Consider the following 54,004-nt stretch of genomic DNA (forward strand, 5'->3'; position numbering starts at 1 on the left):
TGGCCGACGACCGAACGGAGCGAAGCGAAGTGAAGAGGAGTGCTTTTGGCCGAGCTTTTGCTAGCGCTAACGGAGTTAGCGCGCAGCAAAAGGTCGAGTGGGTTGGGGCGGATTTGAACCGCCGGCCTCCTCCATGTCAAGGAGGTGTCATAGCCTGACTAGACCACCAACCCGCACGGCGTCGCGTGCTTCCGAACGCATCTCTCCGTTACCCCCGGTCACAGTTGAAGGTTTCGAACCGGAGCCGGCGAGGGGACGACTCTCACCCGCCGTGAGCGCGACAGGCTTATACCGGTGTACAGACTTGTACATCATAGGCCGATATCGTACACCGGTGTCCACCATGCAGGACTACATCGAACGCGTCACCGACGGGGAGGACCTCACGCTGGAGGCGGCACGCGCCGCCGCGACCGCCGTCTTCGACGGCGCGAGCGACGCGCAGATCGGCGCGCTGCTCGCCGGGTTGCGCGCGAAGGGCGAGACGGAGACGGAGATCGCGGGCTTCGCGCAGGGGATGCGCGACGCCGCGATCACGATCGATCCCGACCGGTCCCCGCTCGTCGACACCTGCGGGACGGGCGGCGACGACTACAACACGATCAACGTCTCCACGACGTCCGCGATCGTCGTCGCCGCGGCGGACGTTCCCGTGGCTAAGCACGGCAACTACTCCGTCTCCTCGTCCTCGGGGAGCTCGGACGTCCTGGAGGAGGTCGGCGTCGACCTCGACGCCGCGCCCGACGCCGTGGAGAACCACATCGAGACCTACGGGATCGGGTACATGCACGCGCCCGCGTTCCACCCCGCGATGAAGGCCGTCATCGGGCCCCGACGCGAGCTCGGGATGCGGACGATATTCAACGTGCTGGGGCCGCTGACGAACCCGGCGGGCGCGGACGCGCAGGTCCTCGGCGTCTACGACCCCGACCTCGTCCCCGTGATCGCGAACGCGCTCACGGAGATGCCGGTCGAGGACGCCCTCGTCGTCCACGGGAGCGGCCTCGACGAGATCACGATCCACGACGAGACCGTCGTCGCGGAAGTCCACGGCGACGACGTCGAGGAGTACACGCTCACGCCCGTGGACCTCGGGCTGGCGCGCTCGCCGATCGACGCCATCGCGGGCGGCACGCCCGAGGAGAACGCCGCCGATCTGCGCGGGATCGTCGAGGGCGACGTGACGGGCGCGAAGCGCGACGTCATCCTGGCGAACGCGGGGGCGGCCGTCTACGTCGCCGGCGAGGCGGACACCCTCGAAGGCGGCGTGGACGCCGCGCGCGACGCCATCGACACCGGTGCGGCCGCCGAGACGCTGGACGCGCTCCGCGGCGCGAGCGTGGAGCAGTGACGATGCCCGGACGGACCCGCACGAAGGTCTGCGGACTGACGAACGCAGACGACGTCGCGGCGGCCGTCGACGCGGGCGCGGACGCCCTCGGGTTCATCGTGGACGTGCCGGTGGACACGCCCCGCGAGATCAGTCCCGAGCGCGCCGCGACCCTCGTCGGGGCGGTGCCGCCGTTCGTCTCGACGGTACTCGTCACGATGGCGCCCATCGAGTCGATCCCGGCGCTCCACGAACGGGTGGGGACCGACGCGGTGCAGGTCCACGGGGACGTCGACGTCGGGGCGATCGATCGGCTCGCCGGCGACTGCGACGCCGCGCTGGTCAAGACGGTCGACGCGGCGAAGCCCGAGTCAGCACGCGCGTACGCCGACGCCGCGGACGCGCTGCTGGTAGACTCGACGGACGAATCGGGTGCGGGCGGTACCGGCCGAACGCACGACTGGACGGCGACGCACGACCTCGCGGCGTCCCTCGACGTCCCCGTGATCCTCGCGGGCGGGCTCACGCCCGCGAACGTCGCGGAGGCGGTCGGGGCGGTCGACCCCTACGCGGTCGACGTCGCGTCAGGCGTCGAGTCCGAGGGCGGCGTGAAGGACCACGACGCGGTGCGGGCGTTCGTGTCGAACGCGGCAGGCGCGTCCGCCGACGGTGCTGAGGTGTCGGCCTGATGGCGTTCGACGTGTCTCGCGAGGCGTTCGCAGAGCGCGCGGCCGGCGACGGTCCGGGCGTCGTCTACGCCGAGGCCGAGATCGACGCCGCGGTCACGCCGCTGGGCGCGTACGCGGCGCTCGCGGACGGGGACTACGGGTTCCTCCTCGAATCCGCGGAGAAGACCGCGGCCTCCGACCCGGGCGGGGCGTTCCGGCCGCGCGACGCGGTGGGCGATCGACACGCGCGCTACTCGTTCGTCGGCTACGCCCCGGACGCGGTCGTGAGCGCGACGCCGGACGGCACGACGGTCGAGCGCCTCGCGGACACGCGCGCGGCGGCGAGCGTGACGCCGGGCGACGGCGACGTCCTCGATCAGCTCCGCGGGGCGTTCCCGGACGCCGAGCGCCGGGGCTTCCCCGAGAGCGAACGCCAACTGCTCGACGGCGGCCTCGTGGGGTTCGTCGCCTACGACGCCGTCTACGACCTCTGGCTCGACGAGGTCGGCGTCGAGCGCCCGGCGACGCGCGTGCCGGACGCGGAGTTCGTCCTCACGACGCGCGTCCTGCGCTTCGATCGGGCGACCGGAACGCTCTCGCTCGTCTGCACGCCCGTCGTCGACCCGGCCGAGGACGACGTCGGGGCGATCTACGACGGCCTGGTCGCGGAGGTCGAACGCGTCGAGGACGCGCTCGCGGGAGCCGGCGAGCCCGAGACCGGCGGCTTCGACCCCGTGGCCGAGAGCGCGGGGCCACGGGACGAGTACGAGGCGGCGGTCGAGCGCGCGAAGGAGGCGGTGCTCGACGGCGAGATCTACCAGGGCGTGATCTCGCGGACGCGCGAGCGCGAGGGTGACCTCGACCCGCTCGGGCTCTACGCGGCGCTCCGCGAGATCAACCCCTCGCCGTACATGTACGTCCTGCAGCACGGCGAGCGGACGGTCGTCGGCGCGAGCCCGGAGACGCTCACGAGCGTCCACGGCGACGAGGTGCTGAACAACCCCATCGCGGGCACCTGTCCGCGCGGGACGAGCCCCGTGGAGGACCGGCGGCTGGCGGGCGAGATGCTCGCGGACGAGAAGGAGCGCGCGGAGCACACGATGCTCGTCGACCTCGCGCGCAACGACGTCCGGCGCGTGAGCGAGGCCGGGAGCGTGCGCGTCCCCGAGTTCATGCGCGTCCTCAAGTACAGCCACGTCCAGCACATCGAGTCGACGGTGACCGGCCGCCTGCGCGACGACCTCGACGCCTTCGACGCGATCCGCGCGGCGTTCCCCGCGGGGACGCTCTCCGGCGCGCCGAAGGTCCGTGCGATGGAGCTCATCGACGAGCTCGAACGCGCGCCGCGGGGCATCTACGGCGGCGGCGTGGGATACGTCTCGTGGACGGGCGACGCGGACGTCGCCATCTGCATCCGCACGGCGACGGTCGAGCACGGCGCGGGAACGGCGGGCGCGGACGTCGTGCGCGTCCGCGCGGGCGCCGGCGTCGTCGCGGACTCCGATCCGACGAGCGAGTACGAGGAGACGGAGAAGAAGATGGGCGGGGTGCTCGACGCGCTGGACGCGATCGCGCGGATCCCCGAGGAGGCGTCCCGATGAAGGTCGTCTTCGTCGACAACTTCGATTCGTTCACGTACAACCTCGTCGAGTACGTCAGCGAGCACCGTGGCGTCGAGACGGCGGTGCTGAAGAACACGGCGACGGCGGCCGAGGTCGCGGCCGAGGAGCCGGACGCGCTCGTGATCTCGCCGGGTCCGGGCCACCCGAAGAACGCGCGGGACGTCGGCGTCACCGCGGACGTCCTCACCGGCCTCAGCCACGAGGTGCCGACCCTCGGCGTCTGTCTGGGGATGGAGGCCGCGGCGTACGAGTACGGCGGGTCGGTCGGGCACGCGCCCGCGCCCGTCCACGGGAAGGCCTACCCCGTCGACCACGACGGCGCGGGCGTCTACCGCGACCTCGAACAGGGGTTCCAGGCGGGGCGCTATCACTCGCTGATCTGTACCGAGATCCCCGACTGCTTCGCCGTCACGGCGACGACGGAGCACGCGGGCGAGACGCTCCCGATGGGGATCCGCCACGAGACGCACCCGATCGAGTGCGTCCAGTTCCACCCGGAGAGCGTGCTCACGGGCGTCGGCCACGACGTCGTCTCGAACTTCCTCGCGGGCGTGTGAGGCTCAGAGAAACGTCGAGACGAGCCAGAGCGCGCCGACGACGATCACGGCGATGACGATGAGCTTCGAGGCGACGTTCAGGACGAACTTACCGACGAAGACGGCGAGGAGCGCGACGACGAGCGCGACGACGAGCGAACCCAGGTCGCCACCGGGGAGACCGAGGACGAACGGAAGCGTCGATGCGAGTGGTGCCATACGCGGTCCGTCGGCGGGTGAGACGAAAAGTCTGGGGGCGTCTCCGAACCGTGATCCCCGCCGGGCGGGCGTTGAGCGGGTGTCGGTGCGCGGGCCGTCGCGGCGGCCGCGCGGACCGACGCGCGAAACTGAAAAGCCGTAGACTGCGGTCGGATAGCCGCGTCTGGTCGGCCACTTTCACACCGCTTTACGAGGGGTTATGGCCCTCCCGCGAATACGGACGTAGCACGCGCGAGACCGGTGCGGGTGTGAGGGAGTCGCGTCCGACTCGACGTGACGCAACACCTATGCCGGATCCGCCAGTAACGATGGGTCGTCTCGAACGACCTCTTACCACCCCATACCTATGAGCCCGAAACCCACCTGTACGTCCCGAACAGCACGGAGGCGCGACGCATGAGCTCGAACGACATCGGCGCGGACGAGATCACCCTGCCGATAAAGCGCGTCGACGGCGACACGCTCGCCGAGCGGATGACCGAGAACGCGTACAACAACATCCTGCCGGCGCGCTATCTCCGCCAGAACGCCGACGGCGACCTCATCGAGGACCAAGAGGACCTCTTCCCGCGGGTCGCGCGGAACATCGCGCTCGCCGAGGCCGTCTTCGAGGCCGAAAAGCAGGGCGTCGACGTGACCGTCACGCCCGATCAGGTGAAACCGGATCACCCGCGACGCGACGAGCTCGTCGCGGAGGTCTTCGGCGATGACGTCGCCGTCGACGACGACGTCGAGATCGACCTCACCGAGGAGAACGTCAACAAGTTCGCCTACGAGACGGTCGTCCCCGAGCTCCCCGACGACGTCCGCGCGCACGTCGAGGACACGGCGGAGCGCTTCGAGGAGCTGATGAGCCGGCTCGCTTTCATGCCGAACTCGCCCACGCTGATGAACGCGGGCGACGAGCTCCAGCAGCTCTCGGCGTGTTTCGTCGACTCGCCCGCCGACGATCTGACCGACATCCACCAGACCGCCAAGGAGGCCGCGGAGGTCTTCCAGTCTGGCGGCGGGATGGGGTACGCCTTCTGGCAGCTGCGTCCCTTCGGCGACCCCGTCGGCTCCACCGGCGGGATCGCCTCCGGTCCGATGACGTTCATGGAGACGTTCGACCAGATGTGCGAGACCATCGCGCAGGGCGGCGCGCGCCGCGGCGCGCAGATGGGCGTCATGCGCATCAGCCACCCGGACGTCATCGAGTTCATCCACTCGAAGAACAAAGACGTCTCGCTGGCCCACTGCCTGAAGCTCAACGACCCCGACGACTACACGTACACGACGTTCAGCGAGGCCCTGGAGGAGGCCCGCGACCTCATCGACGAGGACGGAAAGGTGCCAAAGCATCTCCGGAACGCCGTCGAGGGGCACCTCTCGAACTTCAACATCTCCGTCGGCGTCTCCGACGACTTCATGGACGCCCTCGAGAACGGCGAGGAGTTCACCTTCACGAACCCGCGGACGGGCGAGCCGCACATCGCCACCGCGGAGACGAAGGAGATGTACGCGCGCTACGACCTCGGCGAGTACGTCGACGTCGGCGAGGAGTTCTCCATCCCCGCGGAGCTCATCTGGGAGCGCATCGTCGAGGGCGCCCACGAGAACGGCGAGCCGGGCGTCGTCTACCTCGATCGCGCGAACACCGAGCACTCCTTCGACGTCGAGGAACACCCCGAACACGAGATGCTCGCCACGAACCCCTGCGGCGAGCAGCCCCTCGAGGAGTACGAGGCCTGTAACCTCGGGCACATCAACCTCTCGACGATCGTCGCCGACGACGCGCCGGACTGGCGCGTCTGGAGCGAGGAACACGAGTACGACAGCCTCGACGAGGGCATCTCGCGCTTCCTCGACGAGGCCCTCGACGTCGAGGAGTTCGACTACCGCATCGAGACCGGCACGCGCTTTTTGGAGAACGTCGTCACGATGTCGGACTTCCCCGTCCCGGAGATCGAGGAGAAGGTCTCCGAGATGCGCAAGATCGGCCTCGGCATCATGGGTCTCGCACAGCTCTACGTCCAACTCGGGATGCGCTACGGCGACGAGCCCGCGAACGAGGTGGCGAGTCAGGTGATGCAACACATCAACCACGGCTCGAAGACCGCCTCCCACGAGCTCGCCGAGGAGCGCGGCTCCTTCGACGAGTGGGACAACTCGAAGTACGCGAACCCGACGGAGTACGCCGAGTGGTTCGAGCACCACACGGGCGAGGATCCCGAGGCGTACGCGGACGGGTACGCGATCCGCAACCACAACACGACGACGATCGCGCCGACGGGCACGACCTCGATGGTCGGCAACACCACCGGCGGCTGTGAACCGATCTACAACGTCGCCTACTACAAGAACGTCAGCGACGACGTGCAGGGCGACGAGATGCTCGTCGAGTTCGACGACTACTTCCTCCGGACGCTGGAGGCCAACGACGTCGACGTGGACGCGGTGAAAGAAGAGGCCCAGGCGCAGATGGCGAACAACGAGTTCGACGGCGTCTCCGGGCTCTCCACCGTCCCGGACGCCATCGGCGAACTCTTCGTCGTCACCGCCGACCTCACGGGTATCCAGCACGCCGCGGTCCAGTGCGCGTGTCAGGACGGCGTCGACTCCGCCATCTCGAAGACGTGTAACTTCCCGAACTCCGCGTCCGTCGAGGACATGCGCGAGGTGTACGAGTACATCTACGAGCACGGCGGAAAGGGCGTCACCGTCTACCGCGACGGGACGCGCTCGAAGCAGGTCCTCACGACGCGCGCCGACAACACCGAGTTCAGCGACATGGAGGAGGACGAGGCCGCCGAGGCGATGCTGGACAGCATCCGCGAGACGTTCGGCGACCTCGAGGGCTTCCTCGACAACGAGGAGGTCCGCGCGGCGGTCGGCGACGACGTCGACGAGCTCGTCGAGATCGACGTCGCCCCGGAGGGCGCCCAGAAGCGCCCGCGCCCGGACGTCCTCTACGGCGTCACCCAGCGCATCGACACGGGCTACGGGAAGCTCTACGTGAACATCAACGAGGACGAGAACGGCCGGCCGTTCGAGCTCTTCGCCAACATCGGCAACTCGGGCGGCTTCACGGCCTCCTTCACGGAATCGCTCGCGAAGACGGTCTCGACGGCGCTGCGCGCCGGCGTGGACCCCGACGAGATCGCGAGCGAGCTCCAGGGCATCCGCAGCCCGAAGGTCGCGTGGGACAAGGGCGAGCAGATCAACTCCATCCCGGACGCGATCGGCACGGCGATGCGCCGCTACCTCGACGGCGAGATCGACAAGCAGGTCCCCAAACAGCAGAACCTGACCGAGCTCGCTGAGGATGACGCCGCGAGCGTCGAGACGGACGGCGCGGGCGCGGCGAGCGCCGACGTCGACGTCGGCGACGCCGTCTCCCCGAACGCAGACGTCGGCGAGCCCGCCGAGTCCGGCACGGCCGACGACGACGCGACCGCGGACCTCCTCGCGGCCGGCGAGAGCCCCGAGTGTCCCGACTGCGGCGCGATGGACCTCTACTACTCCGAGGGCTGCAAGACCTGCCAGTCGTGTGGCTGGTCGGAGTGCTCGTAAGCTGACGCGACGCTGAGTCGGTCCGCACGTTCACGGTTCTCCTCTCCTCCGTCCGTCTCCGCTCGCGTCCTCGCTCGCACCGGGTTCCGTCGGCACACGCGTAACGCTCTTGCCTCCGAGCCGCGAGTGTCGCGTATGAGCGACGCCGGGGGCGAGGCGAGCGACGCGGCGGAGGCCAGCGGACGGCCGTGCCCGATGTGCGACCGGGCGCTGTACAAGCGCCACTGCAAGTACGTCTGCCCGAGCCACGGCGTCGTCTACGACTGCGGGGACACCTTCTGGACGCGCTGACCCGCGTCGGCGTCCCGACACGGGTCAGCGCTCGCGCCACCACGCGTACGCGGGCCCGACGACGGCGAGCACGCCGACGGCCGCGATCCCGGCGACGAGGCGGGGGTCGACCTCGACGGCCGAGACGACGAAGCGATCGAGGCCGGCGCCGGTGACGACGGCGGCGACGGTCCACGGGAGTTCGCCGAGGAGCGTCCCGAGCGCGAACGCGCGGACGGGAACGCCGCCGGCACCCGCCGCACCGGAGACGGCCTCCGCGGGCGTGGGGACGAGACGGGCGGCCGCGACGCCCCGCACGCCGCCGGCGCGCTCGAAGTACGCCGTGCTTCCCGCGGTGAGCCGTCCGAGGAGGCCGCCGCCGTCGGTCGGGACCCGACGCCCCGCGTAGTACGGGAGGAGGCTCGTGGCGACGGCGCCACAGAGCGCGATCGGGAGGCCGAGGACGAGGCCGTATCGATAGCCACAGAGCGCGGAGAGGACCGTTATCGGCCACGCGAAGAGGGGGCGAAGCGCGTAGAGAGCGACGAGAAGGAGGGGAAACCACGGGCTCGTGAGGAGCGCGTGCACGCGGTCGAGCGCCGCCGCCGGCGACACGAGGAGGGCGGCGGTGGCGACGAGCGCGACGGCGACGACGGCGACGGCGCGCGCGCGCTGACTCGGAGGCACGATCCGCGGCTACGCGAGCGGCGGGAATAGGTCTTCTTCTCCCGTCCGCAGGCGCTATGTGGTCGGCGACCGCAGGGTGGCGTAGTGACGCGAGAGGACTCGGGGCACGCGACCGAACAGCCCGCGAGCGACGAGGACGGCGACGCACGGGAGCCGGACAGCGCTGAGACCTCGCTGAGCGACCCGCGGTTTCGCGCGGACGACGCGACGGGAGACGAGAGCGGTGAGACGCGCGGGCACGCGGCGAGCGACGGCGGAGACGAGGGCGAGAGGGAGCGGAGGCTCGACGACGAGCGCGATAGCTCCGACGAGCGCGACAGCGGACGCGACGAGAGCGCCGCCGGGGACGGTCGACGCTCGGCCGGGGACGCAGACCCGATCGAGCCGCCCGCGGACCCGGATCCGATCGAGCTCGGCGTCGCGCTGATCGAGCGACTGGAGGACGACGAGCTGTCGATGGCGGCGCTGATGGACCGCGTCGAAACGGTGTCGACGCACCCGCGGATCGTTCGGGAGATCATCGAGGCCGCGGAGGAGCGCGGGCTCATCGATCGCGAAGGCGCGACCGTCCGCCCCCAGGGCGGCGGCTACGTCCGCTTCGGTGCGGACGTCGTGACGAAAGAGGGGGAGTTCTCCTGTCGGCGCTGTGGGACCGGACTCTCCGAGGGGTATTTCATCCGACTCGACGCGGGCGAAATCGGGCCGTTCGGCTCGTCGTGCATCCGGAAGGTCACCGGTCGGGAATAGCGTCGAGGGCGTCCTCAAGTCGTTCGCGTTGCTCGTCGAGCGCGTCGAGCTGGGCGTCGATCGCCCGGCGCTGGCGTTCGAGGGTGTCTCGCTGTGCTTCCGCGCGGTCGCGCTGGTCCGCGATGGCGTCCCGGGCGGCTTCGAGTTCGGCGACGAGCGCGTCGCTGTCGAACGGCGCGGTGCGCTCGGGCGTCTCGTCTCCGTCGGACGTCACGGACGCGCCGGCCGCGGCGATCGAATCGCCCGCCTCCGCCTCCGACGCGGTCGCGTCGTCACGGGGCGTCGCGCCTGTCGCATCGACTCTCGGGTTCGCGTCGTCCGCCGGACCCGTGTCGTCCGCCGGGTCTGGGTCGCCCGCCGAATTCGCGTCGTCCGTCGCGGTCGTCTCGATGCGGTCGGCGTCGACGGCGGCCGCGCTCGCGTCGCGCTCGGGGGCGTGGCGGTCCCCGCCCGCGGCCGCGTCGCGTCGCTCTCCGCGTCGCTCGCCGATGGCGTCGATGCCGGCGTCCGCGAAGGCGACGGCGGCGTCCGCGTCGTCGGCGTCGTCGGACTCGCCGGCCGCACCGGACGCTTCGTCCGCGCTCTCTTCGCGCATCGCCTCGTGGAACGCGGCGCGTGAGGGGACGCCGTGGAACTCGTAGAGCGCCTCCTCGACCGTCTCGCGGACGTCGCGGAACTGCTCGTTCGGCACTTTGATGCGCTGTGTGCGTCCCGTCGTTTCGAGGACGAGTTGGCTCGCGACGCTCCCCTCCTCCGTGTCGAACCCCGTGACGTCCGCGTAATCGATCTCGTCGTAGTCCTCGTCCCAGACGGCCGCGCCGACGTGGCGGACGAGGCGGCGGTCGGTAACGGCGAGCGTGAGCTCGTTGAAGTGGTAGGTTCGGGAGACCGATTCGCCGGGGTCGGTGACCCCTGCGGCGTTCAGCACGCCCGCGAGAACGGGATGGAGGACGTCGTCGACGCGGCCCGCGGGGACGACGACGGAGCGCTCGCCGTCGAGGCCGTAGTCGAGGGTGAGCGTGGTCTTCCGTCGGCCGTCGTCGACGGCGACGCGTTCGGCGTCGTGGCCGAGCTCCTCGACGGACTCGCTGCTGAGCAGGCCGTCGGCGTGATAGACGAGCGTCCGGGTCGGGGTGACGAACAGCGCGTCGTCACCGCGGAGGGGTACGCGGGCGGCGACCGACTCCTCATCGAGCGCCGACGCGACGGCGGCGGGTACGTCCATACGCCGTCGTACGCGCGCCCGAGCATAAAATCGACGCCGTATTGTGGGCCGTGTGACCGCGGTGCGCTGTCGAAAGAGAACTTTAATACGCGACCTCCGATTATGGACGGGTGAGCCCGGGTGGCTTAGTCTGGTCATAGCGCCGCACTCATAGGGTTCCGAGATTCGGTGCGGCAGCCATTCGGTGGCTGTGCGTGTCCCCCGAGGCCCGCCGAGCCTCGAACCTGGGACATGCGGAGGCCGAGGGTTCGAACCCCTCCCCGGGCACTCTACTCACGGTTCAACGACGCACGGAGCACCCGCGCAACCCAGCGGCTCCAGGACGAAACGGAGCGGTCCGTGGCGGCCGCACTCCCCCGCGTTGTACGTCGTCGCGTCCCCACTTCGCATCCTGAGAGCGGTCTGAGCCGCGTTTTCGAGCGGCTAACAACTGCGCACGGACCGGGAGGCCGTCGTATGGACATCCGGGGACGCGTGATCGTCGGCGTCGTGCTCGCGCTCGCGCTCGTGGTCGTCGCGGTTGGCGGGGCGGCGCTGTTCGGCGGGACCGGTCGACTGTCGGAGGTACGGACGCGAGTGCCACGCCACCCGAGCCGACGGTGACGACCGCGGTCACGTCGACGACTACGCCGCCAGCACCGACCGAGACGACGCCACCCGAGGCGGCGACGACGACCACAGCCACGGCGACGGTGGGGGACACGGGCGCCGGTTCGGTGGCCGGAGCCGACGCGAACGAGACGGTGACGGTGTCGATCGGGGAGTGGGCGGACGCGGAGACGCAGAGCACCACGTTCGGTACGGGTGAACGGGGTACCGGACGCGCGATAGTCGTCACCGACGAGCGCGGGTCAGGACAGGGCGGTCACGTGGACGTCACCGACGAGCGCGTCGTGGTCCGACTCCCACGCGTCGGCCTTGACGGCCGCGATGTCTTCGACGACGCGCCCGACGCGATCGCCGCCCGCGCCGAACTCGGTGTAGAGGCGCATGAAGTCCGCGGCGACGCCGTGCGCCTCGGAGAGCGAGGGGACGGCCGCGAGTTCGAACGTCTCGATCGCCGTCTCGACGTCGCCGTACCGGACGTCGACCCGATAGCCGCGCTCGTCGTCGGCGACGTCCGCCGGGACGCGCGACGGCGAGAGGACGACCCGGAGCGGGTGGTCGAGGTGTTCGTACTCGACGACGGTACGCGGATCGTACTTTCGCCCGACGTCCTCTACCCAGTCCGGATCGTCGCGCGTCCAGTTCGGCGGGACGGTCAGACCGTCACTCATGACCGGTGGTTCTCGCGGCCCCGTGAAACCAGTACCGGCCCCCGCGGCCCCGGTGACTCGGCGGATCGGTGTCACTCCCTCAGATCGCTCGATAAACTTTTTCGAGGGCGTAGCACCCGTCGTGAAACGACGCCGGGAGATGAGTTTACGCCCCCTGACAGCGTGAAACGACCGGAAGCATCGCGCCCCTATATGCAGTCGGGGCCCCACGCTCGAAGTGAGGTCAGCCCGACCATGTCGAACCACCCACTTCACGACACCCCGCTGCGGCGACTCGGTGAACACGCGGAGGGGGTCGCCCTCCTCCGCAGACCGATCGAGGCGCTCGGCTTCTGGAGCGCCATCGCCCTCCCCTTCCTCTACGTCCCGCTCGTCGTCAGCGGCCTGCAGACGACCGGGACGCGATACGCGTTCGCGCTACTGATCGCCCTCCACGTCGTCTCGCTCGTCGTCGGCCGCGAGTACCACGCCGACTAGCTCCCGTCTCTCGTTCTCCGGACCGACTCGTATGGTGCTCAGTCCGCGCGCCGACCGCGGCCATCGAGTCGCGTGACTTCCGCGTAGAGCGCGCGGCGCTTGAGCAGACAGAACCCCGCGAAGACGATCAGGAAGCCGAGGGCGGTCGTGAGGTCGAGGGACTCGCCGAGGAGCCACCAGCCGACGAGCGCCGCGACGATCGGTGCGGCGTACGAGACGAGGTTCACCTCCACCGAGCCGAGGCGCTCGTGGAGATCGAAGTAGAGGAGGAAGCCGAACGCGCTCGCCACGACCGAGAGGTACGCGAGCGCGCCGAGCGCGTCGACGGTGAGCGGGATCGTCTGCGGTTCGCCGAGCGCGAGACTCGCGGCGTTGAGCGAGAGCGCGCCGAGGAGCATCGACCACGCCTCCATCGTCGCGGGCGGCAGTCCGGTGTCGAGGCGCTCGGTGAGAACGCTCCCGAGCGCGAAGGCCGCGGTCGCGCAGAGGACGAGCAGCGTGCCGACAGCGTTCGAGTCGAGGATCGCGGAGAGGTCGCCCGCGGTCACGACCGTCGGAGGGACGACGATGATCGTGACGCCGACGAACCCACAGCAGAGCCCGAGAGCGCCGAGCGCGGAGAGCCGATCGTCGGGGAGGACGACGCGGCCGAACGCGGTCGTGAGGACGGGGCTGAGACTGACGACGACGGCGGCCGCGGCGGCGGTCACGCCGGGGCGCGCCTCGCCGACGAAGAGGAACGCGTGATAGGCGGCGATGAGGAGCGCGGCGCCGACGGCGACGGTGAGCCACTCGCGGCGCGTCCGCGGGCGCCACCGGTCGGCGCGCGCGGCGACGTACCCGAACATCAGGACGGCTGCGAGGTCGTAGCGGAGCGCCGCGAAGAAGACCGGTGCGACGTGTTCGAGGCCGGCCTTGATGGCGACGAAGGCCGACCCCCACGCGACGGCGAGGGCGCAGAACAGGAGGGCGTCACGGTATCGGGACACGGCGGCGGGAGGCGTCGCGGACCACTCAACGTTTCGATGCGACCGCGGCCGCGGCCGTCGGGACGGAGAGCGTTACTCGGAGTCGGCCGCGTCGGCCGTCCGTTCGCGGTAGATGGCACCGAGGACGTCCTGTCTGGCGACGATACCGACGAGCACGCCGTCCTCGACGACCGGGATGCGGTTGACGTCCTCGTCCTCGTCGACCAGGACGGCGAGCACGTCGTCGATGGGCGCGTCCGGGCCGATGGTCCGCACGTCACGCGACATCACCTCGCGGATCGGCCGCCCGGCGTTCTTCACGAGGTCGAGTTCGACGTCGAGTTCGTCCCACGAGAGATCGAGGGCGTAGGTCAGGCTCTCCAAGAAGGGGGGGAGACCGAAGGGCACGTAGAGGGTGCGCCCGCTCGGCTGGAAGATGTCGACGAGGTCGTGTTCGGTGACGACGCCGACGAGGTCGGTGCCATCGACCACGGGGAACCCCGTGAAGTCGCGCCGGGAGAGCTTCGTCAGCACCTCGCTGATCTCGTCGTCGGGAGCAACGGTTTCGACGTCCGTCGTCATCAGGTCGCGGGCGGTGAGCGCCATACCGGACACGTCGGCGGCCGGGGATCGTAGTAGTTGCGGGGCGGCGCACCGTTTAAGTCCTCGCGGGGGGTAGCCATCCGCATGGCCACCGTGGGCCGGCAACGGTTACGCGAGCTGTTCGACGACGCACCGACCCCACACATCGCCCACCACCCGCGGACCCACCACCGGGAGTATTACGTGGCGACGGACGGGTCGTTCGCCCGCGACGGCGGGGGGCTCGGCGTCATCATCGAGACGGCCAGCGGGGAGCGCGTCGCGCGCCTCGCCGTCCCCGATCCGGCCCCGGACAACAACGTCGCGGAGTATCGCGCGCTCCACCTCGGACTGGACGTGCTCGCGCACCGCGCGCCCGCGGACGCGAACGTCGGCGTGCTCGTCGACCACAGCGCCCTCGCCGGCGACGTGAACCTCGCGGTGCTGGCGGGCCGCGGGTCGGAGTACCGACCCGTCCGCGACGCCGCGGTGCCGGCGGAAGCGGCGAACCACTGGCGCGGGATCCGTGCGCGCGTCGCGGGCTTCGGCGAACTGCGCGCGGCCGACCTGCGGAGCGGCGAGAACCCCGCGCACGTCCTCGCCAACGCGCCCGAGGAGTACGCGCACGTCAACGACGAAGCGCCCCGCTGTCTCCTGCCCGGCGTCGAATCCGAGGAGCCACAGATCCCGCCGCCGAGTCGGGCGAACCGCCACGCGGGGGATTAGGCGGGCCCGGGCGAACCGGGGTCCGCCGAACGCGCGCCGATCAATGAGAACGAACCGCGACCGTTAGTCGTCCTCTTCCTGCGCGTCCACGACCGCCACTCCGGCGAGGTTGACGATGTCCTTGACCTCGTCGCCGCGCTGGATGACGTGGACGGGTTCGTCCATGCCGGTGAGCATCGGGCCGATGGCCTCCGCGCCGCCGAGTCGCTGGAGGAGCTTGTAGCCGATGTTACCGGCTTCGAGGTTCGGGAAGACGAGGCAGTTCGCGGGCCCGTCCAGCTCGGCGAAATCGTACGTGTCCGCGAGGATGTCCTCGACGACGGCGGTGTCTGCCTGCATCTCGCCGTCCACCTGGAAGTCCACGCTCGGATCGTCGCGCAGCGCCGCGGCGGCCTCTGCGACCTTCTCGGTCCCCTCGGTCTCGACGCTGCCGAAGTCCGAGTAGGAGAGCATCGCCACGCGCGGTTCGACGTTGAAGCGGCGGGCGAGCGCGGCGACGTGCTCCGCGATCTCAGCGAGGACGTCCGCGTCGGGCGCGGTGTTGACCGTGGTGTCGGCGCAGAAGAGCACGCGGTTCTTGAACGTCAGCATGTAGACGCCGGCGACGTGCTCGGCGTCGGGGGCGGTACCGATGACCTGCAGGGGCGGTCGGAGCGCCGAGGGATAGTGGTGGGTGAGGCCGGTGAGGAGGGCGTCCGCGTCCCCCTGTTCCACCATCACGCTCCCGAGGTAGTTCGGATCGCGCTCGACGAGCTCGGTCGCCTCGCTCCGCGTGAGACCGTCGCGCTTGCGGAGGTCGTGGAGGCGATCGGCGTACGCCTCGTAATCGGCCGCCTCGGGGTCGACAACCTCGGGGTCGAAGTCGAGGCCGAGGTCCGCGATCGTCGCGTCGATCGTCTCCCGGTCGCCGATGAGGACGGGGTCGGCGACCCCCTCCTCGACCATCTGGGAGGCCGCTCGGATCATCTTCTCGTCGTCGCCCTCGCCGAGGGCGACGCGCTTCGGGTCGCTCTTGGCCTTGTTGAGGACGACGCGCATCATCTCGCGGGACTTCCCGAGACGGGCTTCGAGGCGCTCGCGGTACGCCGAGAGATCGAGGTCCGTTCGGGCGACGCCGGACTCCATGGCGGCGTCGGCGACGGCGGGCGCGACCTCGAAGAGCACGCGCGGATCGACCGGCTTCGGGATGATGTACTCGGGGCCGAACTGGAGGGGCTGGTCGCCGTAGGCCTTCACGACCTGATCCGGCACGTCCTCCCGCGCGAGCTCCGCCAGCGCCTCCGCGCAGGCCACCTTCATCGCCTCGTTGATCTCCGTGGCCCGCACGTCGAGCGCGCCCCGGAAGATGAACGGGAACCCCAAGACGTTGTTCACCTGGTTCGGGTGGTCCGAGCGTCCGGTCCCCATGATGACGGTGTCGTCACGGGCGTTCTTCGCCTCCTCGTAGCCGATCTCCGGGTCCGGGTTCGCCATGGCGAAGATGATCGGGTCGTCGGCCATCGAGCGCACCATCTCCGGGGAGACGATATCGGGCGCGGAGAGGCCGATGAACACGTCCGCGTCGGCCATCGCGTCCGCGAGGTCGCCGTCGGGGACGTCGCGGGCGAACTCGGCCTTGTGCTCGTTGACGTCGCCGTCGTCGGCGCGCGACTGGGTGATGATCCCCGTGGAGTCGCACATCGTGATGTTCTCGCGCTTCGCGCCGAGCGAGACGTAGAACTTCGCGCACGCGATCGCGGAGGCCCCCGCGCCCGAGATCGCGATGTCGACGTCCTCGACGTCCTTATCGACGACGTCGAGGGCGTTGAGGAGTCCGGCACCGGAGATGATGGCGGTGCCGTGCTGGTCGTCGTGGAAGACGGGGATGTCCATCTGGTCGCGGAGGCGTCGCTCGATCTCGAAGCATTCGGGGGCTTTGATGTCTTCGAGGTTGATGCCGCCGAAGGTGGGCTCCATGGCGGCGACGGAGGCGACGAAGGCGTCGACGTCGGTCTGATCGAGTTCGACGTCGAAGACGTCGATGTCCGCGAAGCGCTTGAAGAGGACGCCCTTCCCCTCCATGACGGGCTTGGAGGCCTGTGCGCCGATGTCGCCCAAGCCGAGCACCGCCGACCCGTTCGACACCACGCCCACCAGGTTCCCCTTCGCCGTGTACCGGTAGGCGTCGGTCTCGTCGGCGTCGATCTTCCGACAGGGCGCGGCGACCCCCGGCGAGTACGCCAGCGAGAGGTCGCGCTGCGTGTTCGTCGGCTTCGTCGTCGAGATCGCCACCTTCCCCGCCGGTTCGCGCTCGTGATACTCCAACGCGTCTTCGTCCAATCCCATGTCCACTACGCCGACGCGGCGGGCCAAAAACCTATGGACTGCGTCGATACAGGCATTCGTCGTTCGTCGAATACCCGCCGCTGGTGCGTGTCGGGCGTCGAACGACTCGCCGCCGGAGTTGCCGCAATTTATGTAGACCCCGACCGATCGCGTGGACATGGACAGACGGAGTTACCTCGAAGCGCTCGGCGCGAGCGGCGCGGCGCTCACCCTCGCCGGCTGTACGTCGACCGGCGGGAGCGACAGCGGAGGCACGACGACCGAGAGTACGACGACCGGGAGCACGACGTCCGGCACGCAGCAGACGCAGATCGTCGCCGGCACCGCCCCCGGCTTCCAGCCGTTCGAGATGATGCAGGACGGCGAGCTCGTCGGCTTCGACGTCGACCTCCTCGAGGCCGTCGTCGAGCGGGCGGACGGATACACCCTCCAGCGCTGGGAGCAGTACGAGTTCGGCTCGCTCATCCAGGCGCTGACCACGGACAAGATCGACACCATCGCCGCCGGGATGACGATCACGGAGAAGCGCAAGGAGTCCATCGGGTTCACGAACCCCTACTGGGACGCGAACCAAGCGCTCCTCGTCCGCGAGGGGTCGAGCTTCCAGCCGCAGTCGCTCGAAGACCTCGCCGGTCACACGGTCGGCGCACAGTCCGGGACGACCGGCGAGAGCCTCATTCAGGACCTCATCGACGAGGGAACGCTGAAGCAGTCGAACTACAACGCCTACCCGAAGTACCCGCTCGCGGTCTCCGACCTCGAGAACGGCAACATCGACGTCGTCGTCATCGACACGCCCGTCGCCGAGACGTTCGTCGACAACCGCGACGTCGTCGTCTCCGCGACCGTCGACACCGGTGAGCAGTACGGCTTCGGCGTCCGCCAGAACGACGGGGACCTCGAATCCGCGCTCAACAGCGGCCTGCAGGCCGTCCGAGACGACGGCACATACGCCGACCTGACCGAGAAGTGGTTCGCCTCCGGCGGCACCACGACGACGAGCGAGTAACCCCATGACCGCCGCCGCGCTGTCGCTCGCCACGGCCGACTGGACGTACGTCTGGCAGAACCTCGGCACGCTCCTCCGGGGCGTCTGGCCCGCCGTCCGACTCACCGGGACCGCGCTCCTCGCGGGATTCCTCGTCGGCGTCCCGCTCGGCGCGCTCGAAGTGTACGGCGGGCGGCGGAGCGCGTGGCTCGCCCGGAAGGCCGGCGTCGCCGTTCGCGGGACGCCGATCCTCGTCATCATGTTCATCACGTACTTCGGGCTCGGGCTCTCGCCGGCGTTCGTCGCCGCGACGGCCGCGCTCGGCGTCCGGAGCGCCGCCTACCAAGCGCAGGTGTTCCGGGGGGCGCTCCAGTCCATCGACCGCGGCCAGATGGAGGCCGCGCGCGCCGTCGGCCTCTCGAAGCTCGGCGCCATCCGGCATGTGATGATCCCGCAGGGGCTCCGACGCTTCGTCCCCGGCTTCCAGAACGAGTACACGATCGTCCTCAAGGACACCAGCATCGCGTTCGCGATCAGCTACACGGAGATCTTCTACCAGATGTACAACCTCATCCCGCAGCAGACGACCGCGACGCCCGAGTTGTTCGTGACGGCGGCCGCCGTCTACCTCGCGTTGACGCTGGTCGGGAACCGAGTCCTCGACTACGTGGACGACGCCTTCGGCGTCCCGGACGGGGGTGCCTCACAGTGAGCCGGAACGACCACCTCCTCACCGTCGAGGACCTCCAGAAGAGCTACGGCGACGAGCTCGTCCTCGACGGCATCGACTTCACGATGGACGCACAGGACGTGCAGGTGCTCATCGGCCCGAGCGGCTCCGGGAAGTCCACGCTCCTCCGGTGCGTGAACCGCCTCACCGAGTTCGAGGGGGGGACGATCAGCCTCGACGGCGAGGACGTCATGGCGATGGACGTCAACGAGTTGCGCCGGCAGGTCGGGATGGTCTTCCAGGACTTCAACCTCTTCGCGCACCTCAGCGCGCGGGAGAACGTCGCGCTCGGCCCGCGTCGCGTCCTCGGGAAGTCGAAGGCGGAGGCGAACGATCGCGCGCTCGACGAGCTCGAACGCGTCGGTCTCGCGGACCAAGCCGACTCCTACCCGGCGGAGCTCTCCGGCGGGCAGAAACAGCGCGTCGGCATCGCTCGCGCGCTCGCGATGGACCCGAAGCTCATGCTCTTCGACGAGCCGACGTCCGCGCTCGACCCCGAGCTCATCGGCGAGGTCCTCGGCGTGATGCGCGAGCTCGCCGACGAGGGGATGACGATGCTCTGCGTCACCCACGAGATGGGGTTCGCCCGGCAGGTCGCGACGGACATCATGTTCCTCGAAGACGGCCGTCTCGTCGAGCACGGCGACCCCGAGCGGCTGTTCACGGACCCGCGACACGAACGCACCGAGCAGTTCCTCCGCCGGCTCACCGAACTGCACGGCGGCGGGTCGGAGTCGTAGATGTCCGCGGAGCGCGAACGCCGCCACGCCGACTTAGAGCGCGGCCTCACGTACGCCATCGGCGGCGCGATCTGGCTCTGGCTCTGCTTCCGGTGGCTGAACTCGTGGCTCGGCGGCGTCGTCGTCGGACCGACGGAGCCGCTCGTCCCACAGTCGTTCGCCACGGCGACCGAGTCGCTCGGCGCGACGCTCGGCGCCGTCGGGGACGGCGTCCCGCTCGTCGCGACCGGCTTCGACCTCGTCGGCTGGGCGGTCGGGATGGTGGGATTCGCGAGCCAGTACGGCCCACAGCTCGCCGTCGCGGCGTGGCTCACCGTCGTCCTGACGGTCATCAGCACCCTCGTCGGGCTCGTCGTCGCGGTGCCGCTCGCGGCGGCGCGCGTCTACGGCCGCGTCACCAAGTATGTCGCGTTCGTCTACATCGAGCTCATTCGCGGCACACCGCTCGTCGCGCAGCTCTTCTTGCTCTACTACGGCGCGCCGTTCCTCTCGAAGTTCATCCGAGAGGTGCCGGGCGTCGGGCAGGGCATCGTCCCCGCGCAGGCGGTCTGGATCGCCATCATCGGCTTCGTCATCAACTCCTCGGCCTATCAGGCGGAGTACATCCGGGGCTCGGTGGAGAGCGTCGACCCCGGCCAGCTGACGGCGGCGCGCGCCGTCGGCCTCGACAAACTCGGCGGTATCCGTTACGTCGTCCTCCCGCAGGCGCTTCGGTACGCGATCCCGTCGTGGACGAACGAGCTCGTCTATCTCATCAAGTACAGCTCGCTCGCGATGTTCATCACCGTCCCGGAGATATTCACACAGGCGGACTCGATCGGCTCGGAGACGTTCGCGTACACGAACGCCTACGTCCTCGCGGCCGGTTTCTACCTCGTGCTCGTCGTCACCGCATCCTACGGGATGTCGAAGGTGGAGGCCGAAGTCGCGATCCCGGGCGTCGGCAGCAGCGACGCCGGGCGCTAGCGGTACGTCCCGAAGCCGACGCGTTCGGTGACGTTCATCGACGTCCACCCGTCCTGCGAGCCGGTCAGATCGACGCTCCCGTACTGGTGGTACTCGTTGCCCGTCCAGCCGCCGGCGAACCACCAGTTCGAGCCGGTGAGCGAGACGAACACCTCGACGCTGGCGTTCGCCGGCGCGTCGTAGTCGGCGTAGACGGCGCTCTCGACGCGCCGGCAGGTGGCGTCGCCCGCGCCGGGGTCGTCACAGGACACCTCGACGGCGTTCCGCCGCGGGACGAGCACCGGTTCGTCGCCGACGGGCGAGCGCGTGTCGATGGGGTGGTTCGTGCGGAGCGTCACGGTCACCGTGTAGGGGTCGGTGACGCTGTGGTTTCCGGGGGCGGGCGCGGGGTCGGCGGTCGTCGTCGGGCCGTCGCTCGCCGGACCGTCGCTCGTCGGGAGCGGCGTCGGGTCGGGAGCGGTGCGCGTCTTCGCGGGGATGCGGGCGGCGTCGACGGCGAGCATCGGGCCCGCTGGGGTGTCAACGAGCGCGTAAGAGAGGGTCGCGTCGCGCGTGACGCTGGCGTTCGGGACGCTCCGGGGGTCGACGACCGCCGCGCCGACCCGCGTCCCGTTCGCCTCGGCGGGCACGGGGAGGTAGAGGGTCGCGTTCGTGAGCGTCGCGTTCGGCGTGACGCTCGCGCGGTACTCGTACTCGTGCGTGTACGACTCCTCGACGGGTTGCGTGAAGTTCCAGAAGAGGACGGCCGCGCCGCCGACGGCGAGCGCGAACACGACGAGGACGACGGCGAAGACGGTCCGGCGAGCGGGCATACGCGCACCGACACCGATCAGTCGGATGAAGGTTTCTAGCACCCAGTGGCGACGTCGACGCCCGCCGTTCACTACCGTGCGAGCGGCGACGGGCGCGTCCACATCCCCGAGCGCGCCCGCGTCGCCTTCGTCCCCACCGAGAGGACGGAAGTCCGAAACCATTTGTAGCGCCTCGTCCTCCCATTCCCCATGAGCGACGCAGACGCCGGGAGCGAGGGCGAGTACGTCCGGACCGCGGAGGAAGTCGAGAACGCACGACAGGACGTCGTCGCCGTGAACAACGCCGACGAGCCACAGGGGCTCGTCAACCGCCTCGACGCGCACATGGGCGACGGCGTGCGCCACCGGGCGTTCACCTGCCTCCTCTTCGACGAGGACGGGCGCGTCCTCCTCGCCCAGCGCGCCGCGCGCAAGCGCCTCTGGGACACCCACTGGGACGGCACCGTCGCCTCCCACCCCGTGGAGGGCCAATCGCAGGTCGAGGCGACGAAGGAGCGCCTCGAGGACGAGCTCGGCGTGACGCCCGACCAGTACGACGATCTCGAAGTGACCGACCGCTTCGAGTACAAGCGCCACTACCACGACGAGGGCGTCGAGTGGGAGGTCTGCGCGGTCCTGCAGGCGACGCTCCACGACACGACGCTCGACCCCGACGAGGAGGAGGTCGGCGGGGTCCTCTGGGCGGACTACGAGGACCTCTGGGCGAACCCGCGTCACTACCGACAACTGCGCTTTTGTCCGTGGTTCGACATCGCGCTCCGCCGTGACCACACCGGCGAGGCGGACCCGGTCGCCGGGGGTCCGCGGGAGTGACGCGGTCCTCCCGTCCTCGGGTCGGTAGCGAAGCGAGCCGAGAGGCGTGGCTCGTAGCAACGCGGAGCCGTGGGCTTCGCTTCGCGGACGGGACGCGCCGAGTCGTGCGTGCGTAGCGCGGCGTCGAGGAACGAGGTCGGGAGACCCGGTGGTTACGAGCGCGTCGCCTGCACGGACCAGAGCGCGACGACGGCGAGGATCAACGCGGGCACCATCGCCACGGCCATGTACGCGTTCCGGAAGCCGAGGAAGGACGGCGGCCAGAGGTAGACGGCGGCGGGGGCGACGAGGCCGGCGAAGGCGAGCGTGGCGACGAGGATCCACGACTGGCGGTCGTCGAGTCCCTCCTCGTCGTCGGCGACGGTGACGGGGTCGTGGAGGTACGTCCCGCTCTCGTCGTCGCGCTCGCGTGCCATACGCTGCAGTATTCGAGTGCGAGCCCAAATCCCTGCCGGTCCGCGACGGACAACGGCTTTGTCGCTGGCGGGGCGACGAGGGACATGGTCGACTTCCAGTCGCGGGACACGCGGCGCGCGGACGACGGAGCGACGGACGCGGACGACGGAGACGAGCACGGCGACCGTGGAGACGAGCACGACGCACGCGGGGATCACGACGACCACGGACACGACGCACACGCCCACGAGCATGACGACCACCACGCCCACGACGTCGAGACGGCGGCGGTGGGCGTCGTGACGGTGTCGTCGTCGCGGGATGCGGACGACGACCCGAGTGGCGACGCGATCGCGGCGCTCGTCGAGGATGCGGGCCACGAGGTGGCGGCGCGCGACGTCGTCGACGACGACTTCGACGACGTGCAGGGGACGGTGGATCGCCTCGCCCGCGACGGCGACGTCGACGCGATCGTGACGACCGGCGGGACGGGCGTGACGCCGGACGACGTCACCGTCGAGGCGGTGCGGCCGCTCTGCGACAAGCGCCTCCCGGGGTTCGGCGAGCTCTTCCGCCGGCTCTCCTACGAGGAGATCGGGACGCGCGTCGTCGGGACGCGCGCGGAGGCGGGCGTCGCGAGCGGCGTGCCGATCTTCTGCCTCCCGGGGAGCGAGAGCGCGGTCCGCCTCGGTACCGCGGCGGTGATCCTGCCCGAGCTCTCACACCTCGTCGGACTGGCGCGGCGTACCGGGGACGGTGCGTCGGACGCGAGCGACGTCGAGGAGACCTCGGGAACGTGAACGCGAAGAGCGACGTCCGTGAGCGCGTCTGGGACGCGCTGGAGTCGGCGGGGATCGCTCGCTTCCCGTTCCCGCCGCACGGCCGCATCCCGAACTTCGACGGGGCGGACGAGGCCGCCGAGCGACTCGCCGCGACCGACGCCTGGCGCGACGCGGCCGTCGTGAAGGCGAACCCGGACGCGCCCCAGCTCCCGGCGCGGCGGCGCGCGCTCCACGACGGGAAGACGCTCTACATGGCGGTGCCGCGCCTGCGCGACCCCGAGTGCTTCCTCGAACTCGACCCCGAACGCATCGATCCCGCGGAGTACGATCGGGCGCCCGCGCTCTCGAACGTCGAGGAGTACGCGAAGGCCGTCCGCCCCGCCGCGCTGGGGCACGTCGATCTCGTGCTCTCGGGGAGCGTGGCAGTGAGCGAGGACGGCGCGCGCGTCGGGAAGGGCGAAGGGTTCAGCGACGTCGAGTTCGGGGTGCTCGTCGATCTGGGTCTCGTCGACGACGAAACGACGGTCGCCACGACGGTCCACGAGCGCCAAGTGGTCGAGGCGGCGACGTGGCCGGTAGCCGACCACGACGTCCCGATGGACCTCGTCGTCACGCCCGAGCGCACGGTCGACACCGACACGCCGTACGCCCGCCCGGTGGGGGTCGACTGGGACGCCGTGAGCGACGAGGACCGCGCCGAGATCCCGATTCTCGCGGAGCTGGCGGCCGAGAGCGACCGATAGTTTATCAGTCAGGCCGCCGAAGTGTGCGGTATGTCCTCGGACGGCGCGGGCGGGACAGACGGGGCGGAGAACGCGACGGGTGGAGGGGCGGACGGGCCCGGCCCGGCCGCGCGCGCCGTCCGCGACGCGGCGCTCGCCGCGCTGGACGACGCGCCGCGGTGCGTGGTCTGTCCCGCCGGTGCCGACTTCTACCTCTACGAGGCGGGGCGCGTCTCGACGTTCGTCTGCTGGGAGCACGTCAGCCCGTACGCGGCGGACGTGAACGGCACGCCGACGGACGCCGAGCGGCCGATCGCGGTCCCGCTCCCGTCGTTCACGGGGTGAGGAGACCGCGGAGCAGGGCGAGCGGCAACACGGCGCGCGCGGCCGTGTAGACGGCCGTGGCGACGACGCCGACGCCGGCACCGAGCGCGGCGAGCGCGAGCGTCGCGTCGACGGTCTCGGCGGACGGGCGCAGGCGCGTACCGGGTCGTGACGCGGCACGCGTGAGAGACGAGAGCGACAGTCGGGGGAGCGAGCGGAGCGCAGCCGCGAGGTCGGAACGGGACGGCCGCGGCACTCGCGGGAGCGTGGGGCGCGACGGAAGCGCCGACGGCCGTGGGAGCGACGGGAGCGAGACCATCTCAGCCAAGCGTCGGCGTGAGTTCCTCCGCGATGGCCTCGACGGGGAGGACGGCCGGATCGACGGCGAAGTCGAGTTGCCCGCGGACGAACTCGGGGACGGAGTCGTCCGTGTACGCGACGGTGCGGAGGTCGGGGTTCGTTTCGAGGGCGACGGGGATCGCGGTGGCTTCGCCGACGTCCGTGACGACGAGCAGGTCGGCGTCCTCGATGCCGACCTCGCGGAGGCGTTCGCCCGACGCGACGCCTTCGAGGCGGGTGACGCTCGCACCGCGCGCGGCGAGGGCGTCGCCGAGGCCGCGGTCGGGACCGACGATAACGACGTTCATGCACGGGGATAGACGCGAGCGCCTAAGAAGGTGGCGAGTACGCGATGCGGCCGGTCACTCGCGGGGGCCGCGGAGGGCGTAGCCGTACTTGAGGAGCGCGACGGAGACCGAGCCGCCGATGGCAGCCCCGACCACGGCGAGGCAGAGGAAGCGGACGTGGTCGACGGCGGTGATGGCGGGGAAGACGAGCGCACCGCCGGGCACTTCCTCCTGCGTGAGCACGTGGTCGGTCGGAGCGTCGACCGACGCGGTATCGGTCTCCGACGCTCCCGTACGGGCGGCCGTGCGCGTCTCGGGACAACGGACGTTACGGCCGGAGCGAGGCGCGCCGCGAGCCTACGCGTCGGCGGGGAGACGCACGAGCGCGCGGCGGAGGAGCGGCGGCATCGCCACGGACGTCGCGACGGCGACGACGACGATGGCGGCGTAGAGCGTCGGGCTGAGGACGCCGAGCGCGAGGCCGAGGCTTGCGATGACGATCTCCATCGCGCCGCGGGCGTTCAGGCCGACCGCGAGGCAAGCGATTTCGGCGCGCGAGAGGCCAGCGAGCGCGCCGCCGAGCGCGACGCCGGCGGCTTTCGAGGCGACGGCGACGACGAGTAGGAGGGCGGCGACGCCGGCGGCGCCGGGCGTGAGGAGCGTCCCGACGTCGACGCGGAGGCCGGCGGTGGCGAAGAAGAGCGGGGCGAGCAGGCCGAGCGCGACGACGTGAAGGACGCGGCCGGCCGCTTCGTCGAGGCGGCGGCCGGCGAGCACCCCTGCGGTGAACGCGCCGACGACGGCTTCGACGGCGACGGCGAGGCCGGCGGCCGTCGTCGCGAACCCGACGAGGACGACGGCGGAGAACTGGGAGAGCGCGGGCGAGCGTGCGCGTGCCGCCCGTTCGAGGAGGACGTCGACGACGCGCCGGCCGACCGTCGCGGCGAGCAGGACGAAGCCGGCGAGGACGAGGAGCGTGCGACCGACCCGGAGCGCGTCGACGCCGCCCGTTCGGACGGCGTCCGCGACGACGGAGAAGACGAGCCAGCCGACGGCGTCGACGACGGCGGCGATCACGAGGGTTCGCTGGCCGACCGGGCGGTCGAGCGCGTCCAAGTCGACGAGAACGCGGATGGTGACGGGGACGGCGGAGACTGCGAGCGCCGTCCCAACGACGAGCGAGACCGCGAGCGACGAGACGCCCGCCGGCAGGGCGTCCGAGGGCAAGAGGAGGGTGACGCCGATGCCGGCGACGAACGGCACGACGAACCCGCCGGCGGCGACGGCGGCCGTCGCGGACGCGTGGCGCCTGAGCGCCGCGACGTCGACCTCAGTGCCGGCGAGGAGGAGCAGGAGGACGAGGCCGAGCGACGCGAGCACGTCCAGCCACGCCGGAATCGGGACGACGAGACCCGTGAGCTCGGGCGCGAGCAGGCCGAGCGCCGCGGGGCCGAGGACGAGGCCGGTGAGGAGCTCGCCGACGACGGGCGCGAACCCGACGCGCGCGGCGAGCGCGCCGAGGCCGTGCGCGGCGACGAGCACGAGCGTCAGCGTCGCGAGCACGCCGAACAGCGGGTCGGGGATGCCGGTCATACCGACGGGAGCGGCGCGACCGCTATCAAAGGTGGTGGCTCGCTCACTCCATCGGGCCCATCGTCGCCGTGAACACCGCGGTCTCGTCGCTCTCGTTGCGCGCGCCGTGCGGGACGCCGCGCTCGAAGGGGACGACGGCGGGCGCGCCGACGCGCTCCTCCTCGTCCCCGCGAACGACGACGAGGTCGCCCTCGAGGACGTGGAAGACGTTCGTCTGCTCGGGGTGCTCGTGGGGGTCGACCGCCGCGCCGGGCCCGAGCGCGAACGCCTTCACGAGCACGTCGGGCGAGTAGTGGAGTTCGGTCGTCACGACCTCGCCGTCGCCGGCGTCGGTGTCGACATCGTCGTAGCGGTCCATACACGAGTCGTCGCGGGGTGAGAAGAAAGACGTGGCGGACGCCGGTAACGGAGTCGGTAACGCGGTCGCGGAGCGCTCGCGGCCGTTTTCCCCTCTGCGAAACCGACGGTCTCGCCGACCCCGCGTTCGCTCCGTTCACGCGGACCGTGTGTGTGCGAGGAGGGGGTCCCCGCAGGAGCCGAAGGCCCGAGGAAACCCGACGAGGGAAAAAGGCGGTGCTTACTCGTACTCGATGGTCGCCGGCGGCTTGTGGGTGACGTCGTAGACGACGCGCGAGCAGTCCTCGACGGTGCCGGTGATCCGACTCTGGAGGCGCTGGAGGGTCTCCCAGTCGAGCTCTTGGGCGCGCGCGGTCATGCCGTCGCGGCTCTCGACGGAGCGGACGGCGACGACGTGGCCGTGGACGCGGTTGTCGCCCTTCACGCCCGTCGCGCGGCCGAGGACGGCGGCGAACGCCTGCCACGGGTCGTACTCCTCGAGTTCGTCCTCGACGATGGCGGTCGCCTCGCGGGCGACGCGAACCTTCTCGGGGGTGACTTCGCCGACGACGCGGACGGCGAGGCCGGGCCCGGGGAACGGCATCCGTTCGCTGATGATCTCCTCGAGGCCGAGGTGGCGCGCGACCTCCCGGACCTCGTCCTTGTAGAGGTCGCGCAGGGGTTCGATGAGGCCGTCGAAGTCGACGACGTCGGGGAGCCCGCCGACGTTGTGATGGGACTTGATGTTCCCCTCGCTTTCGATGCGGTCGGGGTAGATGGTGCCCTGTACGAGGTAGTCGGCGTCCACCTCCTCGGCGACGGTCTCGAACTCCCGGATGAACTGCTCGCCGATGACGTGGCGCTTCTCCTCGGGGTCGGTGACGCCCTCGAGCTCGTCGAGGTACCGCTCGGTCGCGTCGACGACGCGGAGGCGCTCCATGTAGCCGAAGACCTCCTCGATCTCCTCGGTCTCGCCCTTGCGCATCAGGCCGGTGTCGACGTAGACGGGGACGAGCTGTTCGCCGACGGCCTCGTAGGCGAGCGCGGCCGCCGTCGAGGAGTCGACGCCGCCGGAGAGCGCGATGATCGCCGTCGAGTCGCCGAGCTCCTCGCGGATCTCCGCTTTCGCGTCGTCGACGAAGGATTCGACGTCGACCATTACTGCGTCACCTCCGTGCCCGCGGCGACGTCCGCGCGCTCCATGACGGCGTCGAGGAAGCCCACGAAGGGCGGGCTCGCCCGGCTCGGCCGGGAGCGGAACTCGGGGTGGAACTGCGTCCCGAGGAAGAACGGGTGGTCCTCGCGCTCGACGATCTCCATGCGGTTGCCGGCGTGCCCGGAGAAGGTGAGGTCGTCGGCGGTGAGGCGCTCGATGTACTCGGGGTTGACCTCGTAGCGGTGGCGGTGGCGCTCCGTGCACTCGGTGGCACCGTACACGCGCTCGGCGAGCGTGCCCTCGTCGATCTCGGTGACGTGCGCGCCGAGGCGCATCGTGCCGCCGAGGTCCTCCAGGTCGTACTGCTCGGGCAGGAGGTCGATGACGGGATGGGGCGTGTCCTGGTCGATCTCGGCGGAGTGGGCGCCCTCCAGGCCGAGGACGTTGCGTGCGTGCTCGACGACGGCGAGCTGGAAGCCCAGACAGAGCCCGAGGAAGGGGACGTCGTGCTCGCGGGCGTAGCGGACCGCGTCGAGCTTCCCGGCGGTGCCGCGTGCCCCGAAGCCGCCGGGGACGACGACGCCGTCGGCGGTCCGCAGGCGCTCCTCGTGCTCGTCGCCCATTTCGTCGGCGTCCACCCACTGGACGTTCACGTCGACCTGTTTCTCCAGGCCGGCGTGCTTGAGCGACTCGTGAATCGAGATGTAGGCGTCCTCGAGGGCGTACTTCCCCACGAGGGCGACGTCGACCTCACCCGTCGCGTCCCGGGTGACGATGTCGCGCCACTCGGTGGAGCGCTCGGCGGCGGGGAGGGCGTCCTCGGCGATGGCGAGGCGCTCCATGACGTACTCGTCGAGACCCTCGTCTTCGAGGACGAGCGGGACGTGATAGATGTCCTCGACGTCGGGGTTGGAGAAGACGGCCTCGGTGGGGACGTCGCAGAAGAGCGCGATCTTCTCGCGGACGTCGTCCGCGAGCTTCTCGGGGTTTCGCCCGACGAGGATGTCCGGCTGGAGGCCGATACTCCGGAGTTCCTTCACCGAGTGTTGCGTGGGCTTCGTCTTCTGCTCGCCGTTCTTCGAGTTCGGAACGAGCGTGACGTGCGTGAAGAGGAGGTCCTCCTCGTCCTGCTCGTGGCTGAACTGTCGTAAGGCCTCGAGGTAGGGCATCCCCTCGATGTCGCCGACCGTCCCGCCGATCTCGACGATACAGACGTCCGTCCCCTCGGCGGCCTCGCGGATCCGGCGCTTGATGTCGTCGGTGACGTGCGGGATGACCTGTACCGTCTTCCCGAGGTAGTCGCCGGCGCGTTCGCGCTCGATGACCTCCTGGTAGACCTTCCCGGTCGTGACGTTGTGATCGGAGGTCATGTCGACGTCGAGGAAGCGCTCGTAGTTCCCCAGGTCGAGGTCGACCTCGCCGCCGTCTTTGAGCACGTACACCTCGCCGTGCTGATAGGGGTTCATGGTGCCCGCGTCCACGTTGAGGTACGGGTCGACCTTGACGGCGGTGACGTCGAAGCCCGCGTTCGTGAGGAGGCGACCGAGGCTCGCGGCGGTGATGCCCTTCCCGAGGCCGGACATCACGCCGCCGGTGACGAAGACGAACTTGTTCCCCAGATCGGGGTCGTATCCGGTCTCCTGCGGCATACCGCGTCTGCGGCCGAAACGGTCAAAACGGTTTCGGAGGCGTCCGCGTCGTGCGACGAGATGCCACGCCACCGAATGACTCGTTCGACGGACGTTCGTCCACCGAAGGCGGTCCGTAGTGCCCGTAGCCGCAACACTAACAGCGCGCCGCCCGACCCCTCAGGTATGAACGACACCATGCGCGCGGTCGAGGTTCCGGAGGCGGAGGCCGACTTCGACGTCGTCGAGAAGCCGGTCCCGGAGCCCGACAGCGACGAGGTCCGCGTCGCAGTCGAGGCCTGCGGCGTCTGTCACAGCGACGAGATGACGAAGGAAGGGCTCTACCCGCGCATCGAGTATCCCCGCGTCCCCGGTCACGAGGTCGTCGGACGCGTCGACGCCGTCGGCGACGACGTCACGGAGTGGGAGGAGGGCGAACGCGTCGGCGTCGGCTGGCACGGCGGTCACTGCTTCACCTGCGAGGCCTGTCGCCGCGGCGACTTCATCAACTGTGAGCACGCCGAGGTGACCGGCCTCGATTTCGACGGCGGCTACGCGGAGTACACCGTCGCCCCCCACGAGGCGCTCGCGGCCGTCCCGGACGAACTCGACGCCGCGGACGCCGCACCGCTGCTCTGTGCCGGCATCACGACGTTCAACGCGCTGCGGAACAGCGACGCTCGGCCGGGCGACCTCGTCGCCGTTCAGGGCGTCGGCGGTCTCGGTCACCTCGGGATCCAGTACGCCCACGAGGCCGGCTTCGAGGTCGTCGCCCTCTCCCGGGGGACCGACAAGAAAGAACGCGCCCTCGAACTCGGCGCCGACCACTACGTCGACACGGAGGCGACGGCCGCGGCCGAGGAGCTCCGAGCGCTCGGCGGTGCGAGCGTCGTCCTCGCCACCGCGCCCTCCGCGCCCGCCATCGAGTCCGTCGTCGGCGGCCTCGGTGCGGACGGCGAGGTCATCGCCGTCGGCATCCCCGGCGAACCCGTCGGCGTCCACGCGGGCGCGCTCGTCGGCGTTCGGGGCTCCGTCTCCGGGTGGGCTTCCGGGACGGCGAAGGACTCGCAGGACACCCTCGAGTTCAGCGCGCTGCGCGACGTGACGCCCGAGATCGAGACGTTCGACCTCGGCGACGCGCAGGACGCGTACGAGAAGATGCTCGCCAGCGAAGTCCGATTCCGCGCCGTCCTCGAACCGTAGGCGGAGGCACGACGCGCCCCTACCCCGAGGTCTTTTTTCGCGACTCCCGCATCGCCGCGTATGACAGACGAGACGATGCGCGCCGTCGTCGTCCCCGAGGAAGGTGCCGCCTTCGAGACCCGCGAACTCCCCGTCCCGGAGCCCGACAGCGACGAGGTCCGCGTCGCCGTCGAGGCCTGCGGCGTCTGCGGCGGCGACGACGCCGCCCGCGAGGGGCACGCCTACGGCGGCGGATTGGAGTATCCCCGCGTCCCCGGTCACGAGGTCGTCGGACGCGTCGACGCCGTCGGCGACGACGTCACGGAGTGGGAGGAGGGCGAACGCGTCGGCGTCGGCTGGCACGGCGGTCACTGCTTCACCTGCGAGGCCTGTCGCCGCGGCGACTTCCACTCCTGCGAGCACGCCGACGTGATGGGCGTCCAGCGCGACGGCGGGTGGGCCGAGTACACCGTCGCTCCCCACGAGGCAGTCGCGGCCGTCCCCGAGTCCTTCGACGCCGTCGAGGCCGCCCCGTTGCTCTGCGCCGGCCTCACGACGTTCAACGCGCTACGACACAGCGACGCCCGGCCGGGTGACCTCGTCGCCGTTCAGGGCGTCGGCGGCCTCGGTCACCTCGGGATCCAGTACGCCCACGAGGCCGGCTTCGAGACGGTGGCTCTCTCCCGGGGGACCGATAAGAAGGAGCACGCACTGGACTTCGGCGCCGACCACTACGTCGACGTGGAGCGCGAGGATCCCGCCGAGAGACTCCACGCGCTCGGCGGCGCGAGCGTCGTCCTCGCCACCGCGCCCTCCGCGCCCGCCATCGAGTCCGTCGTCGGCGGCCTCGCGGCGGACGGTCGCGTCGTCGCCGTCGGCGTCCCGGAGGAGCCCGTGGACGTCCACGTCGGCGCGCTCGTCGGGACGCGCGGCGCAGTCGAAGGGTGGGCCTCCGGGACCGCGCTCGACGCCGAGGAGACGCTGGCGTTCAGCGAGCGCCGCGCGATCACGCCGGCGGTCGAGACGTTCGCTCTCGACGACGCGGAAGCGGCGTATCAGCGGATGATGGACTCGGACGTTCGGTTCCGCGCCGTTCTCACGCCCTGAGACGATTGGCGAGGAACCGCGCGATCGTCTCGACCGCCTCGCTCGTCGCACCCGCGAACGCGTGATCGGCGTCGAGAGTCGTCACGCTCGCGCCGGCCGATTCGGCGGCCGCGACCACGGGCCGCCAGTCGGCCGTCGCGTCGCGGGTCCCGACGACGAGGGACAGCGGGACGTCGATAGCGGTGACGGCGTCGGGGACGTCGAGGTCACCATCGTCCGCATCGAGCGCGGCGACGGGTGCGAGGAGCGCGACGCCGCGGAGCGGCACGTCGACGCTCGCGGCGGCGAGGGCGGCGATCCCGCCACCGAAACTGTAACCGAACAGCCCGAGCGTCTCGTAGCGCTCGCGCGCCCACCGGAGGGCGTTGCGCGCGTCCTCGCGCTCACCGCGGCCGCGGTCCCAGTCGCCGTAGTCGAACCGGAGGCACGCGACGCCGCGCTCCGCGAGGGCGTCGCTGACGGCACGGAGACGCACGTCGCCGCGATGCCCGCCGTGACGCGGATGAGGCGGACACGCCACGACGCAGGCGTCGCTCCCCTCAACTGGGGCGTCCAGCGTCCCGACGACGCGCCGAGCGCCGGGCACGAGCACCGTCGCATCGGTCACGGTCGGACGATGGCGGGTGAGGACTATTACCCTTCGGCCCACTACGGTGGGCTATGGGTCTACTCTCGCGCGCCTCCTACCTCGTCCGCTCGAAGCTCAACTCGATCCTCAACCGGGCGGAGGACCCCACGGAGACGCTCGATTACTCGTACGAACAGATGCGCGACGAGCTGAAGGACGTCGAGCGCGGGCTCGCGGACCTCGTCGCGCAGAAGAAACGCCTCGAAGTGCAACGCGGGCGCCTGCAGGAGAACGTCGAGAAACACAACGAGCAGGCGCGCGAGGCGATGCGACAGGACAGGGAGGACCTCGCGCGACGCGCGCTGGAGAAAAAGCAAGCGAAGCTGGAGAGCATCGAGGAGATGGAAGACCAGATCGCGTCGCTCGAATCCACCCAGTCCGACCTGGAGGAGAAGAAGAGCCAGCTCCAAGAGCGGATCGAGCGCTTCCGCACGAAGAAGGAGACGATGAAGGCGCGCTACGAGGCCGCTGAAGCGCAGAACCGCGTCTCCGAGGCGATGACGGGCGTCGGCGACGAGATGGCGGACGTCGGGCGCGCGGTCGAACGCGCCGAGGAGCGCACGGAGGAGATGGAGGCCCGCGCGGCCGCGATGGACGAGCTCACCGAGCGCGGCGTGCTCGAAGACCAGTTCAGCGACGAGGACGCCATCGACCGCGAACTCTCGGCGGGCCGCGCGAACCGCGAGGTGGAGGCGGAGCTGGAGACGCTGCGCGCCGAGAACGGGGGAGAGCGCGCGTCGAAGGGATCGGCGCGCGAAGCGGACGCGACGAGCGCCGGGGCGGACGCGGCCGTCGACGAGGCGGCCGTCGAGGCGGAGCTCGAATCGCTCCGCGAGGAGGAAGCGGAAGAAGAGGAGGACTCGAAGGCGTAACGCCGGCCACCACCGCTTTTGGCGTCGCCGGCCGTCGAGTGCGCCATGTCGGGAGCCGACGACCAGCCGAGCGACACGATGCGCGAGCGGGTGCCCGAGAACAGCCGGAAGTTCTGGGTGCTCCTCAACGCCGATCGGTGGCTCGTCGCGGGGGGGATCGTCGGTGCCGTGTTCGTCGCGCTCGTCGCGGCGGGCCTCCTCCACCCGACGCCAGTCCGCACGCTCCTGACCGACGGCGACCCCTTGGAGACGCTGTATCAGGCGCTCGTCGGCTCGACGATCACGGGCGTGACGCTCGTGTTGACGCTGAGCCAGCTCGTCCTCTCACAGGAGCAGGGGCCGATCGGCGATCAGCGCGAGCGCATGGAGGGGGCGATGTCGTTCCGAGCGGACGTCGAGGACGTCATCGGCGAACCGGTGAGCCCCGCACAGCCCTCGGCGTTCCTCCGTTCGCTCGTGAAACTCACGGAGCGGCGCGCGCAGGCACTCGAGGACGCCGTGGGCGAGATCGACGACGACGACCTCACCGCGAAGGTCGCGACGTACGTCGAGAACCTCGAAGGAAACGCGGAGACGGTCGCGTCGAACCTCGAAGGATCGCAGTTCGGCGAGTTCGACGTCGTGTTCTCCGCGCTCAACTACAACTATTCGTGGAAGCTCTACGCGGCCAGACGCATCCGCGCGGCGCACGCGGACGCACTGAGCGAGTCCGCCGCGGAGGCCTTCGACGAGCTCATCGAGGCGCTCGAACTGTTCGGTCCGGCGCGCGAACACTTCAAGACGCTCTACTTCCAGTGGGAGCTCACGGACCTCTCTCGGACGGTCCTCTACGCGTCGGTGCCGGCGATCGCGGTGGCGGTCGGCGCGCTGCTCTTCTTCGATCCGTCGTACGTGTCGCGGGGACGGGTCGCGCTCGTCGTCGCCGCGCTGACGGTCTCGGTGACGCTGACGCCGTTCGCCATCCTCCTCGCGTACGTCCTGCGGATCGTCACGGTGACGAAGCGCACGCTCTCGATCGGTCCGTTCATCCTCCGGGAGACGGACCGCTCGCACGATCTCGATTGGGACGAGACGGGGTCTGCGGGCGGTGAGCGCCGCGAAGTCGAGGATTAAGCCGCGGCGAGTCGCGTTCGCGCGGCGTCGAGACAGAGGAGGCAGACGACGCCGCCGCAGAAGACGAGGACGTCGATCGCGCGCCCGGGGATGCCGAGCGTGAAGATGAGGACGGTCGCGTAGGCGGGCGCGTGGCGGGCGTCGAGGAGGGTCATTCCGACGGTCGCGGTGATCACGGCGACGACGACCGCCGCGACCTGATGGAGGCCCGTCGCGGTGTGCGCCAGGAGGTCGAGTCCGGTCAGCGGACCGACGAGGGTGCGAACGGCGGCGAACGCGACGACGACGCCGACGACCTGTCCGAGGAGCAACTCGCGGGCGAGCGGCCGCCACGGGCGGTCGCGGACGACGAGGGCGTACGCGGAGGGGCCGAGGCTCGGGAGGAGGACGGGGAGGCCCGTCGCCCACGCGAGCAACGCGAGCGGGCCGAGGAGGACGGCGAGCGACGCGGCGTCCCCGAGGCCGACGCCGAACTCGTCACCGCTCGCCATGCGGCGTCAGCGACCCGCGATCCGCGCCCGCCGCGCGCACGTCGAGGCGTTCATCGGCCGGCGAGGAACGTCGGTTCGAGGTGTTTCTGTGCGACCTCGCGTTCGAGATGCTGGCGGAACTCGGGGCGGGAGACGTCGTTCGCCTCGCGCTCCATGCGGTCCCGGACGCTGATGACGTTCGCCGCCTCCTCGTCGCCGCCGACGATCGCCATGTACGGGACGCGGTCCTCGTGGGCCTGTTGGATCTTCTTCCCGATCGTCCACGAGCGGTCCTCGACCTCGACCCGATAGTCGTCGAGCTCCGCGGCGATCTCGCGAGCGTAATCGAGGTTGTCGTCGCTGATCGGCAGGATGCGGACTTGCTCGGGAGCGAGCCACGTCGGGAACTTCCCGTTGAAGTGCTCGATCATCACGCCCATGAAGCGCTCGAAGCTCCCGAGGAGGGCGCGGTGGATCATCACGGGGTGGTGTTCCTCGTTGTCCTCGCCGACGTACGTCAGATCGAGGTTGCGCGGGATGTTGAAGTCCACCTGCACGGTGCCGATCGTCCACTCGCGCCCGAGGGCGTCGCGGGCGTTGATGCCGATCTTCGGGCCGTAGAAGGCGGCCTCGCCCTCTTCGACGTCGTAGTCGAGGTCCTCCTCGCGCATCGCGTCGATGAGCGCGTCCGTGGCCTGCTTCCAGATCTCCTCGCTCCCCATCGCGTCCTCGCCGCGCGTCTCCAGCTTGTAGAGGACGTCGAGGCCGAAGTGGCCGTAGATGTCCTCGATGGACTGGAGGATCGAGAGAATCTCTCCCTGGATCTGGTCGGGGCGGACGAACGCGTGACCGTCGTCCTGCGTCATGCCGCGCACGCGGAGGAGGCCGGAGAGTTCGCCCGACTGCTCGTTGCGATAGACGTTGCCGAACTCGGAGAAGCGAAGCGGGAGGTCCCGGTAGGAGTGAGTGTTCGAGTCGTAGATGTGCGCGTGGTTCGCGCAGTTCATCGGCTTCAGGCCGTACTCGGTGTCGTCCTGACTCCAAGCGAACATCTCGCCGTTCTCGGTGAACGTCTCGTAGTGGCCCGTAGGCTTCCAGAGGTCCGTCTTGTTCAGCTCGGGCGTACGGACCTCCTCGAAGCCGAGGTCGTCGTTCTTCTCGCGGACGTACTCCTCGAGCTCGCGGCGGATCGCCATCCCGTTCGGGTGGTAGTGGACGCAGCCCGGCGAATGCTCCGGGATGCTGAAGAGGTCGAGCTCGCGCGCGAGCTTGCGGTGATCGCGCTCCTCGGCCTCGGCGAGCATGGCGAGGTGGTCGTCGAGTTCGGCCTGCGTCTCGAAGGCCGTCCCGTAGACGCGCGTGAGCGTCTCCTCGTCCTCGTCGCCGCGCCAGTAGGAGGCAGAGATCTCCAGCAGTTCGAAGCCGCCGATCTCGCCCGTCGACTCGACGTGCGGGCCCTTACAGAGGTCCTGGAACTCGCCCTGCCGGTAGAAGGAGACGGTGTCCTCGCCCGCGGCCTCCTCCTCCAGGATCTCGCGTTTGAACGGGTTGTCGTCGTAGAACTCCAAGGCGTCCTCGCGATCCATCGTGACGCGCTCGACGTCGAGGTCCTCCTCGATGATCGCCTCGGCCTCGGCCTGGATCTCGTCGAGGTCGGCCTCGTCGAGGTCCACGCCGTGGACGTCGTAGTAGAAGCCCTCGTCCGTGTACGGGCCGATGGTGAGTCGGGCGTCCGGGTGGAGGCGCTGGAGAGCCTGCGCGAAAACGTGTGCGGCGGTGTGACGGAGGACGTCGAGGTACTCCTCGGAGGAATCCGTCACGATCTCGATCCGGCAGTCCTCGGTGAGGGGGTCGTCCTTCGAGACGAGTTCCCCGTCGACGACGCCGGCGACCGTGTCGCGGCCGAGGCCCTCGCCGATTCGGTACGCGACGTCCTCGACCGTCTCCCCGGCCTCCGCGTCGAGCTCGGAGCCGTCGGGGAGCGTGACCGTGATCTCGCTCATGGGCCGTGATACGGCCAACGGCCCACATAAGCGTGTCCGTCCGGCGACACCCCCGGCGAACCGACGGCGATCAACCAGCGGGGACGGCGTCGCGTTGAAACGCGATGGCGCGCACAGCCCGGCGTATGCCCTGATCACGCGACCCGTCCGCGGCCACCGCGAAACGGTGGCGCGGCCGCGGACGGGACCGAGGAGCGCTACCCGTTCGCCACGGGCTCGGCCAGCCGCGCGCCCGTCCCCGGTCGGTCGACGGCCGCGAGGTCGATCTCGCCGTCGGGCATCGGCACGCCCTCGTACGGGTCGTCCGCGAGGAGCAGCGACCCGTCGAGGTCCGCGTAGTCGACGAGCGGTGCGAGCTGCGCCGCGGCGGCGATGGCGGCGTTCGACGACACCATGCAACCGAGCATCACGTCGAGGCCGCCGGCGCGGGCGGCGTGGATCAGTCGGCGCGCCTCGCTGGGCCCGCCGCACTTCATCAGCTTCACGTTGGCGATGTCCGCGATCTCGGCCACCTCCGGGACGTCCGCGAGCGTGACGCACGACTCGTCGGCGGCGATCGGGAGCGCGCCGCGTTCGCGGACGAAGCGCATTCCGTCGGGGTTCTCCGCGGGGACGGGCTGTTCGACGAACTCGACGTCGGCGTCGGCGAGCCACTCGGTGTTCGAGACGGCCTCGCGGGGCGTCCACGCCTCGTTCGCATCGACGCGGAGCGTCGCGTCCGGCGCGGCGTCCCGCACGGCTTCGACGATCTCCTCGTCCCGCGACGTACCGAGTTTCACCTTCAGGATCTCGTAGCCCGCGTCGACGGCGTCGCGCGTCTTCGCGCGCATCCGCTCGGTGTCGTCGAGACCGATCGTGAACGACGTCTCGGGCGCGCTCGCGGGATCGAGCCCCCAGTAGCGAGACAGGGGGAGGCCGACGCGCTTCGCGGCGAGGTCGCAGCAGGCGATGTCGACGGCGGCGCGCGCGGCCGGGTTGGCGCGAACGACGTCATCCATCGCGGCGGCGATCCGTTGGTGGTTCGCCGGGTCGCCGACGCGCTCGACGGCCGCGAGGAGGTCGGGGAGGACGGCCTCGACCGTCTCGACCGTCTCGCCGTAGTGCGCGGAGGGCGCGGCCGCGCCGACGCCGGTGTGTTCGTCGTCGCTGACGCGGACGACGACGTTTTCGGCGGTCGCCGACGAGCCCCGCGAGATCCCGAACTCGTGTTCGAGCGGGAGAGTGAGCCGCTCGAAGTCGGAGGTGAGGCTCACAGCACCGCGTCGAGGACCTCGTCTGGCCCCTGCCGGATCGGGTCGGCGGCCGGGCGGCCGAGCGCGTCGGCGTACTCGTCGACGGCCGCGTCGGCCGCGGCGTCGTCGTCGACGGACCGGGTGTTCAGCGCGCCCGCGACGACCTCGCTGCCGCCGACCGGTGCGGCCAGCGACTCGTGGAGGGAGACGAACTCCGGGATCGACGGGAGCGACTGACTGAACCCGTGGAAGCGCTCGCGGCCGGTGGCGTGACAGAGCACGAGCTCGTCGGCCATCGAACCGTGGAGGATCGCGGTCGAGACGCCCGAGTAGGCGGGATGGGCGATGCTCGCCTGGCCCTCCACGAAGAGGTAGTCGTGGTCGTTTCCGCGTTCGAGGACCAACTCCTCGACGGCGCCGGCGGCGAAGTCGGAGATGACGCGGTCGATCGGATACCCCCAGCCCTCCGCCATGATGCCGGTCTGGCCAGTGGGCACGACCGCGGCGTCGACGCCGCGCTCGCGGGCGGCGTCGACGAGTTCGAACGTCGTCGTCATCTTCCCGACGCTGCAGTCCGTCCCGACGGTGGCGATCACGGTCGCGTCGACGCTGTCGGCGACGCCGTCCGCGACGCCGAGGTCGTTCGGCGGTCGGCGGACGTCCCAGAGCTCGCAGCCGTGCTCCTCGGCGAGGGTTCGGAACTCGCTGTCGTCTTCGAGGAAGTAGTGGAGCCCGGAGATGACGTCGCAGCCGCGTTCGAGCGCGGCGCGGACGTCGGGGCGCCACGACTCGTCGAAGCCGCCGCCGATCGGCGAGATGCCGATGAGGAGCGCGTCGAGCGGGTCGTCGACCTCGCTGAGCGACGCGACGATGGGCGCGTCGGGGAGCGAGGCGTCGCAGTCGGCGACCCGCTCGCCGCCGCGGTCGCGGTCGAGCACGGCGACGACGTCGTGTGCACCGTAGCGGAGGACGCCGGTGGCCGTCTTCGCCCTGTCCGGGAACTTCTCGTGCGCGAGAATGGCGATACGCATACCGTATCGGTGGTGGGAGGACGATTTAACGGTTGTCAGACCGACTCAGAGCGAGCGGTACGGGACGGTCCAGAAATCGCTCGCGGCGGTGGCGAGGGCGTCCAACGGCTCGCCGCTCGCGTCCGAGGGCGCGCTGGCGTCGGCGTCGAACTCGCCGAAGAGCGTCGTCTGTCCGGTGACGTAGCACGCGTCGTAGCCGTACTCGCCGTCGAGGGCGTCGAGGGTAGCGCGGGCGTCGTCGAGGTGCTCGTCGATCTGACTCTCGCGGCGGCGCTCGAAGCGCGACTGGGAGAATCCGCCCTTCGAATGCGTGCTCTTCACGTCGCTCTCGAACCCCTCGACGTGGACGCGCTCGACCCCGTCGCCGGTCGCGTCGTAGATCCCGACGGCGAACAGGTCCGCGCGGACGAGCGCGAGGGCGTACGTCCCCGTCGGCTCGAACCACGAGCGATCGAGGCGAAAGGACTCGCCCCACTCGCAGAAGGCGTCGGGGGCGAGCGGCGGGGCGAACGTCGCGGCGACGAGCGAGGCGTCGTCGACGCAGACGAGACACGGGGCGGCGCGCTCGACGAGCGGGGCGCGCTCGCCGAGGGCGTCGCTCACGGGCTCGGGGACGGCGTGTTCGTCGGTCACCATCGCGGTGAGCGCGCCCTCCGGGTCGGTCTCGATGCCCGCGAGGCGATCGAGCACGTCGGCGAGTCGGGGGCCGCGAAGCGCCTCGCTGGCGCGATAGTCGACGTGCGGTCCCTCGTCGCCCTCCGCGCGCTCGGCGCGGTCTTTCAGCTCCGCGATCCGGTCCTCCAAGCGGTTGATCGTCTCCTCGGCCTCGTTGCGCGCGGCGACGGCCTCGCGACGGCGCTCGTTCTCCGCGTCCAACTGTGCCCGGAGGCTCTCGGTCTCGGCCTCCAGTTCGGCGATCCGCTCCTTCAGGGAGGCCCGACCGAGGAGTCGATCCAGCATGCCCCGAACGCGGGTCGGGCGCCGCTTAGGGGTTCCGGCCCGGACTACACCGCGCCGACCTCGAAGAGCCGACGGGCGTGGTCGGGCCGGGCGAGCAGCACCTCGGCGAGCGCGGGCGGGTTGTCGACGCCGGCCTCATCGAGCGTCTCGCGCGGGACGACGAGGGTGTCCGCGGGGACGTCCGCGTCGCCCTCGACGCGGTAGTGTCGGGTTCCGACCTTCATGACGAGGGGATAGTCGGTGCGCGCGAGCCCCTCGTCCGCGTACACCTGCTCGTTGACGCGTTCGTGTTGGCGGCGCTGGAGCGCGGCCGTGCCGTCGTCGGACGGTTCGACGTAGAGCCGTCCGAGGTAGTAGCCGGTCGAGAACACCTCGAACATGTGTGTTATACTCTGCCACAGTGGGTGAAAAACCCATCGGCGGTGACGGGCACTGCGCTACCCTTTTGAGCGCGTGGCGCCAACTCACGTCCGTATGGACTCCGGGGCACTACTCGACCTCCTCGGCAACGAGAACCGGCGTCGCATCCTGCGCTTGCTCGCGCGCAAGCCCTGCTACGTCACCGAGATCAGCGAGTACCTCGGGGTCTCCCCGAAGGCCGTCATCGACCACCTCCGCCGCTTGGAGGAGGCCGGAGTCGTCGAGAGCCGAACGGATGAGAAACGCCGCAAGTACTTCCACATCGCGCGGAACCTCCGGCTCGAAGTGACCGTCTCGCGCCACGGCTTCGGCGCGAAATCCGCCTATCCGGCGAGCCGCGACCTCGATCTGACGCGCTGTCACCACCTCTCGATCGACGGCGTGGCGGACGTCGCCGCCGGCGTGGACGACGGGGCGGATGAGGACGCGGACGATGAGACGGACGACGACGCGAGCGGCGACGTCGCGTCGCTCGCCGCGGACCTCGCGGAGTTGGAGAGCTTAGAGCGCGAGCTGTCGCTCGCCCAGCGCTGGGTGCAGGGCCGCCTCGCGGACGTCCGGGACGACCTCGCGGGGGCGCTCGACGCGGACGACCACGAGGGGCTCTACGCCGAGATCGTCGCGGCCGTCGCGGACGGGGCGGGAACCGTCGAGGCGCTCTCGCGGCGCGTGGACGCGCCGGCCGAGGTCGTCGAGCACGCGATCGGCGACCTGCTCGAACGCGGCGTCATCGAACCCGACGGCGACGACGGGTGGTGCGTCACAGGCTCCGAGTGAAACCCGCGCGCAGGTCGCGCCCGAAGTAATACCCGACCAGCCCGGCGAGCGCGCCGATCCCGGCGACGGCGAGCGCGAACGCGACGCCGGAGCGCGCGAGGAAGTCCACGGTGATCGGAAGGAAGGCCGAGGTGAGGAGTCCGAGGAGGACGCTCCCCACGGCCGCGAGCGCCCCGGCGAGTGCGACTTCGACGTAACACCGCCGAGCGGACGCGACGCCGAGCGCGAACGTCGCGGCGGCGAGGCCGACGAATCGCGTCAGCGATCCAACGAGCGGGACGAGTCCGCCGACGAAGAGCCCGGCGGCGGCGAGGACGAGCGCGAGGAGAAACCGGCGCGGTGAGAAGAACGTGCGGGCGCGTGCACGGAGACCGCCGGGACGCTCGTCCCGTCTGCGATCGCGACTCGCGTTTGCGCTACCGCGTGCGCTCGCTCCGTCCGCCCCGTCGAGATCTCCGAGCGGATCGTCGCGCGACATGTCCCTTCGTGCGCGGGCGAACCGTATGGCTCTTGCCCCGCCGCCGAACGGATGGTTTCAAGGGTAGCGACGCGCGACTCTCACTCATGCACTCAGGGGACCGCGTCCGCGTAGAGCGCGACGGACAGGTGAACGAGGGCGTGCTCCTGCCGTCTTCGACGCCGGAGCACCTCGTGGTGAAACTGGAGAGCGGCTACAACGTCGGCGTCGAACGCGAGGACGCCGACGTCGAGGTGCTCGAATCGGACGTCTACGCCATCGACGGCAACGCGGGCGAGGGGGACGGCGAGGGCTCCGAGGTCGCCTTCGACGACGACCTCCCCACCATCGCGCTCATCAGCACCGGCGGGACGATCGCCTCCACGGTCGACTACCGGACGGGCGCGGTGACGGCGCAGTTCGACGCCGAGGACGTCCTCCGCGCGGTCCCCGACCTCGCGGGCCGCGCGAACTACCGGGGGAGGGTCGTCGCCAACATCCTCTCCGAGAACATGGACCCCTCGATCTGGCGCGAGCTCGCCGAGGCCGTCCGCGAGGAGATCGCCGACGGCGCGGACGGCGTCGTCGTGATGCACGGGACCGACACGATGCAGTACTCCGCGTCCGTCCTCTCGTTCATGCTCGACACGCCGGTCCCGGTCGTCTTCACGGGGAGTCAGCGCTCCGCGGACCGGCCCTCATCGGACAACGTGATGAACGCCGTCTGCGCCGTCGAGGCCGCGAAGTCCGACGTCGCCGAGGTGATGGTCTGCATGCACGCGACGCAGTCCGACGACCGGTGTGCCCTCCACCGCGGGACGCGCGTCCGAAAGGCCCACACGTCGCGGCGCGACGCCTTCGAGACCGTCGACGGGACCCCGATCGGCCACGTCGACTACGAGAGCGAGACGGTCAGCTACGACGACGCGGCGGCCCTCGCCGAGCGCGGCGACGCCGACCTCTCGCTCGACCCGGCGCTCGAACCCGACGTCGAGCTCGTGACGTTCACCCCCGGGATGGATCCGGCGTTCCTCGAGATGCTGGAGGGACGCGCCGGCGTCGTCATCGAGGGGACGGGGCTCGGACACGTGAACTCCGATCTCGTGGACGTGATCGACGACCTCACCGACGCCGGCACGACGGTCGTGATGACCTCCCAGTGCCTCGGCGGCCGCGTCTGCGATCGAGTGTACGACACCGGGCGGGACCTCCTCGACGCCGGCGTGATCGAGGGCGAGGACCTCCTACCGGGGACGGCGAAGACGAAGCTGATGTGGGCGCTCGCCAACACGGACTCCCCAGCGGAGGCGATACGGACGCCGCTCGCCGGCGAGCTGAGCGAGCGCTCGGTGCCCGAGTCGGCGCAGTAGCGTCGACGGCGACGCGTCCGACGGGCGGTGCGAGTCGGACACGAGCGACGTGATCGCGGGCACGAACGTGATCCCCGCGTCACGCGTGCCGACCGCGCATGGCCGAGCACGAGACGCCGGGACTCGTCGGGCGCCTCCGGGACGCGTACGGCGACGGGCTGCGGGCGGTGGCGACCTACGACCGGGACGGGTACAGCGCCACTGCCGGAACGAGGCCGTCACGGCGGCGTACGACGGATCTGACTTCGACGCCATCTACGGGGACGTCGTGCTCCAGGACGTCACCCGCGACTACCACGAGACGTTGTTCGACGACCTCGGTGCCGTTCGGGGGACGTTCCGGCACTTCGAGGAGGGGACGATCGCGCGTTTCTGGTCGCTCGATCACGACGCGGGCGTGTTCGTCGCGTTCGACGGACGGCCGACGTCGGCGTGCGCGCTCCACGTGCTCGTCGGCAAGCACTACGAGTGAGGCGGTCAGCCGCCGCTGACGGGCGGGAAGAGCGCGAGCTCGTCGCCGCCGTCGACGGCGTCGTCGAGCGTCGCGTCCGCGCCGTTCCGCAGGAGGTTGACGTGGTCGTAGAGCGTCCCGTCGTCGGCGAGGACGCGCTCGCGCAGCGCCGGTCGCTCGTCGAGGAGGGCCTCGAGGGCGTCGCCGACCGTCGCGTCCGCCGAGACGGTCACGTCGACCCGGTCGTCGCCGGCGACTTCCGCGAGGTCCGCGAACAGCTTCCACTCCATACCGTCGGTGGGAGCGCGCGCGGTATCAGGCTGTCGTCAGGCGTCGCCCTCGCCGTCACCGGGGACGCCCGTGCTCGCGGCCACCTCGGCCTCCCGGACGGCCTCCGGGCGAGCGACGAGGTAGAGGACGTCGCCGACGGCGAGCGGACGGGCGAGCGACGGGATGGGGTCGATCGGGCCGTCGGCGGGGCGGACGGCGGCGACGGTCGCTCCGACGTCCTCGACCGTCGCGCCGGCGAGCGCGCTCCCCTCTCGGACGGTGACGGTCGCCATCGTCTCGTCGGCCCCGCGGAGGATCGAGGCGAACTGCCGGTCGGCGCTGGGGTCGTTCGGGAGCGTGAGCAGGCGATAGTCGCCGCCGGCGATCCGCTCCGCGTCCGCGGCGTCGAGCGCGATCGTGGCGACGTCGTCCGCGACGCCGCGGAGCTCGCCGGTCGCAACGCGCTCGGGCGACGGCTCCGTCCGCCAGACCTGCACGGCGTCGCCCGGGCCGGCGTCGTTCGGCGGGTCGGCGCGGACGGCGACGGCGCCCATCCCGGGCCCGAGCGTCGGGCCGATGCCGGCGAGGCGGGTGCCGACGGCGAAGTACTTCACCGCGCCGTTCGCGTCGAGGTCGACGTCGACGTAACCGACGTCGTAGTCCTCGCGGAGGCGAGCGGCGAGGCGGGATTCGAGGTCCGCGACGGTCAGCCCGCGCGGGAAGAGCAGCGTCTTGTTCGCCATCCGCTCCTTCGTCTCCTCGGAGACCGGATCGTAGCCGTCGACGTCGTCGATCTCGTCGGGGATCTCCACGGTGACGACGCGGCCGACGGCCTTGACGAGCTGGCCGACCTCGCCGTCGACCTCGCGGGTGCCGAGGAACGCGAAGGTCTCGACGGCGATGCGATCGCCGGCGCGCGCGCCGGGTACGCCGAGCGCGATCGCGACGGCGAACGCCGAGAGGTTGAACACGATGTCGGTCGGGTCGAACACGGTGGCCTGATTGGCCACGACGGACGCGAACGCCGTCTTCGTGTTCAAGTAGAGCGCGACGCCGGAGACGCCGGCGAACGTCCCGAGCGCCGCGTGTGCGCTCTGCCGGAAGTACCAGCGGTAGACGGCGCTCACGGCGAACGCGACGAGGAGGGAGAAGACGCCGAGGCCGGCGATCCGGAGCGCGCCGCGGGTCAGTACGTCGACGAAGTCGACGGCCCCGCTCTGGAGGGGGAAGGCGAGCGCGCTCCCGGCGAGCGCGAACGCGAACGCGGGCGCGGAGACGGCCATCACGCCGCCGCCTCCGCGAAGGCGTTCAGCTTCTCGCGCGTCCCGACGACGAAGCAGTCGTCGCCGCCCGAGACGGCCGTGTCGCCCCGCGGCGCGACCGTCCACGAACCGTCGTGACGGAGGGCGATGACGGCGACGCCGTACGCGTCGCGGACGTCCGCGTCGCCGAGCGTCGTTCCGTCGAGCGGCCCATCGGCGCGGAGGGTGAGCCGTCGGACGCGGTTGCCGGTGCGCCGGAGCAGGGAGAGGAGTTCGAACTCACGGCGGGTGCCGCGTGCCGTGACGACGACCGACCCCCGGCTCGCGGCGACGAGCGTCTCCGCGCTCGGTCGGTCGGTGGCGACGGTGATCCGTCCCTCGCCGCCGGTAGTGACGGGCGCGGGGGTACGAGCGGGCACCTCGACGGCGGTGCCGCCGTCGGTCGCGGCGGGCGTCGGCGATACCTCCGCGTCCGCCTCGTCCGGTTCGGCGCTCTTGGCGGCGACGACGGTGCCGGTGCAGTCCCCGACGTCGGTGTGGAGCGAGACGACGTCGCCGCGCGCGACGCCCGTCGGGACGAGCGCGCTGACGGAGACGGCGCGTTCACCGCGCGGGACGCGCTTCGAGACGCCGGAGAGCGGCGGGGCGACGACGACGGTCGCGCGGGCGCGCTCGTCGATGCGGACGTCGGCGTCCGCGACGTCGAACTCGACGCGGAGACGCTCCTCGAAGCGGCGTTCGAGTTCGGCGATCGGGAGGTCGGCGGGGAACGTCCAGTCGACCGCGGCGATCTCGGTGCGCAGGGTCTCGGGGAGCGGCGGGTAGCCCTCCATGTCGCCGACCGCGCCGACGATGGGGACGCGGACCTGCCCGATGCCGCCGACGAGGTCGACGACGTCCCGCGAGAGGGTGCGCTCGCGGAGGCGCTTGAGCGAGAAGTGTTTGGGGAGGTTCGCCCCGAGCGCGTCGCCGCGTGCGTGGGCGTAGAAACACCCCATCAGGACGACGACGAGGGCGGTGACGAGCGCGATGCTGTTCGAGGACTGGACGACCGTGACGTCGTTGAACGCCATGAGCCCGCCGTTGATGCCGGCGATGGCGATCCCGAGGACGACGACACCGAACGCGGGGATCGTGAGTCCCGTGACGTATCTGAAGACGAAGCCGAACCCGAAGCAGACGAGCGCGGGGATCACGCCCGTGAGGAGGCCGAGATAGACCCCGAGGAGGACCTGCATCGGGAACGACCCCGTGGAGAGACCGAACGGCATACCCCGACCGTGGTGCGGGGTGGGTAAATCGGTACCGCCGCGACCGGGGACGCGCGCACCTCGTGTGCGCGTCCCCGGTCGCGGCAAGCGGTCGGTGCGGAGCGGTGGGTCAGGAGTGCGGGGCGGTGGGGCGGAAGCGTGACGCGGTGGGTCGAGAATGCGACGCCGTAGTGCGGTTCGACCCGGCGGCGCGCACCCCGTGTGCGCTCCCCGGTCGCGGCCCGCGGTCGGCGACGACGCCGCCCGTCCGTCGCCGCGCGTCGCGGACGCGTCGCGCTACGTTTATACTGCGTGCGCCCCCCGCCCCGACATGGCTCGCACGAACCGGCGGCTGTTGTCGGCGCACGCCGCCGTCCTGCTCACGTCGCTCGTCGCCGTCCTCTCCGTGGTGACGGGCGTCGTGAACATCCTCAGCCCGCAGTTCGGGCCGTTCGTTCCGGGCCCCGTCCAGCAGGTCGCGGGGTTCACGGGAACGCTCACGGGCTTCCTGATGGTCGTCTCGGCGCTCGGGATGCGCCGCGGCCTCCGCACGGCGTGGTGGTCGACGGTCGTCCTCCTGCCCGTGACGGCGGCGCAGGGACTCGTGCAGGTGTCGGTCTACTCGGTGCCGCTCGTCGTGCTCTCGCTCCTCTCGCTCCCGGTCGTCGTATCGATGCGCGCGCGCTTCGATCGGGGGCTCTCGCTGTCGACGAGCCAGATCACCGCGGCGGTGGCGCTCGCGGGCGTGCTCGCGTACGGCACCGTCGGAACGTACGCCTTACGCGATGGGTTCCCCGGCGTCTCCTCGCTGCTCGACGCCTTCTACTACACGCTCGTCACGGCCAGCACGGTCGGCTACGGCGACATCACGCCGAAGACGGAGATGGCGACGCTGTTCTCGCTCTCCGTCCTCGTCCTCGGCGTCGCCGGCTTCGGTATCGCGCTCAGCACCCTCCTCGGGCCCGCCATCGAGGCGCGCTTCGCCTCAGCACTCGGACGCATGACCCAATCACAACTCGAATCCCTCGAACACCACGTTATCGTCGCCGGCTACGGCGAGCTAACCGAATCGATCCTCGAAGAACTCGGTGACGACCACGAGTTCGTCGTCGTCGTGAAGGAGCCCGCCACCGGCTCGGCGCTCCGCGAACGCGGTTTCAACGTCCTCACGGAGGACCCCTCGGACGCCGCGTCGCTCGAACACGCCGGAATCGACCGCGCGGACGCGGTCGTCGCGGCGACCAACGACGACGGACAGGACGCCCTCGCCATCCTCACCGCGCGCCAACTCCAGCCGGACGTCCGGATCGTCGCCGCGGCGACCGAGCGGGAGAACGAGAAGAAGCTCCGCGCGGCGGGCGCGAACACCGTCATCAGTCCCGCGGTCATCGGCGGACGGCTGTTGGTGCAGTCGGCGCTCGGCGACGAGGACGCGGAGGAGACCGCAAAGCAGGTGACCGGAGACGAGGAGCAAGACGGAAGCGGGAACGGGAACGGAAGCGAGAGCGGAAAGGGAGACGGGAACGCGAGCTGAGCGGCGCGGGACGAACGTCGGGTGGGCGGGGCGGCCGGCGGGCGGCGCGAGGACCGGGAGTTGAGCGCGAGCGGATGGCGAGAGCGAGAGAAGAGAGGCGGCCGGCGAGAGAGAACGCGTCGTCTAGCGGGTGTGAACGACGGCGACGTCCGTGTCGAGGTCGCGGCTGCGCTCGAACGGGGCGGGCGTGTCGGGTCGCGCGCTCCGGGTCGGCTCACCGAGGATCACGAGGTCGTAGTGTGACTCGTTTCGCGCGAGGAACTCACCGAGAGTGGCGCGCGAGACGCGGGTCTCACAGCGCGCGTTCGTCGTCTCGGTGAGGTCGGCGAGCATGGACTCGGCGTCGCGCCGCGAGCGCTCGTCGCCGATGCAGGTGCAGACGCTGACGGTGCCGGCGCGGCCGGCGAGGCGTTCGGCGTAGTCGACCATGGCGTGCGCGATCGGGCCGGTGCGGCGGACGGGAACCATCACGCGCTTCCAGTCGGTGCGGTCGTGTTTCGCGTCGAAGGCGACAGTATCGACGTCGCTGCGGAAGAGGTCGCGGACGAGGCGGGCCGGCGTCCCGTCGGCCTCGCGTTCGAGCGGCGGGGCGATGAGGTCGCAGTTGGCGTCGCGCGCGACGTCGAGGAGTCCGGCGGCGGAGAGGTCGGATTCGACGGCGACGACCACCTCGCAGGGGACGCCGACGCGGGTCTCGATGTGCGCGGCGCGACGCTCCAGTTCGGCGGCGGCCTCGTCGGCGGCGCTGCGCTCGGCGAGCTCGTGGATGTCGGCGTCGTCGCCGACGTCGGGGTTCCCGGTACCGAGGTCGACGTCGCCGGCCTCGTCGAGGAGACGGCGCTCGGCGGCGGCGATGGCCGCGTCGTCGACGACGTCGAGGAGCACGACTTTGCCGGCGTCGTGCGCGGCGGCGAGGCGCGCGCCGAACATCGCGGCCTGCGCCCCGACGTCGTCGTGGACCGGCACGAGGACGTGGTCGTCGGCCTGCGTGGTCGAGTAGAGGTAGCGCGCCCGGCGTTCGTAGAACTCGTGGCGCCAGACGACGAAGACGACGGCGATGATGCTCGTCGAGAGCGCGACGGTGACGACGTAGACGACGGAGGTCGAGACGGCGATCCCGGCGACGTCGAGGAAGCGACCGGGATCGGTGAGGAGGACGAGGAGCGCCGTCGAGAACGCGCTCGGCTCCTCGAGATCGAAGACCCACGTGAGCGCGCCGGTGAGGAAGATGGCGAGCGCGGCGGCCCACGCGTGGACCTCCCAGAGGACGGCACCGCCCCCCGTCGGCGCGACGAGCAGCGCGGTGAACTCGATGGCGACCCACCCGCAGAAGGCCCCGAGACTCAGCCCGCCGACGAACTTCCACGGGTTCGCGTACGTCCCCTCGGGGTGGGCGAACAGCGTGTACGTCCCGGAGGCCAGCGGCGGGAAGAGCAGGAAGGAGACGAGCTGGAGTTCGTTCGAGAGCAGCGTGACGAAGCCGATGAGCAGCGGTACGAAGACGAGCACGGAGGCGTGCGTGAGGTTGCTCGTCTCGGCGAGCCAGTGGCGGGCGTCGTCCGATCGGCGGCGTTCGAGCGCGACAGCGCGCCTCCGGGCGGTCCGCAGGCGTCGCCGCAGCGACTCGATCATGTGGCGTTCGGACGGCGCGAGCGGCTTTCGGTCTTTCGCCTGCGGGCGGCGAGGCGCCGCCGGTCTGAGAACGCTCAGGCGAGCGTCGTGGTGGCGTCGAGCGCGATACGGATGGCGCGGGCGACGTTGTTCTTCGCCTTCTCCGGGAGCTCGTCCGTCCCGTCGGCGCCCTTCTGGGTCCCCTCGATGAGGTTCCCGTCGGCGGTGCAGATGGCGCCGGCGCGCAGGCCGCGGCGGCGTGCGAGCGAGAAGAGCGTCGCGGCCTCCATCTCGACGGCGAGCAGGCCGGCGGCGTTCCACGCGTCGACGTAGTCCTCGGTCTCGTTGTAGAACGCGTCGTCGCTGACGATGGGGCCGACGTGGACGTTCTCGCCGCGCGCCTCGGCGGCGTCGACGAGCGCGGTGAGCGCGTCGTAGTGCGGGACGGCGGGGATCTCGGCCGACTCGTAGCGCTTCGTCGTCCCCTCCTCCTTGGCCGCGCCGGTGGCGACGATCATGTCCCCGATCTCGATCTCGGATTGGAGCGCCCCCGTGGTGCCGACGCGGAGGAACGTCTCGACGCCGACGTTCGCCAGTTCCTCGACGGCGATGGCGGTGCTCGGGCCGCCGATCCCCGTGGAACAGATCGTGAGGTCGACGCCCTCGTAGGTGGCGTTGACGAGCGTGTACTCGCGGTTCGACGACACCTCGACGGGGTCGTCGCAGTGGTCGGCGATCCGCTCGACGCGTCCGGGGTCGCCGGGGACGAGCGCGATCTCGTTCACGTCGCCCTGCTCGACGAGTAGGTGGGGTTGGTTGGCCATACGTGGCACGTCGCGCGACGGCGGCAAAAAGCGTCCGGACCGGCTCAGGGCGTCGCCACGGTGAAGAGCAGGAGGTTGTGCGCGCCGGGGCCGAGGCCGACCGCGGCGACGAGCGCGAGGAGGAGGAACCCCTCCGTGGGGGCCTCGCGGACGTAGTCGGCGAGCAGGGCGACGACGGCGACGGCGACGGCGAGCTTGACGAGGACGAACAGCCAGCCGACGCCGAGGGTCGGGGCGGTCGGGAGGCCGGCGGCGAACTCCATCACGAGGCGGGAGAGCGGCGTCTGCTCGCCGAAGCCGAGGGCGTCGACGCCGACGGCGGTCGTGGCGGCGTCGAGCGCGTGGCCGAAGAGCACGAGCGCGCCCGCCCCGTCGACGGCGCGCGCGTCCGCAGGGCGGAAGCGGCGGAGGGCGACCCAGCAGACGGCGCCGAGGAGGAACCCCGCGAGGAGCGCGAACAGCGGCCACAGCGGGGCGAACGAGTCGTTCATCGTCCCGTAGCGGGCGGTGAGCGCGACGGGAACGGAGAGCGCAAGGAGGCCGACGCCGGCGAGCACGCGCTTGGGCGAGTCCGTGCGGCGCGCGCCGAGCCAGACGGCGACGGCGACGACGAACGTCGAGCCGTAGACGGCGGGCGCGGACGCGAACGGCGTCACCGCGGCGGGGAGGAGATCGAGCTGGTAGCAGACGTAGGCGGCGGAACCGAGTGCCATCCACGGCGCGAACGCGAGGACCGTCCGGTCGGTCAGCGGCGGGCGCTCGCGGGCGAGGGCGACCGCGGCGGCGGCGACGCCGGCGAGCAGGACGGCGAGTGCGGGCAGCGGCGGCACCGTGAACCCGGACGGGAGCACCATAGCCGTACACCGGGACGCCGGGCGTGAAAGCGTTACCATCCGGCGTGCGGCGGTGACGGGCGGACCCGGCTTCTTCGCGGCCGCGACCGGTCCGTCGACCGAAGCCGGCAGGGTCGTGTCCGACGCCCGTGACGGCGCTGTCGACCGTCAGTGGGGGCGGCATCACCCGTCCGTGACGACGAACGTCGCACTTCGTCCGTCGTCCGTTCGCCCGCGGGCGTAGACGGCGCCGTCGGTGGCCGCGACCGCGGGGCCGACGTAGCGTCCGAGGTCGAGCGTCCAGCGCTCGGTGCCGTCGGCGCGATCGAGCGCGACGAGCGCGCCGTCGGTTCGGCCGACGTAGACGGTGTCGCCGACGACGGCGGGCGCGCACCGGACGGTGGCGTCCGGCGCGTACGACCACAGCGTCGCGCCCGTCGCGGTGTCGTACGCGCGCAGGTCGCCGAGGCCGTGGTAGAGGCGCGGGCCGTCGAGCGCGAGCGGCGTCTCGACGAAGCCCCGCTCGCGCGTCCAGACCGGCGTCCCGTCCGTCCGGTCGAGGGCGCGGATCGTCCCGTCCCACCCGGCGACGTAGAGCCGCTCGTCGCCGACGACGGGCGCGACGAGGTCCGTCGCGTCGAGGATCGCTCGCCACGCGGGCGACCCGTCGGTGCCGTAGACGTACACCTCGCCGGTGTCGGTGGCGGCGACGACGCTCCCCATGTTGACCGCGAGGGCGTTCACCGACCCCCAGGGGTCGCCGGTCCACGTCGCGTCGCGGTCCGTCGCGACCCCGGCGACGCGGCCGTCCGCGAGCGCGACGGCGAAGCGGTCGCGCCCGTTGTTCCAGACGGGCGACGTGACGGCCCGCGCGGGGAGGTCGTACGTCGCCGTCACCTCGCCGGTGGCCGCGTCGTACCCGCGAACGAGGGGGTCCTCGGGGTGGGGCGCGTAGACGGTGCCGTCGAGGACGCGCGGGGGCGCGTCGTCGAGCCCGGGGGCGGACCAGCGGCGTTCTCCGGTCACGTCGTACGCGCGGACGCCGCTTTTCAGGGCCGCGAAGACGCGCCCGTCGGCGGCGGTCGTGCCGGCTCTCCCGGGGAGCGTCGCCGCGCGTTTCGGGGACTCGAGCGCGTTCCCGTCGCGGGCGGCGCGCGTGTTGGCGTCGTCGCGGTTCGGCGCGGGCCAGCCGGCGCGGACGCGGACGCCTTCGGGGTAGTCGTCGGTCGGGCCGTCGTCGCGGACCGCGTCACACCCCGCGAGCGCCGCGGCACCGAGCGCGCCGGTCGTCGCGAGGACGCGTCGCCTGGAGGGCATTGTCCGGTGGTCCGCCCGGCGGCGGCAAATCGCTTGGGGTGCGCGCGCCGCGCGAAGCGCGGGGCTTTTGGCCGTCCCACGCGAAACGCGGACGAGATGGCCCGGTACCACATCGAGACCTACGGGTGCACGTCGAACCGCGGCGAGAGCCGCGAGATCGAGCGACGGCTCCGCGACGCCGGCCACCGGAAAGTCGAGGGGGCCGGGGCGGCGGACGTCGCCATCCTCAACACCTGTACGGTCGTGGAGAAGACGGAGCGCAACATGCTCCGCCGGGCCGAGGAACTCGCAGACGAGACCGCCGACCTCTACGTGACCGGCTGCATGGCGCTCGCGCAGGGCGACGAGTTCGGCGATGTCGACGCCGAGGTGCTCCACTGGGACGACGTCCCACAGGCGATCACGAACGGGGAGTGCCCGACGCCCACCCCGGACGCCGAGCCGATCCTCGACGGCGTCATCGGCATCCTCCCGATCGCGCGGGGGTGCATGAGCAACTGCTCGTACTGCATCACGAAGCACGCGACGGGCCGCGTCGACAGTCCGCCGGTGGCCGAGAACGTCGAGAAAGCGCGCGCGCTCGTCCACGCCGGCGCGAAGGAGATCCGCATCACCGGGCAGGACACGGGGGTCTACGGCTGGGACGACGGCGAGCGGAAGTTGCCCGAGCTCCTCGATCGGATCTGCACGGAGATCGACGGCGACTTCCGCGTCCGCGTGGGGATGGCGAACCCCGGCGGCGTACACGGCATCCGCGAGGAGCTGGCGTCGGTGTTCGCCGAACACGAGGAGCTCTACAACTTCCTGCACGCGCCGGTCCAATCCGGGAGCGACGACGTTCTCGAACACATGCGACGCCAACACCGTGTCGAGCAGTACGTCGAGATCGTCGAGACGTTCGACGACTACCTGGACGAGTGGACGCTCGCCACGGACTTCATCGTCGGCTACCCCACGGAGACGGACGCGAACCACGAGATGTCGATGGCGCTCCTGCGCGAGACGCGCCCCGAGAAGATCAACGTCACGCGCTTCTCGAAGCGTCCCGGCACCGACGCCGCGGACCTGAAGGGCCTCGGCGGGACGCTGAAGAAGGAGCGCTCGAAGGCGATGAGCGAGCTGAAGCGCGAGGTCGTCGCCGAGGCCTACGAGTCGATGGTCGGCACGGAGCGCGACGTGCTCGTCACCGAGGAGGGGACCGGCGACT

The 54,004-nt window shown here is 70.9% G+C and carries 58 protein-coding genes and 2 tRNA genes (1 of these 60 cut by a window edge); 28 read left to right on the top strand and 32 right to left on the bottom strand.

Annotation, left to right across the window (positions count from 1 at the left end):
* Window positions 1–98 precede the first annotated feature (98 nt).
* Window positions 99–173: transfer RNA gene (locus J2754_RS08280), tRNA-Val, on the bottom strand.
* 170 nt (window positions 174–343) lie between these two features.
* Here J2754_RS08280 and trpD point away from each other — a divergent pair.
* From trpD to trpG, 4 genes are read left to right on the top strand one after another with little or no spacing between them, the layout of a single operon-like run.
* Entirely contained in the window at window positions 344–1,351 is a 1,008-nt protein-coding gene (trpD, locus tag J2754_RS08285; protein WP_211087165.1) for an anthranilate phosphoribosyltransferase, read from the top strand.
* 2 nt (window positions 1,352–1,353) lie between these two features.
* Window positions 1,354–2,019: a phosphoribosylanthranilate isomerase gene (locus J2754_RS08290; RefSeq protein WP_188876792.1), complete on the top strand. Its 666-nt coding sequence runs from the start codon at window positions 1,354–1,356 to the stop codon at window positions 2,017–2,019.
* A complete protein-coding gene (trpE, locus tag J2754_RS08295; RefSeq protein WP_425350984.1) occupies window positions 2,016–3,599 on the top strand; it encodes an anthranilate synthase component I in 1,584 nt (527 codons plus the stop codon). The genes J2754_RS08290 and trpE overlap by 4 nt, the downstream gene beginning before the upstream one ends.
* Entirely contained in the window at window positions 3,596–4,177 is a 582-nt protein-coding gene (gene trpG, locus J2754_RS08300; protein ID WP_211087167.1) for an anthranilate synthase component II, read from the top strand. Before trpE ends, trpG begins: the two co-directional genes overlap by 4 nt.
* Before the next feature lie 3 nt (window positions 4,178–4,180).
* Here the strand turns inward: trpG and J2754_RS08305 are convergent, their stop codons facing one another.
* A complete protein-coding gene (locus J2754_RS08305) occupies window positions 4,181–4,375 on the bottom strand; it encodes a DUF8029 family protein (RefSeq protein ID WP_188876789.1) in 195 nt (64 codons plus the stop codon).
* A gap of 396 nt (window positions 4,376–4,771) precedes the next feature.
* On the opposite strand from J2754_RS08305, the gene J2754_RS08310 reads away from it, so the two are divergent.
* Both J2754_RS08310 and J2754_RS08315 read left to right on the top strand, forming a co-directional pair.
* Window positions 4,772–7,927, top strand: coding sequence for an adenosylcobalamin-dependent ribonucleoside-diphosphate reductase (locus tag J2754_RS08310; RefSeq protein ID WP_211087168.1), 3,156 nt, complete (start codon window positions 4,772–4,774; stop codon window positions 7,925–7,927).
* A gap of 135 nt (window positions 7,928–8,062) precedes the next feature.
* Window positions 8,063–8,218: an HVO_2523 family zinc finger protein gene (locus J2754_RS08315; RefSeq protein ID WP_188876787.1), complete on the top strand. Its 156-nt coding sequence runs from the start codon at window positions 8,063–8,065 to the stop codon at window positions 8,216–8,218.
* Between the two features lie 24 nt (window positions 8,219–8,242).
* Here the strand turns inward: J2754_RS08315 and J2754_RS16125 are convergent, their stop codons facing one another.
* Window positions 8,243–8,884: a TVP38/TMEM64 family protein gene (locus tag J2754_RS16125; protein WP_211087169.1), complete on the bottom strand. Its 642-nt coding sequence runs from the start codon at window positions 8,882–8,884 to the stop codon at window positions 8,243–8,245.
* 84 nt (window positions 8,885–8,968) lie between these two features.
* Between J2754_RS16125 and J2754_RS16715 the strand changes: the two genes are divergently transcribed.
* Window positions 8,969–9,631, top strand: coding sequence for a DUF5830 family protein (locus tag J2754_RS16715; protein ID WP_407647936.1), 663 nt, complete (start codon window positions 8,969–8,971; stop codon window positions 9,629–9,631).
* Here J2754_RS16715 and J2754_RS08330 read toward each other — a convergent pair.
* Window positions 9,615–10,856, bottom strand: a complete 1,242-nt coding sequence (locus tag J2754_RS08330; RefSeq protein ID WP_188876785.1) for a DUF7115 domain-containing protein — start codon at window positions 10,854–10,856, stop codon at window positions 9,615–9,617. The two genes, J2754_RS16715 and J2754_RS08330, sit on opposite strands and share 17 nt — an antisense overlap.
* A 114-nt stretch (window positions 10,857–10,970) precedes the next feature.
* Here J2754_RS08330 and J2754_RS08335 point away from each other — a divergent pair.
* Together J2754_RS08335 and J2754_RS08340 are read left to right on the top strand one after the other, a co-directional pair.
* A tRNA-Met gene (locus J2754_RS08335) sits at window positions 10,971–11,123 on the top strand.
* A 189-nt stretch (window positions 11,124–11,312) separates the two neighbouring features.
* Window positions 11,313–11,459: a hypothetical protein gene (locus J2754_RS08340; protein ID WP_188876784.1), complete on the top strand. Its 147-nt coding sequence runs from the start codon at window positions 11,313–11,315 to the stop codon at window positions 11,457–11,459.
* A gap of 248 nt (window positions 11,460–11,707) precedes the next feature.
* Here the strand turns inward: J2754_RS08340 and J2754_RS08345 are convergent, their stop codons facing one another.
* Window positions 11,708–12,133, bottom strand: a complete 426-nt coding sequence (locus tag J2754_RS08345) for a hypothetical protein (protein WP_211087170.1) — start codon at window positions 12,131–12,133, stop codon at window positions 11,708–11,710.
* Window positions 12,134–12,367: 234 nt separating this feature from the next.
* Between J2754_RS08345 and J2754_RS08350 the strand changes: the two genes are divergently transcribed.
* Window positions 12,368–12,610, top strand: coding sequence for a DUF8028 family protein (locus J2754_RS08350; RefSeq protein WP_188876782.1), 243 nt, complete (start codon window positions 12,368–12,370; stop codon window positions 12,608–12,610).
* A gap of 38 nt (window positions 12,611–12,648) precedes the next feature.
* Here J2754_RS08350 and J2754_RS08355 read toward each other — a convergent pair whose 3' ends face one another.
* The gene (locus J2754_RS08355; RefSeq protein ID WP_188876781.1) at window positions 12,649–13,599 is read right to left on the bottom strand and encodes a DMT family transporter; all 951 of its coding nucleotides are present in this window, start codon (window positions 13,597–13,599) and stop codon (window positions 12,649–12,651) included.
* A gap of 72 nt (window positions 13,600–13,671) precedes the next feature.
* Entirely contained in the window at window positions 13,672–14,184 is a 513-nt protein-coding gene (locus tag J2754_RS08360; protein WP_211087171.1) for a CBS domain-containing protein, read from the bottom strand.
* 81 nt (window positions 14,185–14,265) lie between these two features.
* Here J2754_RS08360 and J2754_RS08365 point away from each other — a divergent pair, with 81 nt between their 5' ends.
* On the top strand, window positions 14,266–14,886 hold the full coding sequence (locus J2754_RS08365) for a ribonuclease H (RefSeq protein ID WP_188876779.1): 621 nt from the start codon (window positions 14,266–14,268) through the stop codon (window positions 14,884–14,886).
* A gap of 63 nt (window positions 14,887–14,949) precedes the next feature.
* Here J2754_RS08365 and J2754_RS08370 read toward each other — a convergent pair whose 3' ends face one another.
* The gene (locus tag J2754_RS08370) at window positions 14,950–17,211 is read right to left on the bottom strand and encodes an NADP-dependent malic enzyme (RefSeq protein ID WP_211087172.1); all 2,262 of its coding nucleotides are present in this window, start codon (window positions 17,209–17,211) and stop codon (window positions 14,950–14,952) included.
* A 157-nt stretch (window positions 17,212–17,368) separates the two neighbouring features.
* Between J2754_RS08370 and J2754_RS08375 the strand changes: the two genes are divergently transcribed.
* The 4 genes from J2754_RS08375 to J2754_RS08390 are packed head-to-tail and all read left to right on the top strand — an operon-like array spanning window position 17,369 to window position 20,635.
* Window positions 17,369–18,220 carry a transporter substrate-binding domain-containing protein gene (locus J2754_RS08375; protein ID WP_188876777.1) on the top strand — a complete coding sequence of 284 codons (852 nt, stop codon included), beginning with the start codon at window positions 17,369–17,371 and terminating at the stop codon, window positions 18,218–18,220.
* 4 nt (window positions 18,221–18,224) lie between these two features.
* Entirely contained in the window at window positions 18,225–18,911 is a 687-nt protein-coding gene (locus J2754_RS08380) for an amino acid ABC transporter permease (RefSeq protein WP_188876776.1), read from the top strand.
* Window positions 18,908–19,669, top strand: coding sequence for an amino acid ABC transporter ATP-binding protein (locus J2754_RS08385; RefSeq protein ID WP_188876775.1), 762 nt, complete (start codon window positions 18,908–18,910; stop codon window positions 19,667–19,669). The genes J2754_RS08380 and J2754_RS08385 overlap by 4 nt, the downstream gene beginning before the upstream one ends.
* Entirely contained in the window at window positions 19,670–20,635 is a 966-nt protein-coding gene (locus J2754_RS08390) for an amino acid ABC transporter permease (protein ID WP_188876773.1), read from the top strand.
* On the opposite strand, the gene J2754_RS08395 is transcribed toward J2754_RS08390, so the two are convergent.
* Window positions 20,632–21,447 carry a hypothetical protein gene (locus J2754_RS08395; protein WP_211087173.1) on the bottom strand — a complete coding sequence of 272 codons (816 nt, stop codon included), beginning with the start codon at window positions 21,445–21,447 and terminating at the stop codon, window positions 20,632–20,634. The genes J2754_RS08390 and J2754_RS08395 overlap by 4 nt on opposite strands.
* Before the next feature lie 189 nt (window positions 21,448–21,636).
* Here J2754_RS08395 and J2754_RS08400 point away from each other — a divergent pair, with 189 nt between their 5' ends.
* Entirely contained in the window at window positions 21,637–22,260 is a 624-nt protein-coding gene (locus tag J2754_RS08400; protein ID WP_188876771.1) for an isopentenyl-diphosphate Delta-isomerase, read from the top strand.
* Window positions 22,261–22,412: 152 nt separating this feature from the next.
* Here J2754_RS08400 and J2754_RS08405 read toward each other — a convergent pair whose 3' ends face one another.
* On the bottom strand, window positions 22,413–22,676 hold the full coding sequence (locus J2754_RS08405; RefSeq protein ID WP_188876770.1) for a DUF7977 family protein: 264 nt from the start codon (window positions 22,674–22,676) through the stop codon (window positions 22,413–22,415).
* A gap of 84 nt (window positions 22,677–22,760) precedes the next feature.
* Between J2754_RS08405 and J2754_RS08410 the strand changes: the two genes are divergently transcribed.
* Genes J2754_RS08410 through J2754_RS08420 form a run of 3 tightly spaced genes read left to right on the top strand, consistent with a single transcriptional unit; the run spans window position 22,761 to window position 24,505 of the window.
* Entirely contained in the window at window positions 22,761–23,456 is a 696-nt protein-coding gene (locus tag J2754_RS08410; RefSeq protein WP_188876769.1) for a MogA/MoaB family molybdenum cofactor biosynthesis protein, read from the top strand.
* The gene (locus tag J2754_RS08415) at window positions 23,453–24,181 is read left to right on the top strand and encodes a 5-formyltetrahydrofolate cyclo-ligase (RefSeq protein WP_211087174.1); all 729 of its coding nucleotides are present in this window, start codon (window positions 23,453–23,455) and stop codon (window positions 24,179–24,181) included. The genes J2754_RS08410 and J2754_RS08415 overlap by 4 nt, the downstream gene beginning before the upstream one ends.
* A gap of 30 nt (window positions 24,182–24,211) precedes the next feature.
* The gene (locus tag J2754_RS08420) at window positions 24,212–24,505 is read left to right on the top strand and encodes a hypothetical protein (protein ID WP_188876767.1); all 294 of its coding nucleotides are present in this window, start codon (window positions 24,212–24,214) and stop codon (window positions 24,503–24,505) included.
* Here J2754_RS08420 and J2754_RS08425 read toward each other — a convergent pair.
* The 7 genes from J2754_RS08425 to J2754_RS08455 all read right to left on the bottom strand — a co-directional run bounded on the left by J2754_RS08425 (window position 24,495) and on the right by J2754_RS08455 (window position 29,844).
* Window positions 24,495–24,803, bottom strand: a complete 309-nt coding sequence (locus J2754_RS08425; protein WP_188876766.1) for a hypothetical protein — start codon at window positions 24,801–24,803, stop codon at window positions 24,495–24,497. The two genes, J2754_RS08420 and J2754_RS08425, sit on opposite strands and share 11 nt — an antisense overlap.
* A 1-nt stretch (window position 24,804) precedes the next feature.
* A complete protein-coding gene (locus J2754_RS08430; RefSeq protein ID WP_188876765.1) occupies window positions 24,805–25,131 on the bottom strand; it encodes a DUF7126 family protein in 327 nt (108 codons plus the stop codon).
* Window positions 25,132–25,185: 54 nt separating this feature from the next.
* Window positions 25,186–25,353, bottom strand: a complete 168-nt coding sequence (locus J2754_RS08435) for a hypothetical protein (RefSeq protein ID WP_188876764.1) — start codon at window positions 25,351–25,353, stop codon at window positions 25,186–25,188.
* A 114-nt stretch (window positions 25,354–25,467) separates the two neighbouring features.
* Window positions 25,468–26,703 (bottom strand): cation:proton antiporter, encoded by a 1,236-nt coding sequence (locus J2754_RS08440; protein WP_211087175.1) that lies wholly within the window; start codon window positions 26,701–26,703, stop codon window positions 25,468–25,470.
* A 43-nt stretch (window positions 26,704–26,746) separates the two neighbouring features.
* Window positions 26,747–27,061: a cupin domain-containing protein gene (locus J2754_RS08445; RefSeq protein ID WP_211087176.1), complete on the bottom strand. Its 315-nt coding sequence runs from the start codon at window positions 27,059–27,061 to the stop codon at window positions 26,747–26,749.
* Between the two features lie 219 nt (window positions 27,062–27,280).
* On the bottom strand, window positions 27,281–28,198 hold the full coding sequence (gene guaA / locus J2754_RS08450; RefSeq protein WP_188876761.1) for a glutamine-hydrolyzing GMP synthase: 918 nt from the start codon (window positions 28,196–28,198) through the stop codon (window positions 27,281–27,283).
* The gene (locus J2754_RS08455) at window positions 28,198–29,844 is read right to left on the bottom strand and encodes a CTP synthase (RefSeq protein WP_188876760.1); all 1,647 of its coding nucleotides are present in this window, start codon (window positions 29,842–29,844) and stop codon (window positions 28,198–28,200) included. Before J2754_RS08455 ends, guaA begins: the two co-directional genes overlap by 1 nt.
* Before the next feature lie 165 nt (window positions 29,845–30,009).
* Between J2754_RS08455 and J2754_RS08460 the strand changes: the two genes are divergently transcribed.
* Together J2754_RS08460 and J2754_RS08465 are read left to right on the top strand one after the other, a co-directional pair.
* Window positions 30,010–31,026 carry an alcohol dehydrogenase gene (locus tag J2754_RS08460; RefSeq protein ID WP_245332940.1) on the top strand — a complete coding sequence of 339 codons (1,017 nt, stop codon included), beginning with the start codon at window positions 30,010–30,012 and terminating at the stop codon, window positions 31,024–31,026.
* A gap of 75 nt (window positions 31,027–31,101) precedes the next feature.
* Complete coding sequence (locus J2754_RS08465) at window positions 31,102–32,112, top strand: alcohol dehydrogenase catalytic domain-containing protein (protein WP_188876913.1); 1,011 nt, start codon at window positions 31,102–31,104, stop codon at window positions 32,110–32,112.
* On the opposite strand, the gene J2754_RS08470 is transcribed toward J2754_RS08465, so the two are convergent.
* The gene (locus tag J2754_RS08470) at window positions 32,102–32,719 is read right to left on the bottom strand and encodes an alpha/beta hydrolase (RefSeq protein WP_211087177.1); all 618 of its coding nucleotides are present in this window, start codon (window positions 32,717–32,719) and stop codon (window positions 32,102–32,104) included. The genes J2754_RS08465 and J2754_RS08470 overlap by 11 nt on opposite strands.
* A 53-nt stretch (window positions 32,720–32,772) precedes the next feature.
* On the opposite strand from J2754_RS08470, the gene J2754_RS08475 reads away from it, so the two are divergent.
* Together J2754_RS08475 and J2754_RS08480 are read left to right on the top strand one after the other, a co-directional pair.
* Window positions 32,773–33,612 carry a PspA/IM30 family protein gene (locus J2754_RS08475; RefSeq protein ID WP_211087178.1) on the top strand — a complete coding sequence of 280 codons (840 nt, stop codon included), beginning with the start codon at window positions 32,773–32,775 and terminating at the stop codon, window positions 33,610–33,612.
* Between the two features lie 45 nt (window positions 33,613–33,657).
* Window positions 33,658–34,725 (top strand): DUF7972 family membrane protein, encoded by a 1,068-nt coding sequence (locus J2754_RS08480; protein WP_188876757.1) that lies wholly within the window; start codon window positions 33,658–33,660, stop codon window positions 34,723–34,725.
* Here J2754_RS08480 and J2754_RS08485 read toward each other — a convergent pair.
* The 6 genes from J2754_RS08485 to J2754_RS08510 all read right to left on the bottom strand — a co-directional run bounded on the left by J2754_RS08485 (window position 34,722) and on the right by J2754_RS08510 (window position 40,801).
* Window positions 34,722–35,216, bottom strand: coding sequence for an HPP family protein (locus J2754_RS08485; RefSeq protein ID WP_188876756.1), 495 nt, complete (start codon window positions 35,214–35,216; stop codon window positions 34,722–34,724). The two genes, J2754_RS08480 and J2754_RS08485, sit on opposite strands and share 4 nt — an antisense overlap.
* A gap of 50 nt (window positions 35,217–35,266) precedes the next feature.
* On the bottom strand, window positions 35,267–37,198 hold the full coding sequence (gene thrS, locus J2754_RS08490; protein ID WP_188876755.1) for a threonine--tRNA ligase: 1,932 nt from the start codon (window positions 37,196–37,198) through the stop codon (window positions 35,267–35,269).
* 197 nt (window positions 37,199–37,395) lie between these two features.
* Window positions 37,396–38,451: a dipeptide epimerase gene (locus tag J2754_RS08495; protein WP_211087179.1), complete on the bottom strand. Its 1,056-nt coding sequence runs from the start codon at window positions 38,449–38,451 to the stop codon at window positions 37,396–37,398.
* Entirely contained in the window at window positions 38,448–39,461 is a 1,014-nt protein-coding gene (locus J2754_RS08500; protein ID WP_211087180.1) for an N-acetyltransferase DgcN family protein, read from the bottom strand. Before J2754_RS08500 ends, J2754_RS08495 begins: the two co-directional genes overlap by 4 nt.
* A gap of 45 nt (window positions 39,462–39,506) precedes the next feature.
* The gene (locus J2754_RS08505; protein ID WP_211087181.1) at window positions 39,507–40,421 is read right to left on the bottom strand and encodes a Vms1/Ankzf1 family peptidyl-tRNA hydrolase; all 915 of its coding nucleotides are present in this window, start codon (window positions 40,419–40,421) and stop codon (window positions 39,507–39,509) included.
* 44 nt (window positions 40,422–40,465) lie between these two features.
* The gene (locus J2754_RS08510; RefSeq protein ID WP_211087182.1) at window positions 40,466–40,801 is read right to left on the bottom strand and encodes a DUF5802 family protein; all 336 of its coding nucleotides are present in this window, start codon (window positions 40,799–40,801) and stop codon (window positions 40,466–40,468) included.
* Between the two features lie 94 nt (window positions 40,802–40,895).
* Between J2754_RS08510 and J2754_RS08515 the strand changes: the two genes are divergently transcribed.
* A complete protein-coding gene (locus J2754_RS08515) occupies window positions 40,896–41,618 on the top strand; it encodes an ArsR family transcriptional regulator (RefSeq protein ID WP_211087183.1) in 723 nt (240 codons plus the stop codon).
* On the opposite strand, the gene J2754_RS08520 is transcribed toward J2754_RS08515, so the two are convergent.
* A complete protein-coding gene (locus J2754_RS08520) occupies window positions 41,602–42,096 on the bottom strand; it encodes a hypothetical protein (protein WP_211087184.1) in 495 nt (164 codons plus the stop codon). The genes J2754_RS08515 and J2754_RS08520 overlap by 17 nt on opposite strands.
* Before the next feature lie 86 nt (window positions 42,097–42,182).
* On the opposite strand from J2754_RS08520, the gene gatD reads away from it, so the two are divergent.
* On the top strand, window positions 42,183–43,445 hold the full coding sequence (gene gatD, locus J2754_RS08525) for a Glu-tRNA(Gln) amidotransferase subunit GatD (protein WP_188876748.1): 1,263 nt from the start codon (window positions 42,183–42,185) through the stop codon (window positions 43,443–43,445).
* An 85-nt stretch (window positions 43,446–43,530) separates the two neighbouring features.
* Entirely contained in the window at window positions 43,531–43,917 is a 387-nt protein-coding gene (locus J2754_RS16830; protein ID WP_483420141.1) for a DUF7522 family protein, read from the top strand.
* A gap of 5 nt (window positions 43,918–43,922) precedes the next feature.
* Here J2754_RS16830 and J2754_RS08535 read toward each other — a convergent pair whose 3' ends face one another.
* Genes J2754_RS08535 through J2754_RS08545 form a run of 3 tightly spaced genes read right to left on the bottom strand, consistent with a single transcriptional unit; the run spans window position 43,923 to window position 46,699 of the window.
* Entirely contained in the window at window positions 43,923–44,186 is a 264-nt protein-coding gene (locus tag J2754_RS08535; protein ID WP_188876746.1) for a ubiquitin-like small modifier protein 1, read from the bottom strand.
* Between the two features lie 36 nt (window positions 44,187–44,222).
* A complete protein-coding gene (locus J2754_RS08540) occupies window positions 44,223–45,449 on the bottom strand; it encodes a TrkA C-terminal domain-containing protein (protein WP_229772757.1) in 1,227 nt (408 codons plus the stop codon).
* The gene (locus J2754_RS08545; protein ID WP_211087185.1) at window positions 45,449–46,699 is read right to left on the bottom strand and encodes a potassium channel family protein; all 1,251 of its coding nucleotides are present in this window, start codon (window positions 46,697–46,699) and stop codon (window positions 45,449–45,451) included. Before J2754_RS08545 ends, J2754_RS08540 begins: the two co-directional genes overlap by 1 nt.
* Before the next feature lie 310 nt (window positions 46,700–47,009).
* On the opposite strand from J2754_RS08545, the gene J2754_RS08550 reads away from it, so the two are divergent.
* A complete protein-coding gene (locus J2754_RS08550; protein ID WP_188876743.1) occupies window positions 47,010–48,212 on the top strand; it encodes an NAD-binding protein in 1,203 nt (400 codons plus the stop codon).
* 123 nt (window positions 48,213–48,335) lie between these two features.
* Here the strand turns inward: J2754_RS08550 and J2754_RS08555 are convergent, their stop codons facing one another.
* The 4 genes from J2754_RS08555 to J2754_RS08570 form a co-directional block, all read right to left on the bottom strand.
* Window positions 48,336–49,844 (bottom strand): HPP family protein, encoded by a 1,509-nt coding sequence (locus J2754_RS08555; protein ID WP_211087186.1) that lies wholly within the window; start codon window positions 49,842–49,844, stop codon window positions 48,336–48,338.
* A 74-nt stretch (window positions 49,845–49,918) separates the two neighbouring features.
* Complete coding sequence (locus J2754_RS08560; RefSeq protein WP_188876741.1) at window positions 49,919–50,647, bottom strand: guanosine phosphorylase; 729 nt, start codon at window positions 50,645–50,647, stop codon at window positions 49,919–49,921.
* A 44-nt stretch (window positions 50,648–50,691) separates the two neighbouring features.
* Complete coding sequence (locus J2754_RS08565) at window positions 50,692–51,501, bottom strand: DUF63 family protein (RefSeq protein WP_188876740.1); 810 nt, start codon at window positions 51,499–51,501, stop codon at window positions 50,692–50,694.
* 162 nt (window positions 51,502–51,663) lie between these two features.
* Window positions 51,664–52,797, bottom strand: a complete 1,134-nt coding sequence (locus tag J2754_RS08570) for an outer membrane protein assembly factor BamB (protein ID WP_211087187.1) — start codon at window positions 52,795–52,797, stop codon at window positions 51,664–51,666.
* A 96-nt stretch (window positions 52,798–52,893) separates the two neighbouring features.
* On the opposite strand from J2754_RS08570, the gene J2754_RS08575 reads away from it, so the two are divergent.
* Window positions 52,894–54,004: the 5' portion of a tRNA (N(6)-L-threonylcarbamoyladenosine(37)-C(2))-methylthiotransferase gene (locus tag J2754_RS08575; protein ID WP_188876738.1), read on the top strand. The gene runs 137 nt beyond the window's last position; the window shows 1,111 of its 1,248 coding nt (coding positions 1–1,111); the start codon lies at window positions 52,894–52,896; the stop codon falls past the right edge of the window.

It is taken from the genome of Halarchaeum nitratireducens (assembly GCF_017874695.1).
Classification (GTDB): domain Archaea; phylum Halobacteriota; class Halobacteria; order Halobacteriales; family Halobacteriaceae; genus Halarchaeum; species Halarchaeum nitratireducens.

Bases quoted from the DNA above. Each gene is read 5' to 3' on its own strand.
- J2754_RS08360 (WP_211087171.1), bottom strand. From the start codon at position 14,184: ATGGCGCTCACCGCCCGCGACCTGATGACGACGGACGTCGAAACCGTT.
- J2754_RS08420 (WP_188876767.1), top strand. From the start codon at position 24,212: ATGTCCTCGGACGGCGCGGGCGGGACAGACGGGGCGGAGAACGCGACG.
- J2754_RS08400 (WP_188876771.1), top strand. From the start codon at position 21,637: ATGAGCGACGCAGACGCCGGGAGCGAGGGCGAGTACGTCCGGACCGCG.
- J2754_RS08505 (WP_211087181.1), bottom strand. From the start codon at position 40,421: ATGCTGGATCGACTCCTCGGTCGGGCCTCCCTGAAGGAGCGGATCGCC.
- J2754_RS08565 (WP_188876740.1), bottom strand. From the start codon at position 51,501: ATGGTGCTCCCGTCCGGGTTCACGGTGCCGCCGCTGCCCGCACTCGCC.
- gatD (WP_188876748.1), top strand. From the start codon at position 42,183: ATGCACTCAGGGGACCGCGTCCGCGTAGAGCGCGACGGACAGGTGAAC.
- J2754_RS08510 (WP_211087182.1), bottom strand. From the start codon at position 40,801: ATGTTCGAGGTGTTCTCGACCGGCTACTACCTCGGACGGCTCTACGTC.
- J2754_RS08340 (WP_188876784.1), top strand. From the start codon at position 11,313: ATGGACATCCGGGGACGCGTGATCGTCGGCGTCGTGCTCGCGCTCGCG.
- trpG (WP_211087167.1), top strand. From the start codon at position 3,596: ATGAAGGTCGTCTTCGTCGACAACTTCGATTCGTTCACGTACAACCTC.
- J2754_RS08395 (WP_211087173.1), bottom strand. From the start codon at position 21,447: ATGCCCGCTCGCCGGACCGTCTTCGCCGTCGTCCTCGTCGTGTTCGCG.
- J2754_RS08425 (WP_188876766.1), bottom strand. From the start codon at position 24,803: ATGGTCTCGCTCCCGTCGCTCCCACGGCCGTCGGCGCTTCCGTCGCGC.
- J2754_RS08410 (WP_188876769.1), top strand. From the start codon at position 22,761: ATGGTCGACTTCCAGTCGCGGGACACGCGGCGCGCGGACGACGGAGCG.
- J2754_RS08465 (WP_188876913.1), top strand. From the start codon at position 31,102: ATGCGCGCCGTCGTCGTCCCCGAGGAAGGTGCCGCCTTCGAGACCCGC.
- J2754_RS08535 (WP_188876746.1), bottom strand. From the start codon at position 44,186: ATGGAGTGGAAGCTGTTCGCGGACCTCGCGGAAGTCGCCGGCGACGAC.
- J2754_RS08445 (WP_211087176.1), bottom strand. From the start codon at position 27,061: ATGGACCGCTACGACGATGTCGACACCGACGCCGGCGACGGCGAGGTC.
- J2754_RS08310 (WP_211087168.1), top strand. From the start codon at position 4,772: ATGAGCTCGAACGACATCGGCGCGGACGAGATCACCCTGCCGATAAAG.
- J2754_RS08380 (WP_188876776.1), top strand. From the start codon at position 18,225: ATGACCGCCGCCGCGCTGTCGCTCGCCACGGCCGACTGGACGTACGTC.
- J2754_RS08460 (WP_245332940.1), top strand. From the start codon at position 30,010: ATGAACGACACCATGCGCGCGGTCGAGGTTCCGGAGGCGGAGGCCGAC.
- J2754_RS08555 (WP_211087186.1), bottom strand. From the start codon at position 49,844: ATGATCGAGTCGCTGCGGCGACGCCTGCGGACCGCCCGGAGGCGCGCT.
- J2754_RS08375 (WP_188876777.1), top strand. From the start codon at position 17,369: ATGGACAGACGGAGTTACCTCGAAGCGCTCGGCGCGAGCGGCGCGGCG.
- J2754_RS08560 (WP_188876741.1), bottom strand. From the start codon at position 50,647: ATGGCCAACCAACCCCACCTACTCGTCGAGCAGGGCGACGTGAACGAG.
- J2754_RS08520 (WP_211087184.1), bottom strand. From the start codon at position 42,096: ATGTCGCGCGACGATCCGCTCGGAGATCTCGACGGGGCGGACGGAGCG.
- J2754_RS08540 (WP_229772757.1), bottom strand. From the start codon at position 45,449: ATGGCCGTCTCCGCGCCCGCGTTCGCGTTCGCGCTCGCCGGGAGCGCG.
- J2754_RS08545 (WP_211087185.1), bottom strand. From the start codon at position 46,699: ATGCCGTTCGGTCTCTCCACGGGGTCGTTCCCGATGCAGGTCCTCCTC.
- J2754_RS08480 (WP_188876757.1), top strand. From the start codon at position 33,658: ATGTCGGGAGCCGACGACCAGCCGAGCGACACGATGCGCGAGCGGGTG.
- J2754_RS08430 (WP_188876765.1), bottom strand. From the start codon at position 25,131: ATGAACGTCGTTATCGTCGGTCCCGACCGCGGCCTCGGCGACGCCCTC.
- J2754_RS08315 (WP_188876787.1), top strand. From the start codon at position 8,063: ATGAGCGACGCCGGGGGCGAGGCGAGCGACGCGGCGGAGGCCAGCGGA.
- J2754_RS08570 (WP_211087187.1), bottom strand. From the start codon at position 52,797: ATGCCCTCCAGGCGACGCGTCCTCGCGACGACCGGCGCGCTCGGTGCC.
- J2754_RS08515 (WP_211087183.1), top strand. From the start codon at position 40,896: ATGGACTCCGGGGCACTACTCGACCTCCTCGGCAACGAGAACCGGCGT.
- J2754_RS08370 (WP_211087172.1), bottom strand. From the start codon at position 17,211: ATGGGATTGGACGAAGACGCGTTGGAGTATCACGAGCGCGAACCGGCG.
- J2754_RS08390 (WP_188876773.1), top strand. From the start codon at position 19,670: ATGTCCGCGGAGCGCGAACGCCGCCACGCCGACTTAGAGCGCGGCCTC.
- J2754_RS08500 (WP_211087180.1), bottom strand. From the start codon at position 39,461: ATGCGTATCGCCATTCTCGCGCACGAGAAGTTCCCGGACAGGGCGAAG.
- J2754_RS08290 (WP_188876792.1), top strand. From the start codon at position 1,354: ATGCCCGGACGGACCCGCACGAAGGTCTGCGGACTGACGAACGCAGAC.
- J2754_RS08485 (WP_188876756.1), bottom strand. From the start codon at position 35,216: ATGGCGAGCGGTGACGAGTTCGGCGTCGGCCTCGGGGACGCCGCGTCG.
- guaA (WP_188876761.1), bottom strand. From the start codon at position 28,198: ATGGTCGACGTCGAATCCTTCGTCGACGACGCGAAAGCGGAGATCCGC.
- J2754_RS08305 (WP_188876789.1), bottom strand. From the start codon at position 4,375: ATGGCACCACTCGCATCGACGCTTCCGTTCGTCCTCGGTCTCCCCGGT.
- J2754_RS08440 (WP_211087175.1), bottom strand. From the start codon at position 26,703: ATGACCGGCATCCCCGACCCGCTGTTCGGCGTGCTCGCGACGCTGACG.
- J2754_RS08350 (WP_188876782.1), top strand. From the start codon at position 12,368: ATGTCGAACCACCCACTTCACGACACCCCGCTGCGGCGACTCGGTGAA.
- J2754_RS08405 (WP_188876770.1), bottom strand. From the start codon at position 22,676: ATGGCACGCGAGCGCGACGACGAGAGCGGGACGTACCTCCACGACCCC.
- J2754_RS08365 (WP_188876779.1), top strand. From the start codon at position 14,266: ATGGCCACCGTGGGCCGGCAACGGTTACGCGAGCTGTTCGACGACGCA.
- J2754_RS08455 (WP_188876760.1), bottom strand. From the start codon at position 29,844: ATGCCGCAGGAGACCGGATACGACCCCGATCTGGGGAACAAGTTCGTC.
- J2754_RS08330 (WP_188876785.1), bottom strand. From the start codon at position 10,856: ATGGACGTACCCGCCGCCGTCGCGTCGGCGCTCGATGAGGAGTCGGTC.
- trpD (WP_211087165.1), top strand. From the start codon at position 344: ATGCAGGACTACATCGAACGCGTCACCGACGGGGAGGACCTCACGCTG.
- thrS (WP_188876755.1), bottom strand. From the start codon at position 37,198: ATGAGCGAGATCACGGTCACGCTCCCCGACGGCTCCGAGCTCGACGCG.
- J2754_RS08475 (WP_211087178.1), top strand. From the start codon at position 32,773: ATGGGTCTACTCTCGCGCGCCTCCTACCTCGTCCGCTCGAAGCTCAAC.
- J2754_RS08550 (WP_188876743.1), top strand. From the start codon at position 47,010: ATGGCTCGCACGAACCGGCGGCTGTTGTCGGCGCACGCCGCCGTCCTG.
- J2754_RS08345 (WP_211087170.1), bottom strand. From the start codon at position 12,133: ATGAGTGACGGTCTGACCGTCCCGCCGAACTGGACGCGCGACGATCCG.